Here is a 53,475-nt window from a genome sequence, read left to right on the forward strand (position 1 = left end):
AGGCCCAGGGCCTGCCGCTGGCCGTGGCGGTGTCGGGTGCGAACCTGCACGACAGTCAGGCGTTCAAGCCGCTGATCCTCGGGATACCCGCCGTCCGCTCCCGGCGCGGACCCCGCCGGAGACGGCCGGTGAAGATCCGCGCGGACAAGGCGTACTACTCCGCAGAACACCCGCGCCGGCTCTGCAGCCGAAACCTCGTCGCGCGGATCACCCGGCCCGGCATCGAGTCCGGCGAGCGCCTCGGCCAGCACCGCTGGAAGATCGAGCGGTCGATCGCCTGGCTCTTCGGCTACCGCCGCCTCACCGTCCGGTACGAACGAAAAGGCAACCACTTCCTCGCCTTCCTCGGCCTTACCGCAGCCCTCACCTGCTACAAGAGACTCACGAAGCTCACCACGTGAGACATCCTCTCAACCGCACGTCGGGCCATCTGCCCCGCTGGCGCAGGAGGTTGGAAAAGGCTCACTGGCGGCAAACCACCCCCCCTGAAGATCAAACTATGAATTATATCACTCATTGGATAGTTGACTTGTGCACTCACCAGGCAGCTAGCATCACCCAGTGTGATGATCTTGAGCGAACATGCTTGATGCACGGTACGCATGAGCATTTTTGAGCATCTTCATTCAAACTGTATGCATAGATTGCTGCCGCGGTCGCCGGATGGGCTCGCGGCAGTTGTTTGGCGTGCAAGGTGGGTCCAAACCCACCTTGCTTTCGCGCTGGCAGATTGCGTATTCGAGCGTGCCGAAATTTCCGTATGGCAACTAGTGGACCAATTAGTTTGCCGCAATGGTCTCAAGCGTGCCCCTGTATGCATTCTTAGGGTATTTTCAATTCTGTCGACCCCGAGCGGATTCTTCTCATCTCCCCGCGATCGGTAAATTAAAGTGAAGGAAATTGCATGACGATAGGCACTGAGCTCACGCGAGCGCAGGTGTTCGCACAGGACGGGTTCGTCGTCACTGGCTCCTTGCTGTCCACGGCCGAGGTAGAGACCTATCGCGAACTTTACGACCGTTTCCTCAGCGGGGAGATCGAGAGCGGCGACAAGCGCTCCGATCTTGGTTCGCACGTTCCGCGTCAGGGCGTGGAGGAGAACATCACCCAAATCATGTGGCCCACCGCTCTGTATCCACCACTGCTGGACATGCCACTACACTCCCGTGCTCTTGCGATGGCGAAGGAGTTGATAGGTGGCGACGCTGTTTTCGATTTCGATATGATGATCCACAAGCCCGCGCGTAGCGGCGTTCCTACCCCGTGGCACCAGGACGCAGCCTACTGGCTCGACCTGCCCGACAAGCGGGCAGTCTCCATCTGGGTGGCCCTGGATGAGGCTGTGATCGACAACGGTTGCATGTGGTACATCCAAGGCTCGCACGAGCAGCCGCTGCGTCCGCATTACCCAACCAGCGACGGCAAGAACATCCAGTGCAGCTGCTCTGAAGACGAGCCAGGGGCGACTGCCGTGCCGCTCCAGGCAGGCGAGGGCGTCGCGCACGCAGGTTCCACTCTTCACTACTCGCGAGGCAACACCACGGGCGGGGTCCGCCGGGCCTACGTCCTTAACTTCCGCTCGACCGACATGCTCCGGTTGGAACGGGAGCTGGGCTACGACGTGGGACTCACGAACAACATCCGAACGGTGCGAAACGCCGGGGCAGTCGACTCCGACAACTGATCCACAATCCTCCTTCATCAACTTATGAGGTGTTCATGGACTCTCAGAATCGTCAAGTGAAGCTGAGTGGTGCGGTGATGACGCACCCTCGCCGCCTGAAGGAGGCCCAGCTCCTCGCGGACGCTGATGTCCAGGGCCGGATCAAGGTGGTCGCGGACCCGGAGCCCGAGGGGCGGCCGACTGCACTGCGGGTGGCACCCTTGTCCTGGGAATGCGTGGATCCCGATGCCACGCACCACCTGGTGCTCCAGGACGACGTGCAGCTCGCCGAGGGCTTCTTTGACTACGTCGAGCAGGTCGCGGCGGTGGCGGGCGACGAGGCGGTCGCTTTCTACGCAGGCTGGGAGACCCGCAACGGCGGGGTGGCCCGGTTGGCGGCGCTGACCGGCTCCACTTGGGCTTACGCACTCCAGGAGCATGTGCCCTGTTACGCGTTGCTACTGCCGGCCGAGCTGGCCCGGGGATACGCCGCCTTCCAGGCTCAGGACGAGCCAGGCTGGCCCTATGACGTGGTGATGCAGCGATACCTGAACGCACGTAGTATCCCGGTCCGATTCTGCACTCCTAGCGTGGTACAGCACATGGACATGCCGAGTCTGGCGGGCAACGCGTACCACGGGCTCCGTCAGGCGACGCTGTTCACAGAGCGGGTAGCGGAGTCGCCCAGGGACGACAGCGTTCAGTTCCCGGTCGTACCGTTCTACCAGTACGGCCTGGCCCGGTGTGCCGTTCGGGGAGGGACGGGTTGGGAGTATGTGGAGACCGAGCGTTACCTGAACCGCAAAGGGCTACTGAAACACTGCCTGAATGAGCTGGCGGCCGTGCCCACTCCGGCCCTCTCTGAGCAGGTACGCCGGGCGGTTTGGGTAACCGCATACACCATCGGAGTAGTCACCGCCGATGCGCCTGCAGCGGATCCAGAGACTGCGGCTGCCGCAATGCAGACGCTCGGCCCCGGTGGCCTCTGCGAGGACTACCCCGCCGACGAACTGCTGGCGCTGGCCTACCCGATCCGGGACCTAGCGCTGGGCGCACTCGAGGTGGGGCGGAAGGTCGGCTGCTCCGGCGGCTTGCCGGCCGGGATCAGTGTCGCTGAGGGGCCGGGGGTCCTCGTTACCGGGGGAGAGGGCCGCTTCGGCGAGCAGTTGGCCCGCATGCTGGGTGACCTGAAGTACCAGGCCCACCACGTCTCGAAGCCGTTGGCAGTCCAGGACCTGCACGACATCAAGTACGTCGTGCATTTGGGTAACCCCACGACAGCTGGCCTGCTGGACGAAGTGCTGTACGCAGCGGAGCGGGCGGGTGTCCAACGCTTGGTCTATGCCGGTTCGGCGGTGGTGTATCAGGGCAGTGCTGAGGGGCCGGTCACTGAGGCCGTGCTGACGGGCCCGCCATTTGCTCCGGACGCCCTGGCCTGGTGGCAGGAGGAGCAGCGCTGCCGGGAGTGGAGCGAGCGTAGCGGGATCGCTGTCCAGGTACTGCGGTTGGCCGAGCCGGTCGGGCCGCATACTGCCCGGGACACCGCTGCAGCGCGATGGGTGCACCAGGCCTGGACTCGCCGCCCGCTGTCGCTTGCGCCGGAGCGGGTCCACCAGGTGCTGGACTACCGGGATTTGGCGGACGCGCTCGGCGCGGTCCTCGCCGCGTCGCCTTCGCAGCCAGTGTTCAACGTGGCCTCCGCGACCTACACAGAGGAGGAGTTGGCCGACGTGGTCGCTGAGGCATCCCGCCGCACGCCATGGGAGACCTGCACGACGGAGCTGATCGAGCAGTGGAGCATGGCAACGGGGCTGATCTCTGCTGAGCTGGGATGGACGGCCTCTGCATCGGTCTTCGAGGGCATGCGTGACCTGGCCCAGTGGTACGCGTGCGACGTCCATGGCGGCGACGAGATCCGGTAGTCGACTGCCGCCAACCATTCTGGTCCGCAGTGCGGTTGGGCCCGAGCCCCCTCCACCGGCGGCGTGCGTGCCGCCACTCATCATGGAATCTTTGAAGGAGCACAGAATGTCCGGTATATCTGGGTTGGTAGATTTTTCGCGCGACGTGGCGAAGAGCCCGGATGTTGCGGAGGCTATGACGGAGTCCATGAGGCGACGTGGGCCGGCAGGCGGAGGCACTTGGCTCTCGCAGCACGCCGCGCTCGGGCAGCGGACGATGTCCACCGGCGGCCTCGACGGTGTGGGCGGTCCTACTGCCTTTCAGGACGGCTCTGGCCGCCATGCGGTGGTCACTTTCAGCGGAGAGCTCTACAACGCTGCGGAACTCCGGACGCAGTTGCATTCGTTCGGTCACACCTTCCGAACAGAGCATGAAGCCGAGGTGGTGCTCCATGCCTACCTGGAGTGGGGCGAGCACCTGGTTGACCGCCTCGACGGCGTTTTCGGGTTCGCGGTCTGGGACGAGCGTCTGGGCGAACTGTTGCTGGTTCGCGACCGGATGGGCGTGAAACCGCTCTTTTACGCGCAGACACCAAATGGCCTGCTGTTCGGCTCAGAGCCGAAGGCCATCCTGGCCCATCCGGACTTCCCCGCGGTGCTGGACGCCGATGGCCTGCGCGACATCCTCTCAGTCGCCCGGGTCCCAGGGCATGCGATCTTCCGCGGTATGCGAGAAGTGATCCCGGGCTACACCGTGCGGGTCACCCGCTCAGGTATAACGGAGCGTCGCTACTGGGGAATTCAGGTCCGGGAACACACCGACTCGCTTGATCGGACCATCGCCACTATCCGCGAGCTGCTGGAGTCGGTGGTCGCCCGTCACATGGTCGCGGATGTCTCCCCGTGCTCCCTGCTTTCGGGGGGGCTGGATTCCAGCTCCCTCACAGCGCTGGCGGCGCAGGTGGCCCGTCGAGACGGCCTGGGACCGATCCGTTCCTTCGCAGTCAACGACCACGACCCGCAGAAGGGCAACGGGCTCGGTAACGAGGACCATATCTACGCCCGCCTGATGGCCGATCATGTCGGCTCAGAGCTGAGTGAACTGTCGCTCAACGACCTCGACCTACTTGACCCGGCGCTGCGGGCCTCCGTGCTGGCTGCCTATGACCTCCCGCTCAACAAGGGTGACCAGTACGCCTCGCTGCACATGCTGTTCGGCACTGCACGGCAGCACGCCACTGTGGCTCTCTCCGGCGAGTGCGGTGACGACGTGTTCGGGGGCTACAACTGGCAGCGGCTGCCCGAGTGGGTCTTCTCCGACACCTTCCCTTGGGTGGCACAGGGCCGGCCCCGCTACGTCGGCAACGATGCTGTGTTCGATTCCGGCCTGCTCGCTAAGCTGGACCTGACGAGCTACGAGCGTGACTCGCACAGCGCAGCAGTGGCCGAGATTGGAGCCAGGCAGCAGATCGCTGACGAGACCGAGGCGCGCTACCGCGAGGTCAGCTACCTTGCCCAGACCCGGCACTCTCTCGTCCTGTTCGACCGACTGGACCGGCTGGGGATGACCAGCGGACTTCGGATCAGGATTCCGTTCGCCGACCACCGACTGATCGACTACGCCTTCAACATCCCCTGGTCGATGAAGAGTTTCGATGGCCGGGAAAAGAGCCTGCTGCGCGCGGCGATGCGGGACCTGCTCCCGGAACAAGTGGCCATGCGTATCAAGACGCCCTACCCCAACCTGCGGGCCGGTGCCTACGACCGGATGCTCCGCGAGAGGCTGGCCAAGGTAGTGCGGAACCCCGAGAGCCCGAGTGCGTCGCTGATCTCGCCCGAGCTGAAGGAAGCCGTGGCGACCGGTGGAAGCGCCGCCATCGAGCAGGACATCAGTCGGGCGGCGCTGGAGACAGCCTTGCAGCTGGACAGCTGGCTGCGCAGTTACGACGTGCGAATCGCCCTTTGAGCCGGACGCGACGCTTACTCTCCAGGGCAACGTAGTTCTGCGAGCAAGTCTTCCTCGGGCTGCCCAGGATGAGTGACGCCGTCGTGCAGCGATGCCCGAAGCGACCTTGACCGGCGAGCTGTTCCGCAACTGAGAGATCGGGCGGCCCTGGTCCTGTGACATGCACGTGACGCTGTCAACGTGGAGACGGATCACCGTACCTCGCTGGCCGCGTTCAGAAGTACGCCGGCAGCTTCTACCGCAGCAGCTGCCGGGACCGAGTGGTGCAGCTCTGCCGCACCGTGTTATGCGAACCCCCGTTCCCACCGAGGACCCTTGATGCAACTGCCCGCTGACGTGACGTCCCGCCTGTGGACGCGGAACTTCGGCCTCTACTTCACAGCCCGTGTCGTGTCCCAAGTGGGTGACACGATGCTCCCTGTCGCAATCGCGGTTGCGATGCTCTCGCTCGGCTATGGGGTGAGCGGTGTCGGTTTCACACTTGGTGCCTGGATGGGGGCGTTTGCGCTCTTCGTGGTGTTCGGCGGGGTGTTCGCCGACCGGTTCCACCCGCTGCCGCTGATGATCGCCGCGGACGTCACTCGGTTCGTAGTGCAGACCGGGCTCGCTGTCTATCTCTGGCTCGGGCATCCGCCGATGTGGGTGATGATCTTCGGAGCGCTGGTCGGCGGCATCGCGACCGCGATGTTCCAGCCGGGCACCTCCAGCCTGGTGCCGCAGGTCGCTACAGACACCCAGCACGCAAACGGAGTGCTCCGGGTGAGCGAGGGGTTCGCCACCATGGCCGGCCCGGCGGTGGCCGGCGTGCTGGTTGCCGCGACCTCACCGGCCTGGGTGTTCGGGATCGATGCCGTCACCTTCGCGATCAGCGGCATCTGCCTGCTGGCGCTGCGTCTTGCCCGGTTCGAGGTGGACCGAACCGAGTCCACGCTCAACAACCTGCGCACCGGTTGGCACGAGTTCTGGTCCCGGCCCTGGATGTGGGGAGTCATCCTGATCTGGTGGGTACTAGGCGTGTTTGTGTGGGGTCCAATAACGCCGCTCGGCGCAGTCTCCATCATCGAGGCGCACGGCAAGGCCGCCTTCGGCTACGCCGAGGGTGCGTTCGGCGCCGGCTGCATCGTCGGCGGTCTCATCGCCATCCGGATCCGCCCGGCCCGCCCCTTGTTCCACGGCGGTATCGCGATGTTGCTGTTCCCCCTGATGCCACTGGCGGCCGCGCTGGTCCCGGCCCTGCCCCTGCTGATGCTCGGGTACGCCATGAGCGGGGTTGGCTGGGCCTTCTGGGGCGTCCAGTGGGCCACCACGGTGCAGACCCAGATCCCGCATGAACTGCTCAACCGGCTCGCCGCCTACCAGGTCGCGGGCTCCATCCTCGCCGTTCCGCTCGGCCAGACACTCTCCGGCCCAGCCAGCGCCCTGTTCGAAACGCACACCCTTCTGCTGGTCGCAACCGGCGCCGCTCTGTTCTGTGCCGTCGCCCTGCTCAGCAGCCCTCCCATCCGCAACCTCCGGCGGGTCGCCGAGCCGAGCCGGCCGACCGCTGCATCTGGCCCCGGACTGAAAGCCCAGATGGCCCCCGCCTACCCAGCCGAGTGATCTACCGGCTACCCAGCCGATAACCACAGCAGCAGATCAATGCCCGCAAGCCTACCCGGTCAACACCGGGCGCGGCCGAGCTCCGTGCTGCCCTGATCCAACCTTCAGCAATCAGCCGAACACGACTGCCCCTGACGGTTGGCTAGGAATCAGGAAATCCAACCCCACCCGTGAAGGTCCATTGCTATGCACACGCGAAATCGAATAACTGTCATCGGAACCGGATACCTCGGCATTACGCATGCTGCGTGCATGGCCGAGGTTGGCCACGAGGTCCTCGGCCTGGACATCGACGCCGATAAAATCCGCCAACTCAACCACGGTGAACTGCCAATCCACGAGAATGGCTTGGACGAACTACTGCGCCGCGGGGTGGTATCGGGACGGCTACGCTTCACCACTTCCTTCCAGGAGGCTGCTGAGTTTGGGGACGTGCACTTTCTCTGCTTGGGCACGCCGCAGCGCACGGACAGCTCCGCCGCCGACACCTCACAGTTGGACGCGGCCATAGACGCCTTGGCCCCGCACCTCACCCGCGCGTGCTTGGTGGTCGGCAAGTCCACCGTGCCGGTTGGCACGGCCGAACGGCTCAACCGCCGACTCATCGAGCGCGCACCAGCTGGAGATGCCATCAACCTGGCGTGGAACCCAGAGTTCCTGCGCGAGGGCTTCGCGGTGAAGGACACGCTCAGCCCGGACCGCATCGTTCTCGGGGTACGCACCGAGAGCGCCGAGCGGACGCTCCGCGCGATCTACGCACCGCTCGGCGATATCCCGACCGTGGTGACCGACTTCGCCACTGCCGAGCTGGTCAAGGCCGCGGCCAACTCCTTTCTGGCCACGAAGATTTCGTATATCAATGCGATGGCTGAGGTATGCGAGGCCGCACAGGGTGACGTGGTGGCGCTAGCCGAGGCACTGTCCTACGACGGCCGAATCGGCGGGCGCTTCCTGAACGCTGGAATCGGTTTCGGAGGTGGCTGCCTGCCGAAGGACATCCGTGCCTTCACTGCCCGCGCCGAGGAGTTGGGGGCTGGCCGGGCGCTATCCTTCCTGCGCGAGGTCGATGAGATCAACATTCGCCGCCGGTCCCGCGCCGTGGAGTTGGCCCGCGAACTCGTGGGGGGATCACTAGCAGGCCGCGCTGTGGCCGTCCTGGGCGCAGCCTTCAAGCCCGACTCTGACGACATCCGTGACTCCCCCGCGCTCGCTATCGCCAACGCTATTCAGGAGGAGGGCGGCCTGGTCTCCGTCTACGACCCGGTCGCGCTGGACAACGCTCGCAAGGCTTACCCCACTTTGGGCTATGCCGGTTCGCCGACCGAGGCAGCCCAGGAAGCACACGTCACGTTGCTGCTCACTGAGTGGTCGGACTTCGTAGAACTCGACCCCGAGGAGTTCGGCTCGGTGGTCGCGGACCGCAACGTCGTCGACGGCCGCAATGCCCTCAGTCCGATCGCATGGCGGGCCGCCGGCTGGAACTACCGAGCCCTGGGCCGACCCTGATCTCCGGCGCTCTCCCTGCGTGCACTCGCCGTACCCGCAAACGGCCGCCCTACTAGATCATGAGGAGTGTGACATGCCCCAGCCTGATCCGCGACTAGCCGGAATCATCGTCGTCAACGAACGTTACTTCCCGGACAACGAGTTGGCCGCCGCGAAGGTCGGCGCGACCTCTTTCACTCGCTCCGTGCTGCGCTGCCTTCAGCAGGCAGGTCTCTCGAGTGGAATCATTCTCTACCAGCGTGACGAAGGACTGACCGAGCCCCGGCTCAAGTTCGTCCGCAGGTCCGGCGTCAGCTGCGCGATCCTCCGGTTCAACTTCGACATGCTCGCGGGTGCGGTGAGCCACGCCATCGGCGAGGCCGCCACCCTGCTCTTGGCCGAGCATGGCATGGACGGCGGGGCCATGCTCTACTACCAGACCGATGCCCTGCTGGGCTTCCACCCTGATGAGTTCGCGTGCTGCGTCACCCATCACGGGCCATTCGTGCAGGACTTCGTCGGAACGTTCTCGGCAGATGCCACCGGGCGAGCCTTCGGCGACCCAACCAAGGCACTGCACCTGCTTAAGCATCAGGAGCTGGGCCTGAGTCGAATGCGGTCGAACGATCGCATGTTCGTGATGCAGCACTCGAATCTTCAGCGGGATCACCTTGTAAGCCGAGGGGTCGATGAACGGCGGATCCGCGCAGTGCGACCACCGATCGTGGTGCCCAAGTCCTCGGAGTCTCTCCGGGATGGGCGTCTCCGGGAGTTCGTCGAGGATGCCGAGCTGCTGGTGTTCACGGCGGTCGCCCGGCTCGATTACTTCAAGAATGTCGATCTACTGGTCGACGCGTCCGTCGAAGCCCGAAGGCGCGGAGTACCGCTGCGTATCCTGACGGTCGGCGGTGGTCCCGAGGATGAGGAACTGCGCCAACGGTTGCGGGGCCGGCTGCCAGCTGAGTACTCCGACAGTTTCCTCGCGATCGGCAAACTGAGCAAGCCTCAACTATGGGCCCTGTTCGACCAGGTCCGGTCCAACGGCGTCTTCGTCTGCCCCTCCCGGTACGAGACACTGGGCATCACCCCCTTGGAGGCCGCGCTTGCCGGGGTTTGCACGCTGATAACCAACTCACCGAAGGTGGAGGCCCGCCGCTTCTTCCCTGACTCATACAGGTTTGAGCCCGGCACCGGGGACCTGGCTGACGCGATCGAGCGACTGTACCTCGAGCCGGCCAGCATGGAAGTGCTGGGCAAGGGACTGCAGGGAGCGATCTCGGCGGAGATCTCAGAGGAGCACTTCGAGCGTGACACACTCAGTGCCTGGAGCCACTTCTCGCACGCCGCCCAGCGCGTCCATGTCTGACCTAGAGGTGAGCGGCCCCGCTCGGGATCACGGAGAGCACACCGCAATGGGATTCCACGAAGTTATCTCGCCCGAGGGCCTGGTGGTACGCGCCGCGCACCGGCACAACCCGTATGGGTACCTGCTCGGAGGCGATCAGCTCGACGAACTGCTGGTGCGGCTCGGCCTGCGTCGGGCGGCCAGCATCTGGCGCAACCACACCGTGGCTGCAGAGCGGGCTCCACGCGAGGTCTATCCGCGCCCCTGCATGGCCTTTGTCCTGCTGGACCCGACTGCCGGGCTGTGGAAGCCCAGCGCGGAAGCAGTGCTGGGCGTAGTCACCGTGGGCGACAACGGATCCGACTTCCTGGCCAACGCAGCCGCCAAGGCGGCTGGACACCGCCGACTGGGCCGCAACTACGGTGAGGCGGTGCTGGTCGACCCGCACTTGTGCGGTGACGGCGCCTTCCGCTACGGCCACTCCGCGCGGGTCCGCGGTCAGATTGTCGGGGCCAGCTCACAATCCCCGGACCAAGACCTGTTCGAGGCCGCCGCGCTCGCGACCGATTTGGTGAACTCGCTCGGCGAACTGCACTTGGCCTGGGAGGAGCGAGGCGACCCCTGTGTCTGGTTCGCGGGCGATGGCTGCCCTGCCCCGGAATATCGAGCCATGGTGGACTGGTTCCCTGCATGAGCGGCTGATCGCGGAGTTCCAAGACTGGATGCGTGACCGGGGTAGGGAGTGCGAGGTGCCCACGCCGACGGTGTCGGCGTGGGCCTGGCCTGCGGGACCGGCGTGAACCACCGCCCTCGCATAGACGATCGATGCCTCCATAGTTATCGGCAGTGCGGAACCCACTCGTACATGCCTAACTTGCCTTACGCCCCTTCAACACGTTGACCTGTAGAAATACTTGACAGTGCTAGATAACGGTCGGCCTGACCCACACGATCAGCCACGAGGAAACGTTCTACGTTCTGTCCGGTCGCCTCCAGCTCACCATCGGCGGTGAGAGCGCAGAACTCGGCGCCGGTGACGCGGCGGTAGCTCCGGCGGCCTCCGAGCTGGCGGTCGCCAACACCACCGACCAGCCCGCGCACATGTGGGTCACCACACGTGCCGAGCTCAGCGCCACGATGGCCGACGGCAGCACCATCACGCCGCCCTGGGCTCATTAGGGGTAGGGCGCACCCACGAGGGCGCTACTCGATCATGCCGTACACGTCGGAGAGGGGGGTCCGGTTTCCGCGCGTTCTTCGCGGCAGGGTTTGCAGAGGCCGTCCTCAACCGCCGGGCCGGTGACCATGATTCGGGCGCCGCAGTCGTGGCAGGTGCCGCGTGGGGGGCCTGGGGGCGCGTTCGACCATGGGGTGGCCGAGGTCGGGAGGGGTGCCCGACCGGCGAGGAGCTGGTCCAGTTCGCAGTCCCTGCAGCGTCCCGATGGGTTGGGGCGGGTGCCGTGTTCGGGGCATAGGCCCTGGGCGCGGCGTTCCTCGCGTTGTCGGGCGCGTGCCTTGTCCTGGACGATTTCCGCGCAGATTTCGCAGGTCGCGCCGCTGGTCCAGAGGATTCCGGCTTCGCAGTCCGTCAGGCCGCAGCCCCAGCGGGGGAGTGCCACGCCCAGGAGCCAGCGTGCCGGATCGCGGATGTCGGAGTTCATCACCTGGGCGTACCGGAAGGTGAGGCGGTGGTGCAGCCGCTCGGGGGTGGTGTCCTCGCGTAGCTGGCGGCCGACTTCGCGGGCGATTCTGCGGGCCATGAAGGGGTTGACCTGCTTCAACAGGTAGTGGACGGGCTCCAGGACGGCGTAGATCAGCGCGCTCATCGTCAGCGCGGGGCCGCCGTAGGACGGGCGGGGCGGGGCCCCGTTGCCGGTCCTGCTGCCGCTTCTGCTGCCGGTCGGGCTCGGGGGCGGGCTCCGGTCCGGGCTGCGCCGGTCGCGGCTGTCCGGCTTCGTGGGTGGGGGCTGGGGCGATCCACCCGCGCGCAGCGCGAGATCCTCCGGAGGCGCCGCGTCCGCAAGCTCGCTCGCGACGTTTTCTGCAACCGCCGCGAGCTTACCCAACTTTGCTTCGCCTACGGCGGGTGACAACAGCGGCGGCCCGTCATCTGGTGAGTCAATCTTAGGTCTTTCCTTATACGCGAGGGATCCGTCACCAACTTGGGAACCCGATCCGTCACCAACTTGGGAGCTGACCCTGGCCGCCGACGCCCCCAATTCGCCCTCCCGGGTGGCAACTTCGGGGGGATCCGGAACGGCCTCCTGCGGGACCTCCCGCTCCTCCGGCGGGAGGTCGTGGGCCACGTACCAGTTACGACCCCGCATCCCACTGCGCCGATCCACGGTGATCCAGCCCATCGCCTCCAACTCGTCCACCACATCCGACGCCGCCGTCACCGACAGCGGCTGACCGGCCCGCTTGCCGTAGTGGTGGCGCAGTCCGGACGCCAACTCCCCTTCCGTGAGGGGGATCTTCTGCACCTGCGCATAGGCGATCATGGCGTACACCCGCAACTGCCGGGGCGTGAGGTCCTCCGCAGCCGCCACCGGCAGCCACACGTACGCCTCCCGCACGCCGAGCGGCCGGGGGCGGCGCAGCGCCGACTGGCCGCGCCCGCCCGTCAGCGTCCGCCGCCGCGACATCAACTCAACGACGCCGTCCGGATCTGGCTGTGTCAGCTGACTCAGCCCGCGCTCCGCCGTGGATTTCGACACGTTCACGTACGAGGCGATCGTCTCCACCCGCGCCTCGCACCCTTCCGGACGCGCCGCGAGCGCCGCCACCTTCACGTACACGGGCAACGCGGCATCGGTGTAGTGCGCCGACACCACCAGCCGCAGCGGAACTTTGACCCGCTGCTTGCGTACGAGCACCCCTCCTACCTGCGAGGGCGCGGCCTCCGCCGCAGCGCAGCTCATGCAGATGCGGGAGAGAGGTAACTCAGGGGAGCGGGGCGGGTATTCTTTGTCATGTCGGCCACTTTCGATGGGGATGTTGGTCGGCATCCGACCGCCCTCTGCGAAAGGGCCGGTCAACCGGTCGCGTACTTGTTCAGGTTCGCGATCACGTGGCCCCACTCCGCCTCGGCGGATAGGTGGGGCCACATTCGTTGTCAACGAATGCCAAGAGTGACCATATCAACACTCTGAGCCATCTCGCGCCGTAATCGGCCCTGTTGAGGATCTACGCCCCCAGCCCCTGGAGGCCCATGGGGCTCGCCCGGCCCCTTCCTCCCCACCGTGGTCGCATCCGGAAGTCCTTCGGAGTTGACGGCGGAGCCGGCGTTGTGTGGAGTGGCTGACCTGATGACCACTCACACCTGGGACGCCACGGCCGACGGCGTGCTGCGCCTGCCGTCCGGGCGACGTGTCAGAGGGCGCGGGCTGCGGCGGGCAACGCCCGGCGGGGTGCTTCCCGACTTCGGGGTGTACCTGCTCGGCCGACCGCCCGCGCCCGTGGAGTGGGAGGCGCGCTGGCTGCGCTGGCCGGACTTCCGCCTCCCCGCCGACCGGGGCGCCGCGCGGGACGTACTACGTGAAGTCTGGCGCCGGAGCGCGCAGGAGCGCGTGGAGATCGCCTGCGCCGGTGGGCGCGGCAGGACGGGCACGGCGCTCGCCTGCCTGGCCGCGCTGGACGGCGTGCCCCCCGGCGACGCGGTCGCCTTCGTCCGGGAGCACTACGACGCCCGAGCGGTGGAGACGCCCTGGCAACGGCGGTTCGTCGCCCGGTTCATGAGCGCCTGACCGGCGCGGTCACGGGTTGACGGCGTGTTCGGTGAACCGGCCGCAGGGGCGGAACCCCAGGCGGCGGTAGACGGGTTCGCCGTCGGCTGACGCCTGCAAGACCGCGATGCGGTGGTCCCGGTCGCGGACCGCGCGGAGTGCCGCGAGCGTGATGGCACCGCCGTAGCCCCGTCGGCGGTGGGCGGCCAGGGTGCAAATGCTGTAGATGCCAGCGACGTCCGCGTGGTGGAACACTTCGGCGGAGCAGACCGGACGGCCCTTCGCGTAGCCGACCAGATAGCGGGCCGGGCACTGCGCGGCCAGCGCCTGCGGGGCGGCCTGGGCGAAGAAGCGGCGGACGGTGTCCGCGGGCGGATCCCAGTTCGCGGCGACGACCGTGGCGTAGTCGGCGAGCTGCTCGGGCGTGGCCACCCGCTGGATTTCCAGCCCCTGGGCGGCGGGCGGTGGCAGGGTGCCATCCAACTCGGCCCACATCGCCGTCTCTTGTTCGGACGCCGGCAGACCGGCCGCCGCGAGGCGGGTGGTGAGGTCCACCGGTGTCGAGGCGGGCCCCACCCACCAGGAGAAACGACGGCCGGTGCGGGCCAGTGTCCCGGCGGTCTCGGTGATACGTGTCGTAGCGTCGGCGGCGGTGAAGCGGGCCGCGGCAACGATGTTGAAGGTGTCGTCGTCCAGGCCGCTGTCCGCGATCAGGAGGTCACCAGCCTCTGTGACGGTCGCACCGGTCATGCTCCGGTGCAGGTGACAGGCGTGTTCCGCCAGGTTCCGTTCCATCCTGTCCATCACGTGGGCCGCATCGGGGAAACGATTGCTCATAGCGCTTGACCTCGATCCTTCCGGGTCTTCGATGCCTCCATCGAACCCAGGGCGGTTCGCCCTGACCTCGGCCGATCCGCTCGCCCCGGCCAGGGTGCGGGCCGCAGGGTCGACCCATGCGGCCCGTGTTCGTGCGGAAGGTGAGGGGGCCTCAACCCGATCTTCGAACAAGCGACTTGGCAGCGAGGCATACTTCCCGTGATCGACTCGCCGCGCACCGTCGTCGTGCGGGCATCGCTTTGATTACCCGGGGGTTGGAAATGAAGCTCACTTGTCGCGGCCTCAGCGCCGGGGCGCTGGTCCTGCTGCTCGCCACCGGCTGCGGCTCCCTTCGGGGGGAGGCTCAGTCGCCGCCACCCTCGCGCACCTCGGCGACGGCCCCGACCGCGCAGAACACCGCGACGTCGTCCCCGTCACAGCCGCCCACCACCCCTCCGCCCTCCTCCGACGCCCCTTCCCCCACGCCGTCGGACGGACCCACGGCGGCGGCCTCGACTCCCGGCCCGTCTCTCGACGCCGACGTGACGAAGATCGGTGACGCCCAGTGGGCCCGTATCACAGCCGCCGGTGCCTGGCGTCCCGAGTGCCCGGTGGGCCGCGCCGGGCTGCGCCGGCTTGAGCTCAACTACTGGGGCTTCGACGGGAAGGTCCACCGGGGCTCCCTCGTCGTCCGTGACGATGTGAGCGCCAGCCTGGTCCGGGTCTTCACCAAGCTGTTCGAGGAGCGGTTCCCGATTCGGCGGATGGAACCGATCGAGGCGTACGGCGGGGACGACAACGCGTCGATGCGCGCCGACAACACCTCGGCCTTCAACTGCCGCACGCAGGGCCAGGCCAACGCCCCCTCCGCAAAGTCCCCGCACGCGAACGGACGTGCCGTCGACATCAACCCGATGGAGAACCCCTGGATCGACTCGCGGTGCGACTGCTGGCAGCCCAGCGCCCAGCACAGCAGTCGAACCCCCGGGCCGGGCAAGATCCTCAAGAACGGCCCGGTCTGGCGCGCGTTCACAGAGGAGGGCTGGATCTGGCAGGACATCGCCACGGCGGACTACCAGCACTTCGATACGGGTTTTCCGTCCCGGCTGCTGGGGTCGTGAGGTCGACCACCCGGGGCTGAGGAGCCAGGTGGTGCCGTCCGGCCGGTGCGGCGGCCGATGGCGTCGACCGCGGCGTTGGCCCTGCCCGGTCGGTGGCGTCCGTCGGGGAGGGGGCGGCGCGGTCACGGATGGCCCGCACCCGGTGCGGGCGCGGGGAACGACACGATCCGGCCGCTGGGTTGCGTCGACTCGGGGTCGCCGTAGTGCTGGCCGACGACGTACAGCCGGGGATCCTCCCCGCGGCTGAGCGCGCAGGCGAAGGCGCCCCGGTCCAGCTCGACCGTGGCCAGCACCTCACCGCCCTCGCGCACCCGCACGCAGTGCCGGTTGCCCACGTCCGCGTACCAGAGCGCACCCTGCGCATCCAGGCAGATCCCGTCCGGATGGTCGCCGGGCGTGGGCGCCCACACCCGGCGGTTGCCGAGGCCGCCGTCCTCCCCGATGTCGTACGCCGTGAGCTGCTCGGCGTACGACTCGGCGACGATCAGCGTTTCGCCGTCGGGTGTGATCGCCATGCCGTTCGGGAACGCGACGTCGTCGGCCACCTGATCGACCCGTCGGGCTCCCGGCGCAGCACCCGGCGCCGCGCCGAGTCCACGACCAGCAGCCGCCCGTCGGGCAGGAAGTCGATGCACATCGGGAACGACGGGACGCTCACGACCACCTCGTGGCGCCCGTCGACGCCGAGCGCGATCACGTGGTTCGCACCCCAGTCGGAGAACCAGAGCCGCCCGCCGTGCCACCGCGGCGACTCGCCGAACACGATTCCCTCCATCAGGACCTCGGGTGCGCTCACGGTTGTCCCCTTCGCTCGTAGGTGACAGGACAGACCGGGCCAGCGTCCCAAAACCATCGCGATTCCCCGGGAAACATGCCGGTGGGCGGGGCGCCGTCGGGGAACCTGACCGAAGAGCGAGTTGACCTTCACGTTGGATGAAGGTCAACAGTTGGTCGCAGCCGCTCGTTGAGGGCCGCGGCCAGCGCGGTCGCTACAGCGGGCCCAGCACGTCCCGGGAGGTGGCGGTCAGTTCCAGGGTTTCGAGCACCGTGAGCAACTGGCGTTCCTCGTAGCGGAAGTGGTTCTCCATCAGCGCGGCGATGCCCTCGAGGTGCTTGTCGAGTTCCTCGGGTGGTGCGGAGCGGTCGACCGCTGCGCCGAGGGCGGTGAGCAGGTGGTCGATCATCGAGTGGTCCTGTTCGAGGGAGCGCAGCACCGGGCGCAGGTGGGGGTGTGCGGCGGCGATGGCGGGGAAGAGGGTGCGGTCCTCGCCCCGGTGGTGGCTGTCGAGCGCCGTGCAGAAGCCGCGGCAGTACAGCAGCAGTTCGCGGGTGGCCGCCTCGCCGGGCGTGCCGTCGGCGAGGGAGGCGCGGGTGACGGCCAGCGCTTCCCGTAGCTGCTGGTGGACCCGGCGCAGTTCGTGGCTCCAGGCAGCGAGCCTGGTCGTCTCGCGCTCAGTCACGCGAGAGCGAAGGGTACGGCGGGCATATCGTCGGTCTCCCTCGGTTCGGCGCCTCCATGCCTGGCACGGTCTGCCACCGGCACGCGACGCTGCCCGCACCCTATCCCGTAGGGCCGGACGGGCCTCCAAGGGGGCTTGTGCCTACGGGACTTGGGGGGTGCCGACTTGCGGGTGGGGCCCAGAGAGCCGTGGAGCGTGGGCATGGCACCGCGCCCGGGCGGCTCGTAGGCCCCCTTGCCTCTGCGCAAGGAGGCCCCGTACCCCTGGCCCGCCCCTCAGCTCAACGGGACGGATGGCGGCTGCGGGCTGACCTTCGTAGGTGCAGGACGAGGTACAGCGCCGCCGCGAGGAACACCACGATGCCGATGATGAGGAGGTAGAACAGTCCCTTCGCGACCGCGCCGATGATGCCCAGCACGATCGCGACGATGACGAGGAGCAGGAAGAAGATCATGGCGCTGTTTCCTCGGGGTTCCTCGGGGGTGGATCAGCGGCGGGCGAGTTTGCGTTCGCCGTTCGCGCCGGGCTGGTAGGGCAGGTCGTAGTGGGCGAAGACCGCGGCCTCGTCCTCGGCCGGCAGGACGTCGTCCGTGCCGATCGACGGGCACCGCTTCACCAGGGACTTGTCGTAGTCGACCCTGACCTGGTCCGGACCGACGACGGCGCCCTCCAGCGGGACGAACACCAGGCGGTGGCGGGTGGGCAGTCCGACCTGGACGGTGGCCATGAAGGGCTCGTCGGTGCTGGTGTCCACGTAGACGGCCTCCAGGGTGCCGATCTTGTGGCCGTTCGCGTCGACGACGTCGCGCGTACGCCACTCCCGGATGTCCGCGCTCTGGATCATCCCTGGTCTCCTTCGCCCTGCAGTGCGGCCGGTGTACGTCCCCAGTGTCCTACCGAAGACCGGTTTGTACCAACCTGGGCGTGGCGGGCCGGCCGGTGCGGCCGGTGCTCGCGGGGTGGCGGGTGCCGACGGGCGGGGCCTCATGGCCGCCGCGCTCACAGGTGGAGCAGCCGTTCCGCGAGGTCGCGGTAGCTGCGCAGCGCGGTGCGCAGGTCCTCCGTGGCGGAGTCCCCGTCCGCGTCCTGCCAGGACGTGCGAAGGGCGCTGCGGCGCTCGGCGAGGGCCGCGTGGATCCGGTCGGCGAGGTCGTCGAGCAGGGCGCCGGCCTCCTCGACCGCGGAGCGCGGGTCATCGACGAAACCGCTGACGGCGTGCTGGAGGCGCAACTGCAGCTTGTCGTGCTCGTCGGCCAGGAGTCCGGCGCGGGGGATCGAACCGGCTGCGGATGCTGCGGATGAGGGCTTGGGATCGGGCATGGGCTCGGACCTGGGATCGGACTCGGGCTTGGGCTCGGGTGCCTGCGCGGGGCGGAACTGCGCCGGGACGGCCATGGCCGGCTTCGCGTGCGCAGGGGTAGGTGCAGGTGCAGGCGCAGGTGTGGACATGGGCGCGGACGTAGGTGTGGACGGGGGCTGTCGGGATTCGTTCATGAGGTGCTTCCTCTCGTGCTGCTGCGGCGGCGGATCGCCGTCCACGGTGCGTGGCGCGGCTCGGGCCCGGTTTCGCGCTGCCGGTCCGGGCGCTCCGGCTTCTCCCCGACCAGTTCCGCGAAGAGCGCGTGGGCGTGGACGAGGGACTCGCGCAGGTGCTCGGTCGCGGCCGGCTCCTCGTGCGGCCGGCGCGCGGTTTCGTGCAGCTGCCGATAGCCGTCGACGTGCCGGGGGTAGTGCACCGACATCGCGGCGAGGCGCTCGTCGGCGCTGTCGGCGGAGAAGCCGCGGTCGCGTGCCAGCCGGTCGAGAAGCCGCTCGGCCTCGGCCACCGCCGCCGCGGGGGCGTCCACGAACTGCTCCTGGATACCGGCCCATTCCTTGGTGTACTGGGCCCGCGCCTCGGCCGTCAGCGGTCGCTGCCTGAGGTGGCCGTGCCGGCCGGCCCGTTCGCCGAGCTCCTTCTCGGCCGCCTTCGTGTCGCCGCCGTGCTGGGCCACGGCCCGCTCGTACTCCGGTCCGAAGCGGTGGCGCAGCCCGCGACTGCTGCCCGCGAGGGGCTTGGCCAGGGCTGCGGCGGCGACCAGGAGGACGGCGAGGAGAACGATGGTGATGATGACGCCGGTGGACATGGCGTGCCTTCCGAAAGATGGCCCGCAGAGGGCTGTCACCTGTCGGGTAGCCGCGGCGGGCGCGGCCAAACGGGCCGGTCGGGCTGAGATGCCGTACGCCGGACGCGGCACGTCGTCATGCTGACGCCCCACTGCGACCGGTATGTCCGCCGTCATCGCCTGCGGTGATGGGCCGTGCTCAAGTTGCCGGTTTCCGCCCGGGCGGCGGCGGCGTTGACTGAGGCCGATCGGCCGGGCGGGACCCGGTGGCTCGGATTCGTTGGAGGCTGTCATGGCTTTTGGGCAGCGCACCTCGCAGGTGATGCCCGCGGTGAGCCCGAACGGCTCGGCGCCGCTCTGCGAACACCTCGACGGACTGAGGCCGGCCCCACCCCGGTCGGACGGCTGCGACGAGTGCCGGCGGCAGGGTGCGGACTGGGTGGCCCTGCTGGTCTGCCTGACCTGCGGCTGGGTGGCCTGCTCCGACGACTCACCGAACCAGCACGCCAAGGCGCACTACGAGGAGACCGACCACCCGCTCGTCCGCGCCCTGGAACCGGGCGCCCGGACGCGCTGGTGCTACGTCCACCAGCGCGCGGTCTGAACCGGCCGCCGACGGCCTAACTGGCCGCCGCCACCGCAGCGTTCACCGACAGGAAGTGGTCCGGATGGCCGAGGAGAGCACGCTGCCGTATCGCGGCGGCGAACCCTTACGCGCCCGCACCCGCACCCCTACCCGGCCCCGAGCACAGCAGGCAACAGGCGGTTGTTATGTACGTGTTGCTCATCCCGGCCCTGCTGCCCTTCCTCCTGCTCGGCACGCTCATCGGGCTGTCCTGGCTGGAGGACCGCCTGCTGCCGGCCCGTACGGACCAGGCCCCGGCCCCGGCGGATCGGGCCCTCCGTGCTGAGCCGGCAGCGCCCCGCCCCGACGCCGGGCCCCGGCGTGCGGCCTGAGCCGCGCGGCGTGCCGGGCTGCCGGGACTGCGTGACCGCGCTGCGCCGGACCTCCGTGTCCCTGTGGAACCACAACGCCGACGAGTGGGCCGCGGCCCTCACCTACTACGCGATCCTCGCGCTGGTCCCCGCCGTGCTCGTCACGGTCTCCCTGATCGGCATCGCCGGCCCGGCCGCCACCCAGGACCTCATCAGCCAGGCCACGGCCATGGCGCCGGCCGACGCGCGGGCCGTCACCGAGCGCACCCTGCGGGGCATGGCCGACCAGCGCACCGCCGCCTGGCTGCTGGCCGTCACCGGCACGGCGGGCGCGCTGTGGTCGGCCTGCGGCTACCTCGCGGTCTTCCGCCGTTCCCTGCACACCATGTACGGGGTCGGGGACCCCCGGCCGTTCTGGCGGACGGTACCGGGCACCGCGCTGACGGCCGCGGCGCTGCTGACCCTGCTGGTGGCCGGCACGATCCTGCTCATGCTCACCGGCGAGGCGGCCCGTGCGATCGGCTCCGCCCTGGGTCTGGACCACACCGCCCTGACCGCCTGGAACACCCGCAAGTGGCCGATGCTGCTGTGCGTGGCGGTGGTGCTCGTCCTGCTGCTGTTCCACACCGGGCCGCCCCCGACCCGCCGGGCGCGGCACATCGCGCCGGGCGGCGTGCTCGCCCTCGTCCTGTGGCTGGCGGCCTCCGCGGGCTTCGCCCGCTACGTCTCCTGGGCCGGCACCTACAACCGGCTCTACGGCTCACTCGCCGGGAGCATCGTCTTCCTCGTCTGGCTCTGGGTGTCCAACCTCACCCTGCTCGCCGGCGCCCAGTTCAACGCCGAACTCGCCAAACTCCGCCCCCGGCCGGCCCGGGAGCGCACCACCGCCCCGGCCCCGCCGCCGTGAGCAACCACCCCTTTCCGAGGAGCACTTCCCATGCTGGACGTACGAACCACGAGCACCGGACGCAAGCACTCCCACCACGACACCCCCGACACCGAGGCGCTCTTCGTGCGTATCGCCGCCCTGCCGGACGGCCCGGAGCGCTCCGCGCTGCGCCGGCAGGCGGTGTGCGCCTGGATGCCGATGGCCACCCGCCTCGCCGGCCGCTACCGCAACCGCGGCGAGTCCTTCGCCGACCTCGAACAGGTCGCCAGGCTGGGCCTGGTCAAGGCCGTCGCACGCTACGACCCGACGGTGGGCATCGCGTTCCCCGGCTACGCGGTGCCCACCATCGTCGGCGAGATGAAGCGGCACTTCCGCGACCACCTGTGGGCCGTCCACGTGCCGCGCCGCGCCCAGGAACTGCGCCGGCGGGTGCGTACCGCCCGCCACGAACTCGACGGCTCGCTCGACTGCCGCGGCCCCTCGGTGCCGGAGCTGGTCGCGCACACCGGGCTGAGCGAGGGGGAGGTGCGCCTGGGCCAGGGCGCGCTGGAGTGCTTCGCCACGCTGTCCCTGGACACCGCCCTGGACCGCGGTACGGACGACCTCCCGCTGGCGGTGACCCTGGGCCGGGAGGACCCCGGCTTCGAACGGGTCGTGGACCGGGCGGCGCTGCGCCCGCTGCTGCGGGCGCTGCCGGAGCGCGAGCGGCGCATCCTGTACCTGCGGTTCTTCCGCGAGATGACGCAGAGCCAGATCGCCGAGGAGCTGGGCGTCTCCCAGATGCACATCTCCCGCCTGATCACCCTCATCTGCGCGCGGCTGCGCGACCAGGTGCTGGCCGCGACCGCGCCGGCCGTCACCGCGCCGGCCGCGCACCGCACCGGCGACGCGCCGTCCCCGCGCTGATCGGTGAGCGAGATGGGCCCATCCGCGATCGGCTGTTTCCGCCGGACCGCGGATGGGCTTGGCTGGACAGTGAACGAGTCCCTCCCACGCCGGCGCCCCCTGCGGGCCCCGGCACCGCGGCGCCCAGCGGTCCGTACGGGCCGACTCGGCGCGGCGTTCCACCCACTCCAGCTCTGGAGCCAGTCATGGGCATCATCGCCTGGATCGTCCTCGGCCTGCTGGCCGGAATGATCGCCAAACTACTGATCCCCGGCAGGGACGGTCACGGACTGCTCATCACCACCGTGATCGGCATCGCCGGATCCCTGCTCGGCGGCTTCCTGGCCGCCGAGGTGTTCGACATCGACGGCAACCAGGGGTTCTTCGACGTCACCACCTGGGTGACCGCCATCATCGGCGCGGGCATCCTGCTGTTCGCCTTCAGCATGTTCGCAGGACGCGGCGGCGGGAACGGGGGCCGGGGGCGCGGTTCCGGACGCAGCTCCGGTCGGCGCTTCTCCCGCAGATGAGCCGCTGCCCCCTCCGCCGGAGGCAGCAGCCGCGACGCCCGGCCTCCTGAGCGGTAGCGCCGGTCAGCGCCGTCAGCCCGCGGCCCGGTCGCTGGTGGCCAGCCAGCCCAACCGGGCCGACATGGTGCGTGCGCAGGCGACGATGGCCGCTACGTAGGGCGAGTCGTCGCCTGCGCGCCACAGCACCGACCACGGGTAGTAGGAGGCCGGTTCGATCAGCGGCCGCCAGAGGGTGCCGGGGAAGGTCGAGATGCAGGACGCGGGCACGCAGTACAGGCAGCGGCCCTGGGCGACCAGGTCGGCGGCGGCGCGGATGCTCTCGACCGTGCCCTCGTACACCGTCGGTGTGAAGCCGGCCGCCCGGCACATCTCGATCGTGAACTGGTTGAACTCCGGGGCCTGTACGTCCTCCGCCAGCAGCAGCGGCTCCTGCGCCAGCACCGCCACCGGCACCCCGTCGATCGAGGCGAACCGGTGGTCGCTGGGGATCATCACCCCCAGCGGGTCGTGGCGGAACAGGTGCGAGGCCACGCCCGTGGGGGCCAGCGCCGCGCGTCCGATGCCGACGTCGAGGCGGCCGTCGACGAGCTGCTGGTACTGCTCCGGCACCCCGGCCTCGACCTGATGGATCACCAGGTCGGGAAACCGGGCCTGGACCTCGTGCAGGATCTGCGGCATCGAGTCGTACCCGGCGTCGATGATCCCCACCCGCAGCGCGGGGGAGGCGTTGCCCGCGCCGCGCGCGACGGCGGCGGCGCGCTCCACGTGGGCCAGGATCTGCCGCGCCTCGACCAGGAACGCCACCCCGGCGGCGGTCAACTCCACGTGGTGGGTGGTGCGTTCCACCAGGCGTACGCCCACGGCCCGCTCCAGGCGCTGTATCTGCTGGCTGAGCGCCGACTGCACGATGTGCTCGCGGGCCGCGGCCCGGCCGAAGTGCAGCTCCTCGGACAGCGTGACGAAATAGCGAAGTTGGCGCAACTCCACGGCCTGACACCCCCTCCAGCCCTTCCCGACCTTCCCGACCTTGCTGCGAGCGTACGTGCGGGTCGGTTCCAGCGGAACAGGGAGGGGGTCGGACCCGTGCGGGGAAGGGACTTGACGCCCACTGGCTAATAGAATTAGCTTTCTCGTTACGGGCACTAACTCCTGGAGGAAGCCATGACCGAGTACCTCACCCTCCCCACCGGCCGCATCGCCTACGACGTGACCGGCGAGGGCCCCCTGGTGGTGATGGCCCCCGGCATGGGCGACGTGCGCGGCGCCTACCGCTTCGTGGTGCCCGAACTGGTCGCCGCCGGCTACCGCGTCGCGGTCTTCGACATCCGGGGCCACGGCGATTCCTCCACCGACTGGGACGCGTACACCACCTCCGCGGTGGGCGGCGACTACGCGGCCCTCATCCGCCACCTGGGCGGCGGACCGGCCATCGTCGTGGGGCAGTCCTTCACCCCCGACTCGGCCGTCCACGCCGCCGCCGAGGCGCCCGAGCTGGTCGCCGGCCTCGTCCTGATCGCGCCCTTCGCCGCCCCGCCCCGCCTCAACCCCCTGCTCAAGGCGGCCTCTGCCCTGGTCACGCGCGTCCCCGCGCTGTGGGGGATGTTCTACACCTCGCTCTACAAGGGCCCCAAGCCCGCCGACTTCAAGCCCTACGTCAGCGCCCTGAAGGCGAACCTGCGCCGCCCGCACGGCACCCGCGCCCTCGTCGCGATGGGCGACCCCGCCACCAAGGACTCCGCCGCCCAGCGCGCGCAGGTCGAGCAGCCGGCCCTGGTCGTCATGGGGACGAAGGACACCGACTTCCCCGACCCGGCGGCGGAGGCGGAGCAGTTCGCGGGCGACCTGGCGGGGCCCACGCGGATCGCCATGATCGAGGGCGCCGGCCACTACCCGCACGCCCAGTACCCGGCCGAGACCACCGCCGCGATCCTCGCCTTCCTCGCGCAGACCGCGAAGGCCGCCCGTGGGTAGGGCCGGCCTGTCGCCCGAAGCGGTGGTCGACCTCGCCCTGGCCCTCATCGACGAGGAGGGCCCCGCCGCCCTCACCCTCTCGGCGGTCGCATCCCGCGCGGGCGTGGCCACCCCCTCCCTCTACAAGCACGTACGCGGCCTGGCCGACCTGCGCGACCTGATCACCCGCCGCGTGCTGACCGACCTCACCGACCGCGTCACGGCCGCGGTCCTGGGCCGCTCCCGCGACGAGGCGCTGAGCGCGCTGATGCACGCCTACCGCGCGTACGTAAGACAACACCCGGCCCGCTACAGCGCGATGAGCCAGCAGCCCCCCGACCACGGACCGACGCAGGCGGCGGCGCAGCGCCTCCTGGACGTCATCCTGGCCACCCTGCGCGGCTACGGCCTCCAGGGCCCCGACGCCGTCCACGCCGCCCGCGCCCTGCGCTCCACCGTCCACGGCTTCGCCGCCCTGGAGGCGGCGGGCGGCTTCGGCCTCCCGGAGGACCTCGACACCTCCTACGACCTCCTCACCCGGATGACGATCACCGCCCTCAGCGCGGGCGCGACGACGCCGGGATGACGGGGGGCTGGGTGAGGGGCACTCAGCGGGCCACGCGGTCGGCCTCGCGTGCGGGGGCGGCCTCTGCGGTACGTACCCGCCGCCCCCGTGCGAAGCACGCCGAGGCCAGCAGCGGCAGCGCGGCCACCGCGAAGCACACCGGGAGCGGCAGCCGGCCGCTGAGCAGCCCGATCCCCGCGTAGCCGAGGGAACTGCCCAGGTTGAACGCGGTGTTGACCCACGTCCCCAGGCGGGTGCGCTCCCCGTCGGCGGCCGACTCCTCCGCCAGCAGGTACGCCGTGGTGAGCGCCGGCGCGACGAACGCCCCCGCCGCCAGCGTCCACACCCCGAGCACCAGCAGCCCGGGCGCCGAGCCCATCGCGGCCAGCACCACCGCCAGCGCCGAGGTCAGCACCGGCAGCCGCACCCACGCGGGGCGCCGCCAGGACCGCGCCCCGTACGCCAGGCCGCCCAGGAGGCTGCCCACCGCGAGGGCGGCCTCCAGCCAGGCCACGGAGGCCAGTTGGCCCCGGCTGGAGGCGAAGACCACCAGCAGCAGCCCCAGCGCGCCGAGCGCCATCCCGAGCCCGGCCGCCGCGGCGAGCGGCTGGCGGGGGAGGGGGCGACGGGGGAGGTCCCGCGCGCCGCGCCGCCGCCGCGTCGCGGGGGCAGGGACCGGGGCGACGGCCCGTACCGGCGGTGAGGCGGCGAACGCCAGCGTGCCGACGAGCACCAGCCCCGCGCTGCCCACCACGCCCAGCGCGGGATCGGCCAGGGCCGCGGTCAGCCCCGCGAGCAGTGGACCGGTGACGTAGAGCAGCTCCTCGCTGACCGTGTCCAGACTGAACGCCCGCTGCCGAAGCGCCGGTTGGGGCATCAGGTCGCTCCACACGGCACGCATCACCGGCCCGAGCGGCGGCGCGCACGCCCCAGCCGCGGCGCCCAGGACGACGAGCAGCCAGAGCGGCGCCGCTCCCGGCCGCCAGGTCGCCCCGGCCAGGGCGGTGAGCGCGAGCGCGTAGGCCAGGCCCATCACAGGCAGGACACGGCGCGGCCCGCGGCGGTCGATCAGCCCGGCGCGCAGGGGCGCGAGGAGGGAGACGGCCAGTCCGAAGACGGCGATGACCGCGCCGGCGGCGGCGTAGGAGCCGGTGCTCGCGGTGAGCGCGAGCATGAGGGAGAGGAAGACCGTGCCGTACGACAACCGGCCGGTCAGGGAGGTGAGGAAGGTGCGGGCGGCGTACGGCGTGCGCAGCACGGCACGGTACGACGGCGCCCCGGCGGGCGAGGACATGGGAATGCTCCTGGAAAGGACGTGCGGACAGGACGCCGAGGGGGCCGGTCACCGTCGGTGCGGCCGGGGCGCTGTCTACGCACGGGAAAGGAACATGTCCACGACTGTAGCAGGGCCGATGCGGGGGAGGCCAGGGGTGGTTGCTGCCGGGATCGGTGGCGGGGCGCTGCCGGGAGGCGGGCCGGCTCCCGGGGGTTTACGACCCTTCGGCGGCGTCCCTGACCTGCCCGTTGCCGCCAACCGGGCCGAAGAATACGCGGTTGATCACGGCGTGTTCGCCGCCGTAGGGTCGCCCGCATGGGACTCCAGCTCGTACAGGTGAACTTCAAGGCGGCCGACGACGCGGCGCTCGGCCGTTTCTGGGCGCAGGCGCTGGGCTGGGGGCAGTCCAGCGAGGGGCCCGGCGTGACCAACCTCGAACCCGTGGGCTTCGACTGGCCCGACCCCACCGCCCTGTGCATCGACCTCGTCACCGTGCCCGACCCCGGGACGGTGAAGTACCGCGCGCGCATCGACCTCGCCACCACCTCGGCGGAGCAGCAGGCGGAGCTGGTCGCGCGGCTGCGGGACCTCGGCGCGACGACCCCCGCCCACGCGACCGGGGACGACACCGCGTGGACGGTCCTGGCCGACCCGGAGGGCAACGCCTTCCACGTGCTGGACCCCCGCGAGGTCTACCGGGACACCGGACCGATCGCCCGGGTGGTCGTCGACTGCGACGACCCGCGCGCCCTGGCCCGCTTCTGGGGCGAGGCGGTGGACTGGACCGTCCACGAGGAGAGCGACGACCACGCGCGCCTGCGCTCACCCAAGGACGTCGGCCCGTACCTGGAGTTCGTCCGCACCCCCGAGGAGCGGACCGTGTGGAACCGCGTCCACCTCGACGTACTGCCCTACCAGGGCGACGACCAGGCAGCGGAGGTGGCCCGCCTGCGGACCCTGGGCGCGACACCCGCCGACGTCGGCCAGGGCGACGTCTCCTGGCAGATCCTGGCCGACCCGGAGGGCAACGAGTTCTGCGTCCTGAGCCGCGCGGCGACGCCGCCCCCGGCGACCGACTGACCCGGGAATCCCGTCCCGGGTCCCTATCGGCAACGCCCGATGCTCGACTGCCGATCTTGACGCCCGAGCGCTCGGTATGGCTACGTTCTGCATGGTGAAGCGTCAGTACGAAGAGCCCCAGTCGCTGCAGCAGTTGCTTGCCGAGATTGCCGCGCGGCAGGGATGCGCCATCGACCCGCCCAGCGATCAGAAGCCAGTCCTTCCTGTCCCGCACCGGCTGCCCGGTGACCTTGACGACCTGTTTCGGCGTTGCGGAGGGGTGCACCTCCACATCGATGCGGAATATCCGTGGCACATCGCTGGACCCTCCCGCCTGGAGCCGGCAGGGCCACTCCTGCTCACGCAGGAGATCGCGGAGCAGGTCGCCGCGGAGTCTCCCGAGGACCTGACGAACGATTGCTACGTCATCGCACAGGACTCACCGGGGACCTCCAGCGGCCAGTACGTCGTGGTCGATCTGCATCCGACACGGTTGGGACGCTGCTACCTCACCGCGTGGGACACCTTCGGGCTGGTGGGTGACATGCCGGTGGTGGCCACCTCCGTCACCTCTCTCCTCCGATGGCTGCTGCGCCTCGGCGGAGGCGATCCGAACGATCAGACCCCTGCGCTCGGCGACGCTTACGACGTCCTCGGCAACGGCCTTCGCTGATCCCACCGCAGCGGGAGGCGGTCGAACTCTCCTGGCAAACGGTCAAGACCTTCTGTCGGAGGGCGCTCAACTCCCGCTCGGCCGACCGGCCTTCGCCCCAGCCCGACCCCGCCCCCGCTTGCGCCCCCCGCCCCGCAGTGCCTTCAGGCCCGAGCGCAGGGTGGCCGCCGGGTCCGCCGCGAGGCGTTCCCAGGTGCCGTTGGGGACGGAGTAGCGGACGACCTGGCCCCAGGAGGAGGCCAGTTGGCGGGGGAAGGGCCCGGTGACGTAGCGCAGTCCGTACTTCGCGAAGACGGCGCGGACCTCCGGGGCGACCTCGGCGTAGCGGTTGCTGGGCAGGTCGGGGAAGAGGTGGTGCTCGATCTGGTGCGAGAGGTTGCCGGTCAGGAGGTGGGTGAGGGGGCCGCCGGAGATGTTCGCGGCGCCCATCATCTGCCGCAGGTACCACTCGCCGCGGCTCTCGCCCCGGATCGCCTTGCGCGGGAAGGTCTGCACCCCCTCGGGGAAGTGCCCGCAGACGATCACGGAGTGGGTCCACAGGTTGCGCAGCAGGTTCGCGGTCAGGTTCGCGGCGAGGGTGTACGGGGCCGAGCGGCCGGAGAGCAGCGGGTGGACCACGTAGTCCTTGGTCGCCTGGTCGCGGATCTTGCGCAGCACCTCGGAGCGGCGCCGGTGGAAGTCCTCCTTGTCGGCGCGCCCGGCGAGGTAGCGGCCGATCTCCAGGTCGTAGGCGGCGATGGAGTACTCGAAGACCATGGCGTTGAGGAGGTTCCACAGCGGCTGCCCCAGGTGGAAGGGCTTCCAGCGCTGCTCCTCGCAGACGCGCATGATGCCGTAGCCGAGGTCGTTGTCGCGGCCGATGACGTTGGTGTACGTGTGGTGGACCTGGTTGTGGGAGTGCTTCCACTGCGCGGCCGGCGAGGCGTTGTCCCACTCCCAGGTGGTCGAGTGGATCCGCGGGTCGCGCATCCAGTCCCACTGGCCGTGCATGACGTTGTGCCCGATCTCCATGTTCTCCAGGATCTTGGCGAGCGTCAGACCCGCCGTGCCCGCGAGGCGCGCGGGCCGGTGCCGGGAGAAGAGGAGCAGCGCGCGGCTGCCGGCCTCCAGGGAGCGCTGCACGGCGATGACCCGGCGGATGTACGCGGCGTCCGAGGCGCCGCGCTGGGCCAGGCAGCGGTCGCGGATGGCGTCGAGCTCGCGGCCGAGCTCCGCCACCTGCTCGGCGGTGAGCCCGAGGTCGTCGTGCAGCCGCCGGGGGGCGGGGGCGGCCTGCTCGGGCTGGGGGGTTTCGGTGCTGAGCGTGGTCATGGGCGTTTCCTCTACAGCTCGATTTCGCAGGGCCCGGCCGCGGCCGAGACGCAGGTCTGTACGGGCACGCGCTCGCCGGGGACGGCGCTGGTCAGCCGGCCGTCGCGCAGGTCGCGTACGGCGCCCTGGGTGAGCGGGGCCACGCAGCCGAAGCACACCCCCATCCGGCAGCCGTAGGGCATCAGCACCCCGGCGTCCTCCCCGGCGGTGAGCAGGGGGGTGGCGCCGTCGGTGGTGGCCCGGGTGTTGCTGCGGGTGAAGGTGACGGTGCCGCCCTCGCCGACGGCGGCCGGGGCCAGGCGGAAGCGCTCGGTGTGCCAGGCGGCGCCCAGGCCGTGGGCGGCGCGGTGCTCCTCCAGGGCGTCCAGCAGGGGGCCGGGGCCGCAGGCCCAGACGTCGCGCTGGGCGTGGTCGGGGACGAGGGCGGTGACCTCGGCGGGGGTGAGGCGGCCCTCGGTGGCGGTGTGGCGTTCGATCAGGCGCAGCCGCCCCTGGTGGTGCAGGGCGCGCAACTCCGCCCCGAAGATCGCCTCTTGCGGGGTGCGGGCCGTGTGGATCAGCACCACGTCGGGCAGCCGGTGCAGGGAGCTGCGCAGGAGGCCGGCGAGGGGGGTGATGCCGCTGCCGGCGGCCAGGAGGAGCGCCTTGGCGGGCGGGCGGGCGGGGAGGGTGAAGTCCCCGGCGGCCTGCTCCAGGAGCAGCAGCTCCCCGGGGCGGGCGCGGTGGACGAGGTGGCGGCTGACGAGGCCGTCGTCGGCCGCCTTGACGGTGACGGTGAGGCAGCCGTCGGCCCGGTCGGGGGCGGAGGTCAGCGAGTAGGCGCGCCAGTGGCGCACCCCGTCGATCTCCACGCCGAGTCGTACGTACTGCCCGGGCCGGTGCCGACGCCAGTCGCGGCCGGGGCGGATGACGAGGGAGGCGGCGCCGGGGGTCTCGGGCAGCACCTCCAGGACGCGGCCGTGCAGGCGTCCGCCGGCGCCCAGGGGGCGTACCAGGTCCAGGTAGTCGCCCGGCAGCAGCGGGGTGGCCAGCAACCCGGCCACGCGCAGCGCCCGTTGGGCGAGCGTGCGGCGCGTGCCGGGGGGCCGGGGCGCGGGGGGAGCGGACGGGCCGGTGGCGAGGGGAATGGCCATAGGGCCAGCTTCGGCTGACTCCAGCCGGGGAATCCAACCCTTGCGGCGTGAAGTTCCCGTCGTTTTCTGTTCTCTGCGAACAATTACCCTGGACGGATCACCGCGGCGCCCGCCGCTGTGGTGGGCGGATACGGAGGGAAGGGGGGCGCGCCATGCGATCACCGGCGACGATCGACTTCGCGGCACAGACCCACGAGCGGCTGCGGGCCGAGGTCGCCGCGGTCTCGGCGGCCACCGTGCACGCCATCATCGGCCAAGTCCCGGCGTACGCGGGGCCGTTGAGCGGAAAGATGGGCCGTACGATCCGCCGGGCGGTGGAGACCGCCCTGAACGACCTGCTCGACCTCTGCCGGGGCGAGGGCTCCGCCGCGCAGCTGGGGCTGGGCGCCACCCGCCCCGGGGACGGCTCCGCGCCGATGGCCGACAGCACCGCCGCCTCCTACGAACTGGGCCGCGGCGAGGCCCGTAACGGCCGCTCCATGGACGCCCTCCTGGCCGCCTACCGCATCGGGGCGCGGACCTCCTGGCAGGGCCTGTGCGAGGTCGCGGTCCAGGCCCGCGAGCCGGCCGACGCCATCGGGCGCTTCGCCGAGCTGGTCTTCGCCTTCATCGACAGCCTCTCCGCCGCGAGCGCCGCCGGCCATACCGACGAACTCGCCGCCGGCGGCCGCCTGCGCGCCCGCCTGCGCGAGGACCTGGCCCGCGCCCTGCTCCTGGGCGCGGGCCAGGAGGAGCTGGCGTCGGCGGCGGAGCGCTGCGACTGGCGCCCCCCGGCCCGTCTCACCGCCGTACTGCTGCCGTTCGGGCAGATCTCCGCCGTCCTCGGGCAGCTCGACCCGCGCGTGCTGCACCTGGACAGCGCCCTGCCCGAAGCCCCGGGCGGCTCCCCGGGCCGGGGGCGCCCCGTGCCCGCCACCGGGGTCCTCCTCGTCCCCGACGCCTCCGGCCCCGGCCGCACCCGCCTGGCGCGCCTGCTCACGGGCCGCTCGGCGGTCCTGGGCCCGGACCGGCCCTGGCAGCACGTACAGGAGTCGTACGAGCGGGCGCTGCGCACCCGGCGCCTCGCCGCGTCCCTGCGGGCGCTCCCCGAATCGGCCACCGACGTGCTGGACAGCGAGGACCTCCTGCCCGAACTGGTCCTGCACGCCGACGAGGCCGCCCTCGCCGACCTGCGCACAGCAGCCCTCGCCCCCCTCGCCGACCTCAGCCCCGCCACCCGCCACCGCCTCGCCGAAACCCTGCGCTGCTGGCTGCTGCACCAGGGCCGCCGCGAGAAGGTCGCCGAGGAGCTGTACGTCCACCCACAGACCGTCCGCTACCGCATGACGCAACTACGCCACCTCTACGGCGACGCACTGGAGAACCCGCGCACGGCCCTGTCGCTCATGCTGGCGCTGGCTACGGGGGTGGAGACCCGGTGACGACCGGACCAGTCCACATGACGGGGTGAAACCAACCGACGCCCATCCCGGGCCCGGACTCGCCCGGTCCGCAGCTCCTGCCGCTGAAGTGGACAGCGGATTGATGTGGTATCCCGGCAGACGGGGCCCGGGAGAGTGCCGTGGCCGCTTTGCGTACGGTCCCCGGCCCGGTCTCAGACGGTGGCGTGCTGCTTGGCGTTGGAGTCGTCGGCTGCCGTGTCGGGGATGATGCCGTGCTGCTCGTCTTCGGGGCGGCCCTTCTTGGGCAGCAGGAAGGTGATCGCGAAGAAGACCACCAGCAGGCACGCCTGGACGATCAGCGCGCGGTGGAAGCCGCCGGTGAAGTCACCGGCCTTGGCCTGGTCGAAGAACACCGAGCCGAAGACCGCGACGCCGATGGAGCCGCCGACCGCCTGGACCGCCGACAGGACACCGGAGGCGGATCCGATCTCGTCGTCGTCGACCGCGGCCAGGATGAAGCTGAACAGGGCTGCGATCACCATGCCGGCGCCGATACCCGCCACCGCCACGCCGGGGGCGATGTCCCAGATGGAGAACGAGGCGGCGTCGAGGCCGTCGAGCTCGAACCACAGCAGGGCCGCGCCGGCCAGCTGGACCAGCGGTCCGATCTGCAGCACCCTGCGGCCGATCCGGTCGGCGAGGAGCGCGCCGCTGATGGCGCCGCCGATCGCGGTTCCCACCGCGAGGGGCAGGTTGCCAAGGCCCGCCTCGCCGGCGGTGAAGTGGTGGCCGATCTGGAGGAACAGGGTCAGGACGAGCTGGGTGCCGACGAGGCCGCCGAAGAACAGGGTGATGCCGCCGAGCCCGACGGTGAAGGCGGGTTTGCGCAGCAAGCCCGGGGTCACCAGCGGCTCGCGGCCCGAGGCGGCCGTGCGGCGCTGCTGGAGGGCGAAGAGGGCGAACCCGATCACCGAGGCGGCCATGGACAGCCACGTCCACAGCGGCCAGCCCTCCTCCTGCCCCTGGTTCAGCGGCAGCACCAGCAGGGCGCAGGACGCCACGATCAGGGCGGCGCCGGTCATGTCGACCCGTACGGTGCGGTCGCCTTCCTTCTTGGGCACGAACTTCGCGGCGACGATCAGTGCCGCGATGCCGATGGGCAGGTTGATCAGGAACACCGAGCGCCAGCCCAGGCCGAGGAAGTCGCCCTCGATGAGGAAGCCGCCCAGGACCGGGCCGATGATGCCGCCCAGGCCGAGCACGGGGCCGAAGATCGCGAAGACCTTGGTGAGCTCGGGGCCGGAGAAGTTCTCCCGCAGCAGGCCCAGGCCCTGGGGCAGCAGGATCGCTCCGGCGGTGCCCTGCAGCAGGCGGAAGGCGATCAGCAACTCGATGCTCGGCGCGATCGCGCACAGCAGGGAGGTCGCGGTGAAGGCCGCGAGTCCGATCAGGAACATTCTGCGTCGGCCGTAGCGGTCGCCGAGTCGGCCGCCGAGGACGAGCCCGGCGCCCAGGGTGAGGGCGTAGCCGCCGATCACCCACTGCAGTCCGACGGAGCCGGCGCCGAGGGACTTCTCCAGGTCCGGTCCGGCGACGTTGACGATCGAGGCGTCCAGGAGATCCATGATCTCCGCGACGATCATCACCGCGAGGATCAGCCAGCGCCATCGGTAGGGCCGGGTCGTCCGGTCAGGGGTGGGGGACGGGTCGCGCACGTCAGATGCCTCCATGGTGAAGTAATTCCAGCATCAAGGTAAAGTGGTGGCGGTAGGTTGTCAAAGCGGGATGACCGCACGGACCGTGGGGCAGGAGAGAAGGGCGGCAGGCATGGAGGAAACCGTGCGCGACGGCGTCGCGGAGCAGCGGGAGCAGCTGATGGAGTCGCTGAGGATCTACGGCGGCCACTACGCCGAGCTCGGCCGCCGCTTCGCCGCCCGGCTGGGCCTGCACTCCACAGACGCGACCGCACTCCTGGAGATCGCCGCCGCCGATGAGCGCGGCATCCCCCTGTCACCTGCGCGGCTGAGCGAGCGGATCTCCTTGTCCAGCGGCGCCACCACCGCACTCCTGAACCGCCTCGAAGCGGCGGGTCACATCACCCGGTCCCGCGAGCACTCCGACCGGCGCATCGTCACCCTGCACAGCGGAGCACACATCCATGAACGGGCGGACGAGTTCTTCGGCCCGCTTGCGCACCGCCTCGACGCGGCGATGTCGCACTACCCGCCCCGGTTCCTGGCACAGGTCCAGGCGTTCATGGCCGACCTGAACACCACCATGGACAGCCACCTCACGGAACAGCACGCGGCGACGCCGCGTGCCGTTCGCACCCCTGACGGACGCACTCCCTGACCGGGCTGCTCCCCGGGGTATCTCGCGCCCGCGGGCGCAGCAGGTCCGCTTGTACGGCGGACCTCGACGTATGTCGACGTATATGGCCGTATGGAAAGGCCGGCACCCAGGAGCCGGGGTCGAAGCCGAGACGTCGAGTCATGGCTACGGGAGCGGATGAGACCCTGAGCCCATGATCAAGGGACCACCGGCCGGCCGCACAGCGGGTGACAACCGACCGGAACGCGTGCTGATCCTCGCCAGCTTCGTCAACCGGGTGGGCAACGGCCTCTTCAACGCGGCCGCGATGTTCTACTTCACCCTCGTCGTAGGGCTGCCGGCAGCGCAGGTGGGCGCCGCCCTCACGATCGCCGCACTGATCGGCCTCCTCTCCGGCATACCCGGCGGCCGCCTGGCCGACCGCCGCGGGCCGCGCACGGTCATGATGCTGGCCCTGGCGGTCCAGGCGGTGGCGATGTCGGCCCTCGTGTACGTCGAGAGCTGGGCCGCCCTCACGGTCATCGCCGCCATCGACCAGCTCGCCGCAGCCGCCGGCGGAGCGGCGTGGGGAGCCCTCGTCGCCCGGGTCGGCACCGACCGCCCGGCACTGTTTCGGGCAAAGCTGCGCACCTACGTCAACCTGGGCGTCATCCTGGGCACGGTGGGCGCCGGACTCGCGGTGACCGTGAACACCCGCACCGCCTACCTCGTACTGATCCTGGGCAACGCGGCCAGCTTCGCCCTCTGCGCCCTCCTGCTACTCCTCCTCCCCGCCTACGCGGCACTGGCACCCCCGCCGCAGCAGCGACGCTGGATCGCTCTCACCGACCGCCCGTTCCTGACCTTCGCCGCCCTCTTCGGCGCGATGGGACTGCAGTACCCGGTGGTGTCCGCGCTCCTACCGCTGTGGATCTCCCTGCACACGGACGCACCGCGCTGGACCGTGGCCGCGGCGTTCGCGATCAACGCCGGGGTGTGCGTCCTGCTGCAGACCCGCATCGGATCGCGCGTGGAGACCCTGCGCGACGGAGGCAGGGCGTTCCGCCTGGCGGGGCTGCTCTTCCTCGTCAGCTGCCCGATGATGGCCCTGGCCGCACACGTCCCGGTGTGGGCGGCCGCCGGCCTCGTCGTGGCGGCGATCCTCGTCCACAGCCTCGGGGAGATCTGGGAGTCCTCGGCCGGCTTCGCCCTCGGCTTCGGCCTGGCGCCCGACCACGCCCAGGGGCAGTACCAGGGGCTCCTCGGCCTCGGCTTCGGCGCGGGCCAGGCGCTGGCCCCCGTCATCCTCCTCACGGCGGTCCTCGGCCTGGGCACGGCCGGCTGGCTGCTCCTCGGCGTGTTCTTCGCGCTGGTGGGCGCCGCGGGCCCACCACTCGAACGGTGGGGAGCGCGCACCCGCCAGGCACTCCCGGCGGCGGACGCCGACGCAGAACGCGACGGCGTACCCGCGTGACCTCACCGCACCGGGGAAGATCCACTCCATGACCCACGCCGTGAACCGCGCCCGCGCCCTGTCCTTCGACACCGTCGCCCCGCAGTACGCCACCGCCCGCCCCACCTACCCGCCCGCCCTCTTCGACGCCCTGGAGGAACTGGCCGACCGCCCCCTGACCGGCACCGACGTCCTGGACTGCGGCGCCGGCACCGGCATAGCCACCCGGCTGCTGCGCCACCGCGGCGCCCGCGTCACCGCCCTGGAGCCGGGCGCCGCGATGGCCGCCGAACTGCGCCGCACCGAGCCGCACATCCCGCTGGTACGGGCCGACGGCGACCGCCTGCCCTTCACGGACGCCAGCTTCGACCTCGTCACGTACGCCCAGTCCTGGCACTGGACGGACCCGGCGCGCTCCGTCCCCGAGGCGCTGCGCGTGCTGCGCCACCGCGGCGTGCTGGCCCTGTGGTGGAACCAGGCCGACGTGCACGTCCCCTGGGTCGCGGCGCAGGACGCCCGCCTGGCACCGTTCATGCGCGCCTACCCGACGACGGTGGCCGCCCAACTCGCGCCCTTCCCGGTGCGGGTGGCCACCCGCGAGGTCACCTGGTCGCGCCGCATCACCGTCGAGGAGCACCTGCGCAACCTCGCCACCCACTCGCACTTCGTCACCATGGACCCGGCCGAACGAACCGCACTCCTCACCGCCGAGCACACCGAACTGCTGCGCCGCTTCCCCACCGGCGAGCTGGACGAGCCGTACCGCTGCGGCCTGACCGTCGTACGGGCGGACGGCGCCCGGGCCTGAGGGGGCGCGGGGAAGCCGCGCCGGGCTCGGGCGGGGAGGCGAAACCTCCCGCAGTGCCCGGCATGAAACCCCGTGCGCTGCCGCGGAGTTCGAGTGCCTTACGCGCGCGAGTCGTGGAGGCGGCGCGAAGTGGGCGTTCGCGTAGGCGGATCTGTTCCGGGCGGTGTCGCTCCGGAGTGGTGTAGCCCGCGACCCGCTGCTACCACATCGCGCACACCGGACCGGCGGTCGACGGCAGTCACCCCCGGCCCTGGCAGCCGGCCGGCCCTGTTTAGGATCACGCCCATGGCACTCGAATGGGAACAGGTCATCGTCGACTCCGCCGACCCCATCGCCCTCGGGCGCTGGTGGGCCGAGGCGCTCGGCTGGGTGGTGGTCGACGAATCCGAGGAGATCATCGAGATCCGGCCCGAGCCGGACCGGATCCCGGGGCTGCTCTTCGTGCCCGTCCCCGAGGGCAAGACCTCGAAGAACCGCCTCCACCCCGACTTCCGCCCCGACGACCAGGAGGCCGAGGTCGCCCGGCTGCTCTCCCTCGGCGCCCGGCGCGCCGGCACCGTGCAGGACGAGCAGCACTGGGTGACCCTCCTCGACCCGGAGGGCAACGAATTCTGCGTCCTGGCTGAGCGGAGGAGCTGAGCGGAGGAGTTGAGCGGGGCCGGGTGGCCGTTCGTGCGGAGGCGCCGGACGGTTTCCGCCCACCCGCAGCCGCTCGCCGACCCGGCTGCACCACTACCCGGGACACGACCCGGCATCGCTCTGCGAACGCAACGGCTCTATCCGCGAGTACGCCGCACCCGTCATCCCGCCCCTCCCCACCACGAGATCAATTACGGGGCGCTTTCTGCCCTCCCTCGCCCGCTGCCCGGCGGTTGTGCTCCTCGATCAAGCGGGCCAGCAGCGCACGCGACTGCTCGGCGTTGGTGCCGTCCAGCTGGCCGGCGAACGCCGCGCGTGCGGCATCGATCAACTGCTGGGACACGACCGGGAACGCCATGACGATATCGAGCAGCGCGTTCTCGGTCCGGGTGTCGAGGCCGGTTTCGGTGCGTACGCCGCCACCAGCCGCCGCCGAGGCGAGCTCGACCTCGAAGGCCAGTCGCAACTCGTCCTCGGTGGGATGCCTCTTACGCATGCTTCACGCCTCCGCTCGTCGTCGCGCCCGGGCTCAGGCGTTGAGGCGGCCCTGTCGCAGGACGTCGGTGAGGGCGTGGAAGAGGGAGAAGTTCGGGGTCAGGCGCACCCAGGAGTTGGCCAGGGAGCCGCGTCGGCCGGCTGCGCGGACGGTGATCGAGCCGTCCTTGATGTCTATCTCGACCTGCTGCCAGGGCGCCGAGTTCTTCCCGGTCCCGATCTCCCCGGCGGTGACCCACAGCAGCCCGAACTCGATCTTCTCCCCGGCGCGCAGCCGCGCCAGGGCGCCGGGGAGCTGGGCGGCGGCGGAGTCCTGCTGCACCCAGGGGCCCCACACCTCGCCGCCGGGGTAGGCGCTGCCGATGACCAGGTTGCGGCCCTCGGTGTCGGTGAGCCCGAAGGAGTAGACGGTGGCCAGGGTCGAGCCGTACTGGGTTTCGCGCTTGGTGTTGTCCAGCACCGTGCTGTCGGCGTAACGGACCGTGCGCACCCGGTCCTTGTGCACGACGACGACACCGCCCTCGTAGAGGTGCAGCTCCCCGGCGTTGGTGCCCACCCTCCAGGAGAGCGCCATCCGTACCGCGAAGACCAGGAACGGAATCCCTGCCGCAACCGCCAGTTCCGGATAGCCCGAGACCAGGGCCGCCAACGCCGCGACCCCGAACAGCGCGCACAGGACCGTGCCCAGCCACAGCCGGACCCGGATGCCCCCCGCTCCTCCCTGGTAGCCCCCGCGATACGCCCCCAACCGCGCCCGCTGCGCCGCTTCCTGAACCTGCCCGCCGAACGTACCGGCACTTGCCTGAGCCATGACTTCCCCCGCTGCCCCGCGGCCGGACTCCCGTCCGCTGCGAGGCGGTAGACACTGTGGATCTTCAAGTCGACCCTACCCTCCTGCCGGCGAACGGCTTTTAGCCCAACACCAGGTGAACTCCCGCCATCGCCGTGCCCGTTGCTGCCGCAGCGGACACCGGGGCTTTGTCGACCGGCCCTCACCCTGGCGGACTGCGCCCCCTCCGCCGCGCGGGGGAGGCGGTTCGCCGCAGGGTGGGATGTGCGGGGGAGCGCCCGTCCGGGAGGGTGAAGGCCATGACGCAGACACCGCTCGCCCCCACACCCCCGGCCACCCGCCCCACCCCGCCCCGGCGGTGGCTGCGGGCCGGGGCCGTTGCCGCCTGCGTGCCGTACCTCTCCCTCAAGTTCGCCTGGATCGCGGGCAGTCGCGTGGGCATCCCGGACGGCAGCCCGCTCCTCGACAACCGCGCGCTGATGGCTGTCGGGAACAGCGTGACCGTCCTGATGGACAGCGCGGTCATCGTCCTGGCCCTGCTCCTCACCCAGGACTGGGGCCGGCGCGCTCCGGCCTGGTTGCTCGCCCTCCCCATGTGGGCGGCGACCGGGCTGCTCGTGCCGATCATGACCGGCTTCCCGGTCCAGCTGGTGGTCAAGCTGTTCGCCGGCTCCGAGCCGGTGGAGCCCGGCGGCGAACCCTTCCTCGACGACTGGGTCTTCGGCGTCGTCTACAGCGGCTTCATCGTGCAGGGCCTCACCCTGGGCACGCTCTTCGTGCTGTACGCGAAGGACCGCTGGGGCCACCTGTGGCAGGGCAGGATCCGGGATCTGCCGCGCCCCGCCACCGGGACCGGGGCACGGACGGCGGCCATCGCCGGCTCCGCCCTCACCCTGCTGCCCATCACGACGCACCTGACCTGGGCCTTCGGATCGACGAGCGGACTCCCCCCGAAGCGGATCGTCGAGCGCACCCCCGACTTCTACGCGCTGGAGGCCCTCACCTCCCTCACCGCGCTCGCGGCCGCCGCCGGTGTCCTGCTGCTCGTCTTCCGCATCGCCCCCGCCCTCCCCCTGAAGGCGCCCCTGGCGCCGGCCTGGGCGGGCTCGGGCGCGGTGGGCTGCTGGGGCGCCTGGATGACGCTCGCCGCGCTGCTGCCCGCGGACGACCCGGAGCAGGGGGCCACCGGCCTGATGCTGCTGACCTACTCTGTGTCGATGATCGCCGGGTTCCTGCTGTTCGGCGCCGTCGCCTCCTTCCTGCGACGGTGCGCCTCGTGAGTACGCTCTTCGGCCCGCAGGCCAGGCGGCGCTGGGTCCATCTGATCCTGGGCGGCGCCCTGTTGATGCCGTACTGGCTGCTGAGCTCCGTGCTCGTCGGGGTGCTCGGCGGGGGCGGGAGGCTGTTCACCGGCTCGCTCGCGGTCCAGTTCGGGGCGTACGCGCTGGCGCTGCCGATCGCGGCGGCCAGCGGGTACACCCCGCTGACCCGGTCCCTGTGCGTATCGGCGGCCCGGCCCCTCCTCGGGGTGCCCGCCGAGCGGTTCGCCGAGGGGCCGGCCCGGACCAGGCCGGCCAGGCTGCGGGCCTCGGCCTGGTTCACCCTCCATCTCGCGCTCGGCGGCCTGATCAGCGGGGCGAGCCTCGCCCTGCCGCCGCTCGCGGCAGTGCTGATCGTGCTGCCGCCCCTCTCCCGCCTCACCGGCGAGCGCTACGAGACGTACGAGGTCCTCACCGGCACCGGGCCCTGGCCCGCGCTCCTGGGCCCGGTCGCGGGGCTGGCGGTGCTCGTCGGCCTCGCCGCCGCCTCGGCGGGCGCGGGCGCGCTCCTCGCCCGGCAGGCGCCGCCGCTCCTGGGGCCGACGCCCGCCGACCGGCTGGCCGCCGCCGAACGCCGGGCCGCCGACCTCGCGGTGCGCAACCGCCTCGCCCGGGAGCTGCACGACTCGGTGGGCCACGCGCTCAGCGCCGTCACCCTGCAGGCGAGCGCGGCGCGCAGGGTGCTGGACTCCGATCCGGAGTTCGTACGCGAAGCCCTCACCGCGATCGAGGAGACCACACGGCGCACGGTCGGCGAACTGGACGCCGTACTCGGCCTGTTGCGGCAGGACGAGGACGCCCACGGCACCGAAGAGCTGCCGGGCCCGGCCCTGGACCTGCTGGACGACCTCCTGGCCCGCAGCGGGGTGCCGGTGGCCTACGAGGCGGTGGGCGATCCCGCGGGGGTCCCCGCGGCGGTCTCCCGGGAGGCGTACCGCATCGTCCAGGAGGGGCTGAGCAACGCCCTTCGGCACAACGGCAGTTCACCGGTGTCCCTGTGGATCACCGTGCACAGCGAGGAGTTGGAGATCAGGATGGAGAACCCCCTGTCAGGGCGGGCGCCGGTGGTACGCCCGGGCGGCGGCCGGGGCCTGCGCGGCATAGCGGAACGGGCGACACTGCTCGGCGGTGTCGCCGAGGCGGGCGCGAAGGACGGCCTCTGGCGGTTCACCGCACGCCTCCCGCTGGGCGGTGCGCGATGAGCGGGGCGGGCGGCCACGGCGGCACCATCAGGGTCGTCCTCGCCGACGACGAGCGCATGGTCCGCACCGCACTGCGCGTCATCCTCGACGCCGAGCCCGACCTGGCGGTCATCGGAGAGGCGGCCACGGGCGCGGAGGCGGTCTCCGTGGTGCGCGAACTGCGCCCGGACGTGGTGCTGATGGACGTCCGGATGCCCGAGATCGACGGCATCCGCGCCACCGAGCAGATCCTCGCCACCCTGGCGGACCCGCCCAGGATCGTCGTCGTCACGACCTTCGAGAACGACTCCTACGTGTACGACGCGCTGCGCGCCGGCGCCTCCGGGTTCGTGCTGAAGCGCTCGGGGGCGGAGGAACTGGTCCAGGCGGTGCGGCTGGTCGCCCGCAGCGACTCGCTCCTCTTCCCCGCGGCGGTACGCGGCCTCGCCGCCGAGCACGGCAGGCGCCAGCCGTCCGCCGCGCCGCCGTGGGTGGCCCGGCTCACCGAGCGGGAGGGCGAGGTGCTGCGGCTGATGGCGGTGGGGCTGACCAACGCGGAGATCGCCGCGAAACTGACGGTGGGGGCGGCGACGGTGAAGACCCACGTGGCCGCGGTCCTGGCGAAGACGGGAGCGAGGGACCGCACGCAGGCGGTGATCGCGGCGTACGAGTCGGGGTACATCAAGCCGGGGTGACCGTGGCGCTGCCCTGCCGTAACGAAGAGCGCCGCCGCCGGCCCCCGGCCTATCGGGGGCGGACCCCGCCGGACCCGGGAACGTGCCCCGTCACCCGGGAGCGTGCCCCGTCACCCGGGAGCGTGCCCCGTCACCCGGGAGCGTGCCCCGTCGGGGGCCGCAGCCGCAGACCCGCCGCCGACCGGGCCCGGTAGGGAAGGCGCCTCCGACGTTGCCGGGATACGGCAATGAAAGCGCGTGGGTTGTCATGCCACGATCGGGGTGCCGGGAGGGCAGGGGTCGAGGACCGGGCAACGGGGGGCGGTTATGGGGGTGTTGCTGGACGCGGCGCTTGCCTTTCCGGCGGTGGTCTTCTCGTTCGCGCTGCTGGTCGTGGTCGGCTACTGGCTGTTCGCGGCCGGGTGCGGGCTGGTCGGTGATCCCCTCGACGGGGGTGAGGGGATCACCGGCGGCGGGGAGGATCCGGCGGGCCCCTCCCACCAGCGAGGTCACCCCCCGCCCGCCGCAGCGCCCTCCCCACCCGCAGAAACAGGGACGGGAACGGGAACGGGGACGGGAACGTCCACCCGCCCCGACAGCGCCAGCACCCGCTCCCCGAGCCGCCCGCGCAACCGCCCCCCGGCGACCTCGGCCTCCGCCAGCCAACCGCCCGCGACCAGCAACTCGGCCTGCCCGGCGACCTCTTCGACCGGCACGGCGCACACCGCCGCGACCCCCTCAAGCCCCAGCCCCTCACCGGGATCAGCCCCCAGCCGCCCGTCGAGGCGGGCGTGGGCGGCGCAGTACAGGGCGAGCAGCCGCGCCCCCGCCGGGGCCTTCTTCTTGCGCAGCTTGCGGTCGTTCGCCGCCTTCTGCGCCCAGCCGGAGATCCTCGTACGGGCGAGCTTGCCCAGGACGAGCGGGGCGGGCCCGTCGGGCAGCAGGTCGGGGAGGGCGAAGGGGGTGGGGGACTCGGGACGGGAGGCCAGCACATCGGCCGTACTGCCGGCCCCGGACATCTCCAGCCAGCCGGACGCCACCAGGTCCTCCAGCACCCGTCCGGCCTCCTCGCCCAGCCAGCCGCTCAGGTCCTGCCCGGTGAGGTGCGCGGTGCCGGACCGGGCGGCGCGCAGGGCGAGCAGGAGCGCCGTGAGGCGCACGCAGGCGTCGCCGGGCGGGGCGTGGCGGCGGACGTGGTCCAGCGTGGCGCGGGCCTGCCCGGCCTGCGTGGGGCTCAGCACGTGCTCCACCACCAGCGGCTCGCCGTCCGCGGTGGTGCCGACCTCGACGCCCCGGCGGTTGTCGCGCATGGCCAGGGTGGCGCGGGCGGCCGCGTCGGCGCGCCGCGCCTCCTGGCGCAGGTAGGCGTCGTCGCTGACCGCGGCCCACTGCTGGAAGGCGCGGGCCTTGCGCTCGTGCAGCCCGGCGAGGAGGGTGAGGTCGGGCTCGGGGAGCTTCTGGTAGGCGCGGAACGCGTCCCCCAGGTCGAGGAGTTCCCGTCGCAGCGCGTCGGGCCGCAGGTCGTACGGAATGCGCAGCCGCGCGACCGTCCCCAGCGTTTCCCGCTGCCGCTTCACCCGCCGGGGCGCGGCGGGCGGGGAGGCGCCGCCGGAGGGGGCGGCGGCGGTCGGGGGAGTGGGGGAGCCGGCGTCGGAGAAGACCGCCGCCGCGCTGCCCGCGCCTCCCCGCGACACCTGCGCGCCGGCCCCGGGAGCGGAACGCGGCGCCGGCACCGCACTGCCCGCCGCCGCGCTGTCGGCCCGCGTATTGCCTCCCGCCGCGCTGTCGGCCCGCGTATTGCCTCCCGCCGCGCTGCCCGCCCCCGCACTGCCCGCCCCCGCGCTGTCCAGCACCCGGCAGTCGGACGTGGCGGCCGCGCACCGCGCGCACATCTCCGCGATCCGCCACCACCGCCCCGCCCGGTCCGTACACACCGCCAGCACCACGGGCCCCCCGCACCGCGCCACCCGCCCCCGCGCGACATCGTCCTCGGACAGATGCCAGGAGCACTCCGCGCCCCGGCAGGCACACCCCGCCCCATCGCGCGGCCCGCCCCCGGCCCGGATCCGCCCCAGATGCGTGTTGACGTGCCCGATCGCGGCTCGGCGCCCCGCGACCGCCCCCTCGGTGAAACGCTGGTCGGCGCAGACCGGCCGGGAGCAGGACACCCGCACCGCCCCGGCGGCCGGCCGCCCGTCCGGATCCAGCCGCACCGTCCACACCCGCCCCGCGACCAGCTCTTCCCGCCGCGCCCCGGCCTCCACCGCCATCTGCGAACCTCCCCGTACCACGCGCCCCTCGCCCGACCAGGGGATCGACTACGGGGAGATACTACGCAACTACCCTGAGTCCCCTTCGGGTTATCCACAGCCCCGCACGCTGGAGGCCTGCGGGGCTGCAACTTCCCGACCGGTCCGGGCCGAAAATCGATCACTTCGCACGTCAGACGCCCGGCACCGGAACGCCCCCACCGCCGGCGAAGGCGACCCGCTTGCGCGACGTACAGCGACCGCTTTACGCTACTGCCATGTCGAAGAGCGTCACCATCCGCGTCCCCGACGACGTCTACGCCGAGCTGAAGGGCCGCGCGGACGCCGAAGGCACCACCGTCACCGAGCTGATCACCAGCGCGGCCCTGCGCGACACCCGCCTGAACCTCCCCACCCCGCACGCCGACCGCTTCCTCGCGGGCGCGCACGAGGCGTTCACCGAGGCGTTCCCCGACCCCTCCCGCAGCGACCCCTCCCACGGCGACTCCTACCGGAGCGGGCGCGCTGCGTGAACCCCGCCCTGCACATCGACATCCGCTGGCTCCTGGAACGCCAGGCCGCCGTCGTCCCCGAGGGCAAGGGCGAAGTGGCCGACTACTCCGCGCTCGTCGCCGCCGTCGCCCGCCACCGCGTCGACCCACCGCGCTTCGGCTACGACCCCGACCCCGCCTGGCGCGCCGCCGCCCTGCTCACCACCCTCGTCAACGAACGCCCCCTCCCCGCCCACAACGAGCTCTACGGCTGCTACTGCGCCCTGTCCTACCTGGAGCAGTGCGGCGAGGGCATCGACGCCCCCTACGGCGCCCTCATCGATCTGTGCCGCGAGGTACGCACCGGCGGCGCGGACGTCTTCACCGCGGCGGACCGACTCCGCGGCTGGCGGATCTGACCGCCGCCCCTGCCCTGCGCCGCCCCGGCCTCAACTCCCGCTCGACGCCTCCGCCTCGGACGGCCGCGGCCCCGCGCACAGATCCGCCCGCCACTCGGCCCGGTCGTAGACGGCCGGCGCGGTGGTATCGAGGAAGTCCAGCACCACCTTGGCGAAACGATCCGGATCCTGATGGTGCGGGAAGTGCCCCGCCTCCTCGAAGACCTCCAACCGGCTGCCGGGCAGCGCCTGCACCGCCGCATGCGCGTGCGAGAGCGGAATGATGCCGTCCCGCGCCCCCCACACCACCATCGTGGGCAGCCGGCGGGCCAGATAGCCGCGATCCAGCATCGTGATGTGCTGACCGCGCAGATCCACGGCCGCGCGAATGGTCCGCAGGAAGGCGTGCCGCGCGTCGGCGTCCGCGAACTGCCGGTAGCGGCGCAGCACATACGGCAGATCCGGCCCCAGCCCCGCACCCCCCGTCCACCGCAGCAGCGCGGGCGCCAGCCACTGCACGGGCGCCGAGGTGAACAGCCGCATCCCGGGGAAGGCCCCCGGCCCGGCGGCCAGCCGCAGCATCGGATGCACCTGCGGCCCGAGCCCCGCACTGCTCACCAGCACCACCCGCTCACACCGCTCGGGGAACTGGTACGCGAACTGCATCGCCACCCCGCCCCCCAGCGAATGCCCTACCACACTGACGCGCTCCACCCCCAGCACGGTGAGCAGATCGCGCACCCCGCAGGCATAGGCGGCGATGGCGTAGTCGGCACGAGGCCGCGCGGAGTCCCCGTGCCCGAGCAGATCAGGCGCGATAACGGTATGCCGCTCGGCAAGCGTCGGCACAACCTGCTCCCAGGTCAACGAGGAGTCGGCAACCCCGTGCAGCAAAAGCAGCGGCGCCCCGTCCCCCTCAACACGGTACGCACGCCGATACCCGTGCACATCCCGGTACAACAACATCCCCCGACCCTGCCGCCTGTCTGTTTCCACCGCGATACCCGCTGGTGAGGAGCAGGTCACGGACCCCGCAGCCGTATGGAGGTCCTTGCCGCGGTCCGACGAGAGCGGTTCAGACCACGCGATCGCGGAACTGCTGGAAGCCGTGCCAGCCGGCCGTGTGCCCAGGAGTTATCAAGTCCCCTTCCGCACAGTCGATCACCCGGCATTCCAGAGCCTCGGCAAGCCGGAAGACGGGCGGCAGCACGTCGTCACCGGAGCCCCGAATGTGGAGCATGATCGAGTCCACCGGGTCCTTTGCGCCGATGTTGAGTCCGGCGGACCAGGTACGGCCGGAAAGCTCACCCCGGTCAGGGTCTGAGAGATCGACATCGGGACAGGCCCGGGCGACCGCCGCCAGTACGTCGCGCCGCTGACCGAGCGGGTCCGGGGTGTAGTCGGTGGGGATCTCGTGCACCGAGGTGACGTCGTCGGGCAGACGGAGGAGGAGCACGTCCCAGCTCATGGTGACCTTTCGGGTAGGGCTGAGTAGCGGTTGCGGTGGATCAAATCAGGCTGAGTTGCTCTCCCGGAGGTGGTGGCAGGAGCACGTTCTGCAGGCGGCGGATGTTGGCACGCCAGGGGGCGCCATCCGACCCGGCCCACAGGTCCATCAGTTCGGACGGTTCGGTCATGACGCGGTCTAGGGCTTGAAGGGCGAGACCGCGCAGACCGGCGAGATCAGGAAGGGGCTCTTTCGGCCCGTACACGGGATCGGCACGCTCACCCCCGGGACACTGCGCAGCAACAAGCGCGGCCGCGGCTACGGCTTTATCGGAGTGGTGTGCTTCGAGGTAGCCCGCAGTGTCGACCACACGTATGAGCATGCCTCGGACGAGGCCCTCGCGTTCGCCTGCGGCTGCCTCGTCAAGGTCGCCGCAGAAGTCCGCCGCGGTGTCGTTGTCGAAGGGGCCGACGTCCCAAGTTCCCATGGTTTTCCCCGATCGTGATGGTGGCCGGGACATCCTGACAGAGGCCACTGACAGCAACCCCGCAGTCCAGGGCGGCACTTCGACGTGGTCGGGGGTCGTCCGTTTCGTGATCACTTGAGGCGAAGAGAGGGCGAGAGGGCGGTTCCCGCTCATGTCCGTTGCGCCTCGGAGCCCTCGCGTCTTTCTCGCGCCGGTGGGTGGAGCGAACCGGCTGCGCCGGGAGATGATCCCGTGTGTGGCTGAAGAGGCGGATACAGATGCGGACGACGCTTGCGCATGGGCGGAGCGACTGGGCTGGGCGTTCGGGCTCATAGCGGAGGATCCCGTTGCAAGAGGCGCGGCGCTCATTCATCTGGCAGAGGCCCAGAGGAAGGCCGCGGACACGGGCGCCCGGCTCAACGAGATGTGGCAGCTGACGCGGCCCCTGGGAATGGACGCGCGCTATCGGGAGCCGGCCTTTCTGCAGGCGCTCCGGAGGCATCAGCAAGCCCAGAGGCGTTCGCTGCCCGACGGAGTGTGGGGGAGCCCTGGGGACGGGGATCTGGCGACGTGGCCGGGGCTGCCCTATGTGTTGCTCTTCCTGGAGTGGGAGGCGAGGTACCCGCTGGAATGGACGCGGCATGCGAAGGCATGGGGCACGAAGGAGAGCCTGATCCGGAAGGTGGCCCGCACTCGCCAGGATGAGGCGATCAAGGCGAAGCTCACCGACCTGGTCGAGATCGTCGTTCGCCGGGCGTATCGCTGCAAGGATCGCGAGTACGTGCGGGTTGCCCGTGCTGTCGACAGCTCCGACCTACGGGACAGGCTCGATCGGGCAGCCGATTCGGACAGTCCGTGGGCTCGGTGCCATGCCGGGTACGTGCTCTGGCTTCTGGACCGCCCTGACCTGCCGAACAACCGTCGTGTTTGGCAGACCTGGGTGGCAGGCGGAGCGTGCTGAGGCCCCGCAGGCACCGGCAGGGAGGGGATGTCGGACCATGTCGATAGCGTGCCCGCATGTCTCGTGACGATGATCTGACTGCCCGTGTGGCGGAGCCGGACTTCTGGCCTCTCTACTTCTTCGACGACCACGCGATAGCGGCCTACGCGGAGGGTCGAGAGGAGCAGGAGGCGGAGGAAGACGCCCTCCGGGCGGAGTTCTGGCTGGATCGTGGCCTGGGGCTGGAGCTCGGGTTCGAACCGGGCGCCGAGTACGTTCACTTGGCGGTCCGTTCGCCGGAGTCCGACAGGGCCGAGACCGGGGGGTGGGACGACACGGCCCACTTCCACCCCCATGTCATGCCCTGGTCCGAACTGGACCTACTGTGCCGCGCAGCGGCCCTGCAGGACCCGGCGCTGCGGCATCCCGGTCCGATGCTGGCACTGCTGTTGCGCTTCGCCTTTCTCACCGAGGACGACGACCTGGACTCCATCACCCCGCTGGTGGACGCGGCCTTCACCACGGTCCGGCCCTTGGCGGCGAACGAGACGGCACCTCGGAGCCGCGGACGTGCGGACGGAGACCCGCGACTGGTTCGACCTGCGGGATCTGCGCGGCACCGGGATCGAGTGGGCGACCCGGGCCGACGGCTGCCGGACCGTGACGCAGCATGATGACGACGGAATGCCGCTGTACTCCCTGCGGGAGCCCGAATCGGACGAGTTCCCGTTCACCGCATGGTCCGGGCTGCTCGCACGCGCGACGGACCTGCTGGGCTCGGTACGAACAGACCCCGCCCTCCACACCCTTGAGGTGCGGGCCTGCCTCGATCGCTGTGCGGAGCCGGACGGCCACCAGCACATCGACTCCCTCGCATCCGCGCTGTCCCAGGCGGGCTTCGACCGCACCGCGCTACTCCGGGCGCTGTCCCAGCCGGTCGCGTTGGCGGAGGCCGCCTGGGCTGTGGAGACCCTGGCAGGGCTGGACCAGGGCGAACTGATAGCCGCCTGGTCCGGCGTCAGTTCTCTGACCGACAGCAGATCATGGCAACTGTCGCTCACGCTGCCCGCTGCCGGGCGCCCGTGGCGCTTCGCGCAGGAATTCGCCGGAGAACTTACCGGCGCACTCCAGGCAGTCGGCCTGGGGCGAGCGGAGACAGGCGGGGGCACATGGATGCCGGACGGGCACGGCGGTCTCGTCCGCCACTCCGACCGCCTCGACGTGCTGATCAGAGACGATCTGCCCGGCGGCATACACGTGATCTCCCACCTTCTGCACCAGCATCAAGCTGCGGAAACAGCCGTCCTGAAGCACGACGAGAAGCCGTACGGACTCATCCCCCTCATCAACCCGCCGGCCGCCGGCCGGCCCAGTCCGACGAAGAACATCCGCGCGGTGCGGCCGTAGTAGCGCTCCTCGACGGCGCGGACCCGGCGCGTGCGCACCACGCGCAGCAGACCGGCCTTGGCCAGGACCCCGACGTGGTGCGCGACGGTGCTCTTCGGCCGTTTGACCGCGGCGAGCCCAGTGACGAGGTGCTCTACGCGGGCTTCTCCCTCGGCGCCACGTCTCCGGCCGCCCTTCCGGTGACTTTTTCACCGTCGCGGACGCGGTGGCCGGGCTCCCCGCCGGCTCCTACGACGTCACTTCCTGCGTCGCCACGATCCATCATCTTCCGTTCGCCCGGACACTCACCCGCCTCCGCAGCCGGCTGGCGCCGGGAGGGACTCTGGTGATCGTCGCCCTGTCGCGCCCAGAGGGCCCCGTGGACACCTGCTTGGCACCCTCGCCGTCCCGGGCCAACGCCGCCATGGGCTGACTGAGGAGCAAGGACTGCCCCACACCCCGCCCCCTCTCCATGACGGCCCGTACACACCCGGCGGACATGGCCCCCGACGCCATCGCCCGCAAAGCCGGAGCCGTTCTCCCCGGCGCACGGTCGTGGCGGCGGCTTTTCCGGCGCTACCCGCTCGTATGGCAACACCCCTGAGGAGACCGGGACTTCCCCGACCGGCGAGTGGTGCGGAAATCCGCTTGCCCGCAGGTGGCCGCCAACCCCAGAATCCAGTAGTGATCCCGAAGAGCAGCAACCTCCCGTGCCCGGACATTGCCACGACCTCTGAGGATCACCCCCATGAGCTACACCATCCGCGAGTACCGCCCCGCTGACGAGCCCTCCTGGCTGCGCTGCCGCGTGCTGTCCTTTCTGGACACGCCCTACTTCGACGACGTCCACCGCACCAGGGCCCGCATCCCGCGGCCCGGCTTCGAACTCGTCGCCGTCGACGCCACCGGGGCCGTCGCCGCGATCATGGACGTGTGCCTGGAGGGCGCCCTCGCGACCATCGACACCGTCGCCGTCCACCCCGACCACCAGCGCCGCGGGCTCGGCCGCGCCCTGCTCGGCGAGGCCCGCCACCGTGCCCGTACCCTCCGCGCGGACATGCTGGACGCCTGGACCAGGGACCACCCCGCCACCCTGGACTGGTACCGGGCCATGGGCTTCACCGAGAGCCGGCACTACCTGCACGTCTACGCGAACCGCTACACCGACCCCGCCGAGCCCGCCCGCGCGATCCCCACCCCCGCGCCGGGGCTGCGGCCCGTCTCCGCCTTCCTGCACGCGAGTCTCGACGAGGAGGCGCGGATGCGCGGTGAGTTCACGCGCGTGCACGTCTGCCGGCGCTTCGCCGCGCCCCTCTGATACGGGGCGCGGGTCCGTATCAGAGGGGCAGTCGGCCCTTTCGCGGGTCAGGCCATCCGCTGCCGTTCGCCGGTTGCGGCGGCCCGCTTGACGGCGTCGAGGAGCCGGTGGGTGGCGACCGCGGTGGAGAAGTCGGGGGTGACCGCTTCCCCGGTGCGTATGCCGTGGGCGAGGTCCGCGTAGACCTGGGCGACGTTGCGCAGGGCGGGCGGGGCGTCCGGCAGCGTACGGAAGTAGGCGGCGGGGACGGGGAGTTCGGTCAGTGGGGCAGCCCCGTCGGAGGCGTACAGCGTGAAGTCGGGGGCGACCAGCGAGTCGTCCGCCGCGGTCAGCACCAGGCGCCCGGCCCGTCCGTGGACCTCGATACGGAAGCCGTCGCCGCGGGGGCCGCCGGTCATGAAGTGCGCGCAGGCCGCCGCACCGGAGTCGAGGAGGCCCCCGATCACGATCTGGTCGGGCGAGGTCACGTCGAGGCGCTCACCCGTCTCCTCAAGGGTGACGTGGGGGATACGTGTCGCCAGCGTCGCCGAGAGTTCGGCGAAGTCCCCCACCGCCGCCCGGAACATGTCGAGGGAGTGCCCCGCCACCACGGCGAGGTGGTTCACGCCCTTCGTGGCGTCGAACAGCGCCGCGTACCGCCGCGACCACACCTCGGGAGCGGCCAGCGAGTACGTGAGCGACGTGGACAGCACGTCGCCGATCCGCCCCGCCGCGAGCAGGTCGCGCAGGTAGCCGATCGAGGGGTGGTTCCTGCTCTGCAGTCCGACCGCGTGGCGTACGCCCGCCGCGTCCGCCCGGGCGCGGAGCCCTTCGGCGGAGGTGGCCGAGAGCGCCAACGGCCATTCGCAGTAGACGTGTTTGCCCGCGGCGACGGCCGCCTCGACGAGCCCGTCGCGCTTGGGCAGCTGCACCGCGATGACCACCAGGTCGACGTCGGGGTCGTCCATGAGTGCGTACGGGTCGTCGAAGGCGCGCCGTGCGCCCCACACGTCGGCCGCGGCGCGGGCCGACTCCGGGCTCGTGCCGGCGACGGCCTCGACCGTGTAGTCGGGCAGCGCGGACAGTGCGGGCAGGTGGACGGCCCGGCCCCAGCCCCGTACGGCGTGCGCGCCGACGACTCCGACCCGGATGGTGTCTGCCATGGGGGTGTTCCTTCCGGTGGACCTGCTGGTGGGGTGCGTGTTCATCGCGCGGCGCCGGTGGGGGCGGGCCGGTCGGCCGGTGTGCGTGCTGCGGTCGGGTTCACGGGTCGCTTCTCACTTCCATGGATTGCCGACACGAGAAACGGAACGTGTCGTGTCTTGGTGAGTGTGGGAGCGGCCCCGGCCATCTGTCAACACGACACGTGCCGTGTCCTTGATAGGCTGGGGCCATGAACAGGCCACCCAACGCGCAACGACGCAGCGAGAAGAGCCACCAGGCGACCCTGGCGGCCGCGATGGACCTGTGCGTCGAGCAGGGCTACGGCAAGGTGACGGTCGAGGCCATCGCCGCCCGCGCCGGAGTGAGCAAGAAGACGATCTACCGGTGGTGGCCCACCAAGGGCGCCGTCGTCCTGGAGGCGCTGATCGCGCTGGTCGGCAAGGCGACCCAGTTCCCCGACACCGGCGATGTCGCCGCCGACATGCGGACCCAGATGACGGCCGTACTCGACAACGTCATGACAGGCCCGCACGCCGCCGTCTACGCCGGGGTCATCGCCGAGGCCCAGCACGACGAAACGCTGGCGCACAACCTGCTCGCCCACCTGCTCCAACCCCGCATCGAGGCCGCGCGCGACCGCTTGCGCCTGGCCCGCGAGAAAGGCCAACTCGCCCCCGACGCAGACGTGGAGCTGGCGGTCGACCTGCTCTACGGCCCCGTCTACTACCGGCTGCTCCTCAACCTCGGCATGTACTCGCGCGAACAACTCCACACGCTGATCGATCTCGTCATCGGCGCCTTCGCGCCCGTACCGGCGACGCCTCCCGCCCCCGATCCCGGCTGAGTCTTCCCTCGTAGCGCAGAGACGTGATCGCAGGGGAAGGTGCGGTCCCGTTACGGGAGGGGCCTGCCATCACGCGCACGATGGAGGGAGTCGGGGGTGTGTTCGCTCCGGGGTCTCTGGGCGGGTTGGCGCGGATCGCGGATTTCGCGCTGGTGGACGCGGTGCTGGCCGAGGCCCCCGCCGGGACGGCCTCGCCGAAATCGTCGCGTCACGCGAAGGAGCACGCGTGGCGCCCACCAGGCCGACGTCAAGCGTGCGGGGTGCCCGGATATTCCGTGCGGCCCGCGGTGTCGCTCGCGGTGCGGTCGTCCGCACCGTACATAGCATGGTCATTATGGCTACATTTGGTTACTTTCTTTCCTCCGAGGAGCACCCGCCGAACGCCCTCGTGGAGCAGGCCGCACTCGCCGAGCAGGCGGGGTTCGAGTCGTTGTGGATCTCCGACCACTACCACCCCTGGCTGGACTCCCAGGGAGAGGCCAGCTTCGTCTGGGCCGTCATCGGCGCCCTCACCCGCGTCTGCGAGCTGCCGATCACCACCGCCGTCACCTGCCCCACGGTCCGCATCCATCCGGCGATCATCGCGCAGGCCGCCGCCACGGCGCAGATCCTGGCGAAGGGGCGCTTCCGCCTCGGGGTGGGCAGCGGCGAGAACCTCAACGAGCACATCCTGGGCGACGACTGGCCCGCCGCGCAGGAGCGCCTGGACATGCTGGAGGAGGCCGTCGGCGTCATCCGCGAGCTGTTCACCGGCGAGCTGGTCACCCACCACGGCGAGTACTACACGGTCGAGACGGCCAAGCTGTACTCGCTGCCCGACGAGCTGCCGCCGATCTACGTCTCCGGCCTGGGCCACAAGTCCGCCGCCCTCGCCGGCCGGATCGGCGAGGGGTACATCTCCACGATGCCCGACGCCGCCCTCGTCGAGCGCTTCCGCGCGACCGGCGGCGCGGGCAAGCCGACCCAGGCCGGCCTCAAGGTCTGCTGGGGCCCCGACGAGGCGGCGGCGCGCGAGCTGGCGTACGACCTGTGGCGCAACGAGGTCATCCCGGGCCAGAGCCCGCGGCTCCTGCCGCTGCCCGTGCACTTCGAGGAGGTCTCCCGCATGGTGCGGCCGGAGGACATCAAGAACGCCTGCGGCCCGGATCCGCAGCAGCACATCGACGCGATCAAGCGATACCTGGACGCGGGGTTCGACGAGATCCACATCGCGCAGATCGGCCCCGACCAGAAGGGCTTCTTCGACTTCTACGAACGCGAGGTACTGCCGGCCGTACGGGCCCTGTAGGCCCGGTACGGAGTCCTCCGTCCGCGCCGAGGCGCCCGAAGAGCCACAGCACGTACGCCCC

Annotated in this window: 59 protein-coding genes; 37 read left to right on the forward strand and 22 right to left on the reverse strand. The window is 71.0% G+C overall.

What is annotated here, in order from left to right; genetic code table 11:
* The 9 genes from ACFQLX_RS14755 to ACFQLX_RS14795 form a co-directional block, all read left to right on the forward strand.
* Nucleotides 1-401: transposase (locus ACFQLX_RS14755; protein ID WP_386415105.1), on the forward strand; the 401-nt coding region annotated here is incomplete at its 5' end.
* Between the two features lie 503 nt (nt 402-904).
* Nucleotides 905-1,684, forward strand: coding sequence for a phytanoyl-CoA dioxygenase family protein (locus tag ACFQLX_RS14760; protein ID WP_386415106.1), 780 nt, complete (start codon nt 905-907; stop codon nt 1,682-1,684).
* A 56-nt stretch (nt 1,685-1,740) separates the two neighbouring features.
* Entirely contained in the window at nt 1,741-3,585 is a 1,845-nt protein-coding gene (locus ACFQLX_RS14765) for an NAD-dependent epimerase/dehydratase family protein (RefSeq protein WP_386415108.1), read from the forward strand.
* A 106-nt stretch (nt 3,586-3,691) separates the two neighbouring features.
* A complete protein-coding gene (asnB, locus tag ACFQLX_RS14770; protein WP_386415110.1) occupies nt 3,692-5,530 on the forward strand; it encodes an asparagine synthase (glutamine-hydrolyzing) in 1,839 nt (612 codons plus the stop codon).
* 318 nt (nt 5,531-5,848) lie between these two features.
* Nucleotides 5,849-7,129, forward strand: coding sequence for an MFS transporter (locus ACFQLX_RS14775; RefSeq protein ID WP_386415111.1), 1,281 nt, complete (start codon nt 5,849-5,851; stop codon nt 7,127-7,129).
* Between the two features lie 186 nt (nt 7,130-7,315).
* Nucleotides 7,316-8,635 (forward strand): UDP-glucose dehydrogenase family protein, encoded by a 1,320-nt coding sequence (locus ACFQLX_RS14780; RefSeq protein WP_386415113.1) that lies wholly within the window; start codon nt 7,316-7,318, stop codon nt 8,633-8,635.
* 73 nt (nt 8,636-8,708) lie between these two features.
* Nucleotides 8,709-9,980, forward strand: coding sequence for a glycosyltransferase family 4 protein (locus ACFQLX_RS14785; protein ID WP_386415116.1), 1,272 nt, complete (start codon nt 8,709-8,711; stop codon nt 9,978-9,980).
* A gap of 46 nt (nt 9,981-10,026) precedes the next feature.
* The gene (locus ACFQLX_RS14790; RefSeq protein ID WP_386415117.1) at nt 10,027-10,653 is read left to right on the forward strand and encodes a hypothetical protein; all 627 of its coding nucleotides are present in this window, start codon (nt 10,027-10,029) and stop codon (nt 10,651-10,653) included.
* A 257-nt stretch (nt 10,654-10,910) separates the two neighbouring features.
* Nucleotides 10,911-11,138: a cupin domain-containing protein gene (locus ACFQLX_RS14795; RefSeq protein WP_386415301.1), complete on the forward strand. Its 228-nt coding sequence runs from the start codon at nt 10,911-10,913 to the stop codon at nt 11,136-11,138.
* A gap of 32 nt (nt 11,139-11,170) precedes the next feature.
* On the opposite strand, the gene ACFQLX_RS14800 is transcribed toward ACFQLX_RS14795, so the two are convergent.
* On the reverse strand, nt 11,171-12,835 hold the full coding sequence (locus ACFQLX_RS14800) for a hypothetical protein (RefSeq protein WP_386415120.1): 1,665 nt from the start codon (nt 12,833-12,835) through the stop codon (nt 11,171-11,173).
* A gap of 432 nt (nt 12,836-13,267) precedes the next feature.
* Between ACFQLX_RS14800 and ACFQLX_RS14805 the strand changes: the two genes are divergently transcribed.
* The gene (locus tag ACFQLX_RS14805) at nt 13,268-13,705 is read left to right on the forward strand and encodes a protein-tyrosine phosphatase family protein (protein ID WP_386415121.1); all 438 of its coding nucleotides are present in this window, start codon (nt 13,268-13,270) and stop codon (nt 13,703-13,705) included.
* A gap of 9 nt (nt 13,706-13,714) precedes the next feature.
* Here ACFQLX_RS14805 and ACFQLX_RS14810 read toward each other — a convergent pair whose 3' ends face one another.
* Both ACFQLX_RS14810 and ACFQLX_RS14815 read right to left on the reverse strand, forming a co-directional pair.
* Nucleotides 13,715-14,479 (reverse strand): GNAT family N-acetyltransferase, encoded by a 765-nt coding sequence (locus ACFQLX_RS14810; protein ID WP_386415303.1) that lies wholly within the window; start codon nt 14,477-14,479, stop codon nt 13,715-13,717.
* Nucleotides 14,480-14,864: 385 nt separating this feature from the next.
* Nucleotides 14,865-15,002 carry a hypothetical protein gene (locus ACFQLX_RS14815; protein ID WP_386415123.1) on the reverse strand — a complete coding sequence of 46 codons (138 nt, stop codon included), beginning with the start codon at nt 15,000-15,002 and terminating at the stop codon, nt 14,865-14,867.
* A 40-nt stretch (nt 15,003-15,042) separates the two neighbouring features.
* Between ACFQLX_RS14815 and ACFQLX_RS14820 the strand changes: the two genes are divergently transcribed.
* Entirely contained in the window at nt 15,043-15,621 is a 579-nt protein-coding gene (locus tag ACFQLX_RS14820; RefSeq protein ID WP_386415124.1) for a M15 family metallopeptidase, read from the forward strand.
* A gap of 122 nt (nt 15,622-15,743) precedes the next feature.
* Here ACFQLX_RS14820 and ACFQLX_RS14825 read toward each other — a convergent pair whose 3' ends face one another.
* The 7 genes from ACFQLX_RS14825 to ACFQLX_RS14855 all read right to left on the reverse strand — a co-directional run bounded on the left by ACFQLX_RS14825 (nt 15,744) and on the right by ACFQLX_RS14855 (nt 19,207).
* Nucleotides 15,744-16,136 (reverse strand): SMP-30/gluconolactonase/LRE family protein, encoded by a 393-nt coding sequence (locus ACFQLX_RS14825; RefSeq protein ID WP_386415125.1) that lies wholly within the window; start codon nt 16,134-16,136, stop codon nt 15,744-15,746.
* Nucleotides 16,106-16,417 (reverse strand): SMP-30/gluconolactonase/LRE family protein, encoded by a 312-nt coding sequence (locus ACFQLX_RS14830; RefSeq protein WP_386415126.1) that lies wholly within the window; start codon nt 16,415-16,417, stop codon nt 16,106-16,108. The genes ACFQLX_RS14825 and ACFQLX_RS14830 overlap by 31 nt, the downstream gene beginning before the upstream one ends.
* A gap of 193 nt (nt 16,418-16,610) precedes the next feature.
* Entirely contained in the window at nt 16,611-17,081 is a 471-nt protein-coding gene (locus tag ACFQLX_RS14835; protein ID WP_386415129.1) for a hemerythrin domain-containing protein, read from the reverse strand.
* A 280-nt stretch (nt 17,082-17,361) separates the two neighbouring features.
* Nucleotides 17,362-17,535 carry a hypothetical protein gene (locus ACFQLX_RS14840; RefSeq protein ID WP_386415132.1) on the reverse strand — a complete coding sequence of 58 codons (174 nt, stop codon included), beginning with the start codon at nt 17,533-17,535 and terminating at the stop codon, nt 17,362-17,364.
* 33 nt (nt 17,536-17,568) lie between these two features.
* On the reverse strand, nt 17,569-17,925 hold the full coding sequence (locus ACFQLX_RS14845; protein WP_386415134.1) for a PRC-barrel domain-containing protein: 357 nt from the start codon (nt 17,923-17,925) through the stop codon (nt 17,569-17,571).
* Between the two features lie 155 nt (nt 17,926-18,080).
* Complete coding sequence (locus ACFQLX_RS14850; protein ID WP_386415135.1) at nt 18,081-18,476, reverse strand: PB1 domain-containing protein; 396 nt, start codon at nt 18,474-18,476, stop codon at nt 18,081-18,083.
* A 95-nt stretch (nt 18,477-18,571) separates the two neighbouring features.
* On the reverse strand, nt 18,572-19,207 hold the full coding sequence (locus ACFQLX_RS14855; protein WP_386415137.1) for a hypothetical protein: 636 nt from the start codon (nt 19,205-19,207) through the stop codon (nt 18,572-18,574).
* A 271-nt stretch (nt 19,208-19,478) separates the two neighbouring features.
* Here ACFQLX_RS14855 and ACFQLX_RS14860 point away from each other — a divergent pair, with 271 nt between their 5' ends.
* From ACFQLX_RS14860 to ACFQLX_RS14880, 5 genes are all read left to right on the forward strand, one after another.
* Nucleotides 19,479-19,790 carry a UBP-type zinc finger domain-containing protein gene (locus ACFQLX_RS14860; RefSeq protein WP_386415139.1) on the forward strand — a complete coding sequence of 104 codons (312 nt, stop codon included), beginning with the start codon at nt 19,479-19,481 and terminating at the stop codon, nt 19,788-19,790.
* A 167-nt stretch (nt 19,791-19,957) separates the two neighbouring features.
* On the forward strand, nt 19,958-20,143 hold the full coding sequence (locus tag ACFQLX_RS14865; RefSeq protein ID WP_386415140.1) for a hypothetical protein: 186 nt from the start codon (nt 19,958-19,960) through the stop codon (nt 20,141-20,143).
* A complete protein-coding gene (locus ACFQLX_RS14870; protein WP_386415141.1) occupies nt 20,133-21,029 on the forward strand; it encodes a YihY/virulence factor BrkB family protein in 897 nt (298 codons plus the stop codon). Before ACFQLX_RS14865 ends, ACFQLX_RS14870 begins: the two co-directional genes overlap by 11 nt.
* Before the next feature lie 30 nt (nt 21,030-21,059).
* On the forward strand, nt 21,060-21,917 hold the full coding sequence (locus tag ACFQLX_RS14875; protein ID WP_386415144.1) for a SigB/SigF/SigG family RNA polymerase sigma factor: 858 nt from the start codon (nt 21,060-21,062) through the stop codon (nt 21,915-21,917).
* Nucleotides 21,918-22,102: 185 nt separating this feature from the next.
* On the forward strand, nt 22,103-22,426 hold the full coding sequence (locus tag ACFQLX_RS14880) for a GlsB/YeaQ/YmgE family stress response membrane protein (RefSeq protein WP_386415146.1): 324 nt from the start codon (nt 22,103-22,105) through the stop codon (nt 22,424-22,426).
* A gap of 72 nt (nt 22,427-22,498) precedes the next feature.
* On the opposite strand, the gene ACFQLX_RS14885 is transcribed toward ACFQLX_RS14880, so the two are convergent.
* Entirely contained in the window at nt 22,499-23,413 is a 915-nt protein-coding gene (locus ACFQLX_RS14885; protein WP_386415148.1) for a LysR family transcriptional regulator, read from the reverse strand.
* A gap of 174 nt (nt 23,414-23,587) precedes the next feature.
* On the opposite strand from ACFQLX_RS14885, the gene ACFQLX_RS14890 reads away from it, so the two are divergent.
* Both ACFQLX_RS14890 and ACFQLX_RS14895 read left to right on the forward strand, forming a co-directional pair.
* Nucleotides 23,588-24,397 carry an alpha/beta fold hydrolase gene (locus tag ACFQLX_RS14890; protein WP_386415150.1) on the forward strand — a complete coding sequence of 270 codons (810 nt, stop codon included), beginning with the start codon at nt 23,588-23,590 and terminating at the stop codon, nt 24,395-24,397.
* Nucleotides 24,390-24,962: a TetR/AcrR family transcriptional regulator gene (locus ACFQLX_RS14895; protein WP_386415152.1), complete on the forward strand. Its 573-nt coding sequence runs from the start codon at nt 24,390-24,392 to the stop codon at nt 24,960-24,962. The genes ACFQLX_RS14890 and ACFQLX_RS14895 overlap by 8 nt, the downstream gene beginning before the upstream one ends.
* 22 nt (nt 24,963-24,984) lie before the next feature.
* On the opposite strand, the gene ACFQLX_RS14900 is transcribed toward ACFQLX_RS14895, so the two are convergent.
* Nucleotides 24,985-26,235, reverse strand: coding sequence for an MFS transporter (locus ACFQLX_RS14900; RefSeq protein WP_386415154.1), 1,251 nt, complete (start codon nt 26,233-26,235; stop codon nt 24,985-24,987).
* Nucleotides 26,236-26,532: 297 nt separating this feature from the next.
* Between ACFQLX_RS14900 and ACFQLX_RS14905 the strand changes: the two genes are divergently transcribed.
* Together ACFQLX_RS14905 and ACFQLX_RS14910 are read left to right on the forward strand one after the other, a co-directional pair.
* Nucleotides 26,533-27,297, forward strand: a complete 765-nt coding sequence (locus ACFQLX_RS14905) for a VOC family protein (RefSeq protein ID WP_386415156.1) — start codon at nt 26,533-26,535, stop codon at nt 27,295-27,297.
* Between the two features lie 91 nt (nt 27,298-27,388).
* Nucleotides 27,389-27,949, forward strand: coding sequence for a hypothetical protein (locus tag ACFQLX_RS14910; RefSeq protein ID WP_386415158.1), 561 nt, complete (start codon nt 27,389-27,391; stop codon nt 27,947-27,949).
* Between the two features lie 66 nt (nt 27,950-28,015).
* Here ACFQLX_RS14910 and ACFQLX_RS14915 read toward each other — a convergent pair whose 3' ends face one another.
* Together ACFQLX_RS14915 and ACFQLX_RS14920 are read right to left on the reverse strand one after the other, a co-directional pair.
* The gene (locus tag ACFQLX_RS14915) at nt 28,016-29,260 is read right to left on the reverse strand and encodes a fatty acid desaturase family protein (RefSeq protein ID WP_386415161.1); all 1,245 of its coding nucleotides are present in this window, start codon (nt 29,258-29,260) and stop codon (nt 28,016-28,018) included.
* A gap of 11 nt (nt 29,261-29,271) precedes the next feature.
* Nucleotides 29,272-30,294: a ferredoxin reductase gene (locus tag ACFQLX_RS14920; RefSeq protein ID WP_386415304.1), complete on the reverse strand. Its 1,023-nt coding sequence runs from the start codon at nt 30,292-30,294 to the stop codon at nt 29,272-29,274.
* Nucleotides 30,295-30,545: 251 nt separating this feature from the next.
* Between ACFQLX_RS14920 and ACFQLX_RS14925 the strand changes: the two genes are divergently transcribed.
* Nucleotides 30,546-31,814, forward strand: coding sequence for a PucR family transcriptional regulator (locus tag ACFQLX_RS14925; protein WP_386415163.1), 1,269 nt, complete (start codon nt 30,546-30,548; stop codon nt 31,812-31,814).
* A gap of 173 nt (nt 31,815-31,987) precedes the next feature.
* On the opposite strand, the gene ACFQLX_RS14930 is transcribed toward ACFQLX_RS14925, so the two are convergent.
* On the reverse strand, nt 31,988-33,490 hold the full coding sequence (locus ACFQLX_RS14930; protein ID WP_386415165.1) for an MFS transporter: 1,503 nt from the start codon (nt 33,488-33,490) through the stop codon (nt 31,988-31,990).
* 112 nt (nt 33,491-33,602) lie between these two features.
* Here ACFQLX_RS14930 and ACFQLX_RS14935 point away from each other — a divergent pair, with 112 nt between their 5' ends.
* The 4 genes from ACFQLX_RS14935 (at nt 33,603) to ACFQLX_RS14950 (ending at nt 36,985) form a co-directional block, all read left to right on the forward strand.
* A complete protein-coding gene (locus ACFQLX_RS14935) occupies nt 33,603-34,127 on the forward strand; it encodes a MarR family winged helix-turn-helix transcriptional regulator (protein WP_386415168.1) in 525 nt (174 codons plus the stop codon).
* A 172-nt stretch (nt 34,128-34,299) separates the two neighbouring features.
* Nucleotides 34,300-35,559, forward strand: coding sequence for an MFS transporter (locus ACFQLX_RS14940; RefSeq protein WP_386415170.1), 1,260 nt, complete (start codon nt 34,300-34,302; stop codon nt 35,557-35,559).
* Between the two features lie 28 nt (nt 35,560-35,587).
* Nucleotides 35,588-36,346: a class I SAM-dependent methyltransferase gene (locus ACFQLX_RS14945; RefSeq protein ID WP_386415172.1), complete on the forward strand. Its 759-nt coding sequence runs from the start codon at nt 35,588-35,590 to the stop codon at nt 36,344-36,346.
* Between the two features lie 285 nt (nt 36,347-36,631).
* Entirely contained in the window at nt 36,632-36,985 is a 354-nt protein-coding gene (locus ACFQLX_RS14950) for a VOC family protein (protein ID WP_386415174.1), read from the forward strand.
* 187 nt (nt 36,986-37,172) lie between these two features.
* Here ACFQLX_RS14950 and ACFQLX_RS14955 read toward each other — a convergent pair whose 3' ends face one another.
* On the reverse strand, nt 37,173-37,481 hold the full coding sequence (locus ACFQLX_RS14955; RefSeq protein WP_386415176.1) for a hypothetical protein: 309 nt from the start codon (nt 37,479-37,481) through the stop codon (nt 37,173-37,175).
* A 33-nt stretch (nt 37,482-37,514) separates the two neighbouring features.
* Nucleotides 37,515-38,291: a DUF6585 family protein gene (locus ACFQLX_RS14960; RefSeq protein WP_386415178.1), complete on the reverse strand. Its 777-nt coding sequence runs from the start codon at nt 38,289-38,291 to the stop codon at nt 37,515-37,517.
* A 278-nt stretch (nt 38,292-38,569) separates the two neighbouring features.
* On the opposite strand from ACFQLX_RS14960, the gene ACFQLX_RS14965 reads away from it, so the two are divergent.
* The 3 genes from ACFQLX_RS14965 to ACFQLX_RS14975 are packed head-to-tail and all read left to right on the forward strand — an operon-like array spanning nt 38,570 to nt 41,465.
* Nucleotides 38,570-39,550, forward strand: a complete 981-nt coding sequence (locus ACFQLX_RS14965) for a hypothetical protein (protein WP_386415180.1) — start codon at nt 38,570-38,572, stop codon at nt 39,548-39,550.
* A complete protein-coding gene (locus ACFQLX_RS14970; protein WP_386415182.1) occupies nt 39,538-40,791 on the forward strand; it encodes a sensor histidine kinase in 1,254 nt (417 codons plus the stop codon). The genes ACFQLX_RS14965 and ACFQLX_RS14970 overlap by 13 nt, the downstream gene beginning before the upstream one ends.
* On the forward strand, nt 40,788-41,465 hold the full coding sequence (locus ACFQLX_RS14975) for a response regulator transcription factor (protein ID WP_386415184.1): 678 nt from the start codon (nt 40,788-40,790) through the stop codon (nt 41,463-41,465). Before ACFQLX_RS14970 ends, ACFQLX_RS14975 begins: the two co-directional genes overlap by 4 nt.
* A 488-nt stretch (nt 41,466-41,953) precedes the next feature.
* On the opposite strand, the gene ACFQLX_RS14980 is transcribed toward ACFQLX_RS14975, so the two are convergent.
* Nucleotides 41,954-43,714 (reverse strand): hypothetical protein, encoded by a 1,761-nt coding sequence (locus ACFQLX_RS14980; protein ID WP_386415186.1) that lies wholly within the window; start codon nt 43,712-43,714, stop codon nt 41,954-41,956.
* 257 nt (nt 43,715-43,971) lie between these two features.
* Here ACFQLX_RS14980 and ACFQLX_RS14985 point away from each other — a divergent pair, with 257 nt between their 5' ends.
* Complete coding sequence (locus ACFQLX_RS14985; RefSeq protein ID WP_386415188.1) at nt 43,972-44,226, forward strand: hypothetical protein; 255 nt, start codon at nt 43,972-43,974, stop codon at nt 44,224-44,226.
* Complete coding sequence (locus ACFQLX_RS14990; RefSeq protein WP_386415191.1) at nt 44,223-44,603, forward strand: toxin Doc; 381 nt, start codon at nt 44,223-44,225, stop codon at nt 44,601-44,603. Before ACFQLX_RS14985 ends, ACFQLX_RS14990 begins: the two co-directional genes overlap by 4 nt.
* Nucleotides 44,604-44,633: 30 nt before the next feature.
* Here the strand turns inward: ACFQLX_RS14990 and ACFQLX_RS14995 are convergent, their stop codons facing one another.
* The 3 genes from ACFQLX_RS14995 to ACFQLX_RS15005 form a co-directional block, all read right to left on the reverse strand.
* On the reverse strand, nt 44,634-45,548 hold the full coding sequence (locus ACFQLX_RS14995; RefSeq protein WP_386415193.1) for an alpha/beta fold hydrolase: 915 nt from the start codon (nt 45,546-45,548) through the stop codon (nt 44,634-44,636).
* A 109-nt stretch (nt 45,549-45,657) separates the two neighbouring features.
* A complete protein-coding gene (locus tag ACFQLX_RS15000; RefSeq protein WP_386415196.1) occupies nt 45,658-46,050 on the reverse strand; it encodes a hypothetical protein in 393 nt (130 codons plus the stop codon).
* A gap of 40 nt (nt 46,051-46,090) precedes the next feature.
* A complete protein-coding gene (locus ACFQLX_RS15005; protein ID WP_386415198.1) occupies nt 46,091-46,516 on the reverse strand; it encodes a DUF4259 domain-containing protein in 426 nt (141 codons plus the stop codon).
* 235 nt (nt 46,517-46,751) lie between these two features.
* Here ACFQLX_RS15005 and ACFQLX_RS15010 point away from each other — a divergent pair, with 235 nt between their 5' ends.
* From ACFQLX_RS15010 to ACFQLX_RS15030, 5 genes are all read left to right on the forward strand, one after another.
* Nucleotides 46,752-47,456: a hypothetical protein gene (locus tag ACFQLX_RS15010; RefSeq protein ID WP_386415200.1), complete on the forward strand. Its 705-nt coding sequence runs from the start codon at nt 46,752-46,754 to the stop codon at nt 47,454-47,456.
* 56 nt (nt 47,457-47,512) lie between these two features.
* On the forward strand, nt 47,513-48,109 hold the full coding sequence (locus ACFQLX_RS15015) for a hypothetical protein (protein WP_386415202.1): 597 nt from the start codon (nt 47,513-47,515) through the stop codon (nt 48,107-48,109).
* Complete coding sequence (locus ACFQLX_RS15020) at nt 48,006-48,842, forward strand: hypothetical protein (protein ID WP_386415205.1); 837 nt, start codon at nt 48,006-48,008, stop codon at nt 48,840-48,842. Before ACFQLX_RS15015 ends, ACFQLX_RS15020 begins: the two co-directional genes overlap by 104 nt.
* A 205-nt stretch (nt 48,843-49,047) precedes the next feature.
* The gene (locus ACFQLX_RS15025; protein ID WP_386415208.1) at nt 49,048-49,254 is read left to right on the forward strand and encodes a class I SAM-dependent methyltransferase; all 207 of its coding nucleotides are present in this window, start codon (nt 49,048-49,050) and stop codon (nt 49,252-49,254) included.
* Between the two features lie 315 nt (nt 49,255-49,569).
* Nucleotides 49,570-50,139, forward strand: coding sequence for a GNAT family N-acetyltransferase (locus ACFQLX_RS15030; protein WP_386415210.1), 570 nt, complete (start codon nt 49,570-49,572; stop codon nt 50,137-50,139).
* A gap of 47 nt (nt 50,140-50,186) precedes the next feature.
* Here ACFQLX_RS15030 and ACFQLX_RS15035 read toward each other — a convergent pair whose 3' ends face one another.
* Nucleotides 50,187-51,281 carry a Gfo/Idh/MocA family protein gene (locus tag ACFQLX_RS15035; protein WP_386415212.1) on the reverse strand — a complete coding sequence of 365 codons (1,095 nt, stop codon included), beginning with the start codon at nt 51,279-51,281 and terminating at the stop codon, nt 50,187-50,189.
* Nucleotides 51,282-51,511: 230 nt separating this feature from the next.
* Between ACFQLX_RS15035 and ACFQLX_RS15040 the strand changes: the two genes are divergently transcribed.
* Together ACFQLX_RS15040 and ACFQLX_RS15045 are read left to right on the forward strand one after the other, a co-directional pair.
* Entirely contained in the window at nt 51,512-52,126 is a 615-nt protein-coding gene (locus ACFQLX_RS15040) for a TetR/AcrR family transcriptional regulator (RefSeq protein WP_386415214.1), read from the forward strand.
* A 334-nt stretch (nt 52,127-52,460) separates the two neighbouring features.
* Nucleotides 52,461-53,414, forward strand: a complete 954-nt coding sequence (locus tag ACFQLX_RS15045; RefSeq protein WP_386415216.1) for a TIGR03557 family F420-dependent LLM class oxidoreductase — start codon at nt 52,461-52,463, stop codon at nt 53,412-53,414.
* Nucleotides 53,415-53,475: the final 61 nt, after the last annotated feature.

The organism is Streptomyces polyrhachis, from assembly GCF_042663125.1.
Taxonomy (GTDB): Bacteria; Actinomycetota; Actinomycetes; order Streptomycetales; family Streptomycetaceae; genus Streptomyces; species Streptomyces polyrhachii.

What these genes read in the sequence shown, in the direction of transcription:
- ACFQLX_RS14760 (WP_386415106.1), top strand. Translation starts at nt 905, where the DNA reads ATGACGATAGGCACTGAGCTCACGCGAGCGCAGGTGTTCGCACAGGAC.
- asnB (WP_386415110.1), top strand. Translation starts at nt 3,692, where the DNA reads ATGTCCGGTATATCTGGGTTGGTAGATTTTTCGCGCGACGTGGCGAAG.
- ACFQLX_RS14775 (WP_386415111.1), top strand. Translation starts at nt 5,849, where the DNA reads ATGCAACTGCCCGCTGACGTGACGTCCCGCCTGTGGACGCGGAACTTC.
- ACFQLX_RS14780 (WP_386415113.1), top strand. Translation starts at nt 7,316, where the DNA reads ATGCACACGCGAAATCGAATAACTGTCATCGGAACCGGATACCTCGGC.
- ACFQLX_RS14785 (WP_386415116.1), top strand. Translation starts at nt 8,709, where the DNA reads ATGCCCCAGCCTGATCCGCGACTAGCCGGAATCATCGTCGTCAACGAA.
- ACFQLX_RS14790 (WP_386415117.1), top strand. Translation starts at nt 10,027, where the DNA reads ATGGGATTCCACGAAGTTATCTCGCCCGAGGGCCTGGTGGTACGCGCC.
- ACFQLX_RS14805 (WP_386415121.1), top strand. Translation starts at nt 13,268, where the DNA reads ATGACCACTCACACCTGGGACGCCACGGCCGACGGCGTGCTGCGCCTG.
- ACFQLX_RS14810 (WP_386415303.1), bottom strand. Translation starts at nt 14,479, where the DNA reads ATGGAACGGAACCTGGCGGAACACGCCTGTCACCTGCACCGGAGCATG.
- ACFQLX_RS14825 (WP_386415125.1), bottom strand. Translation starts at nt 16,136, where the DNA reads ATGGCGATCACACCCGACGGCGAAACGCTGATCGTCGCCGAGTCGTAC.
- ACFQLX_RS14840 (WP_386415132.1), bottom strand. Translation starts at nt 17,535, where the DNA reads ATGATCTTCTTCCTGCTCCTCGTCATCGTCGCGATCGTGCTGGGCATC.
- ACFQLX_RS14845 (WP_386415134.1), bottom strand. Translation starts at nt 17,925, where the DNA reads ATGATCCAGAGCGCGGACATCCGGGAGTGGCGTACGCGCGACGTCGTC.
- ACFQLX_RS14850 (WP_386415135.1), bottom strand. Translation starts at nt 18,476, where the DNA reads ATGGCCGTCCCGGCGCAGTTCCGCCCCGCGCAGGCACCCGAGCCCAAG.
- ACFQLX_RS14855 (WP_386415137.1), bottom strand. Translation starts at nt 19,207, where the DNA reads ATGTCCACCGGCGTCATCATCACCATCGTTCTCCTCGCCGTCCTCCTG.
- ACFQLX_RS14860 (WP_386415139.1), top strand. Translation starts at nt 19,479, where the DNA reads ATGGCTTTTGGGCAGCGCACCTCGCAGGTGATGCCCGCGGTGAGCCCG.
- ACFQLX_RS14865 (WP_386415140.1), top strand. Translation starts at nt 19,958, where the DNA reads ATGTACGTGTTGCTCATCCCGGCCCTGCTGCCCTTCCTCCTGCTCGGC.
- ACFQLX_RS14875 (WP_386415144.1), top strand. Translation starts at nt 21,060, where the DNA reads ATGCTGGACGTACGAACCACGAGCACCGGACGCAAGCACTCCCACCAC.
- ACFQLX_RS14880 (WP_386415146.1), top strand. Translation starts at nt 22,103, where the DNA reads ATGGGCATCATCGCCTGGATCGTCCTCGGCCTGCTGGCCGGAATGATC.
- ACFQLX_RS14890 (WP_386415150.1), top strand. Translation starts at nt 23,588, where the DNA reads ATGACCGAGTACCTCACCCTCCCCACCGGCCGCATCGCCTACGACGTG.
- ACFQLX_RS14900 (WP_386415154.1), bottom strand. Translation starts at nt 26,235, where the DNA reads ATGTCCTCGCCCGCCGGGGCGCCGTCGTACCGTGCCGTGCTGCGCACG.
- ACFQLX_RS14905 (WP_386415156.1), top strand. Translation starts at nt 26,533, where the DNA reads ATGGGACTCCAGCTCGTACAGGTGAACTTCAAGGCGGCCGACGACGCG.
- ACFQLX_RS14910 (WP_386415158.1), top strand. Translation starts at nt 27,389, where the DNA reads ATGGTGAAGCGTCAGTACGAAGAGCCCCAGTCGCTGCAGCAGTTGCTT.
- ACFQLX_RS14915 (WP_386415161.1), bottom strand. Translation starts at nt 29,260, where the DNA reads ATGACCACGCTCAGCACCGAAACCCCCCAGCCCGAGCAGGCCGCCCCC.
- ACFQLX_RS14925 (WP_386415163.1), top strand. Translation starts at nt 30,546, where the DNA reads ATGCGATCACCGGCGACGATCGACTTCGCGGCACAGACCCACGAGCGG.
- ACFQLX_RS14935 (WP_386415168.1), top strand. Translation starts at nt 33,603, where the DNA reads ATGGAGGAAACCGTGCGCGACGGCGTCGCGGAGCAGCGGGAGCAGCTG.
- ACFQLX_RS14940 (WP_386415170.1), top strand. Translation starts at nt 34,300, where the DNA reads ATGATCAAGGGACCACCGGCCGGCCGCACAGCGGGTGACAACCGACCG.
- ACFQLX_RS14945 (WP_386415172.1), top strand. Translation starts at nt 35,588, where the DNA reads ATGACCCACGCCGTGAACCGCGCCCGCGCCCTGTCCTTCGACACCGTC.
- ACFQLX_RS14950 (WP_386415174.1), top strand. Translation starts at nt 36,632, where the DNA reads ATGGCACTCGAATGGGAACAGGTCATCGTCGACTCCGCCGACCCCATC.
- ACFQLX_RS14955 (WP_386415176.1), bottom strand. Translation starts at nt 37,481, where the DNA reads ATGCGTAAGAGGCATCCCACCGAGGACGAGTTGCGACTGGCCTTCGAG.
- ACFQLX_RS14960 (WP_386415178.1), bottom strand. Translation starts at nt 38,291, where the DNA reads ATGGCTCAGGCAAGTGCCGGTACGTTCGGCGGGCAGGTTCAGGAAGCG.
- ACFQLX_RS14965 (WP_386415180.1), top strand. Translation starts at nt 38,570, where the DNA reads ATGACGCAGACACCGCTCGCCCCCACACCCCCGGCCACCCGCCCCACC.
- ACFQLX_RS14975 (WP_386415184.1), top strand. Translation starts at nt 40,788, where the DNA reads ATGAGCGGGGCGGGCGGCCACGGCGGCACCATCAGGGTCGTCCTCGCC.
- ACFQLX_RS14980 (WP_386415186.1), bottom strand. Translation starts at nt 43,714, where the DNA reads ATGGCGGTGGAGGCCGGGGCGCGGCGGGAAGAGCTGGTCGCGGGGCGG.
- ACFQLX_RS14985 (WP_386415188.1), top strand. Translation starts at nt 43,972, where the DNA reads ATGTCGAAGAGCGTCACCATCCGCGTCCCCGACGACGTCTACGCCGAG.
- ACFQLX_RS14995 (WP_386415193.1), bottom strand. Translation starts at nt 45,548, where the DNA reads ATGTTGTTGTACCGGGATGTGCACGGGTATCGGCGTGCGTACCGTGTT.
- ACFQLX_RS15000 (WP_386415196.1), bottom strand. Translation starts at nt 46,050, where the DNA reads ATGAGCTGGGACGTGCTCCTCCTCCGTCTGCCCGACGACGTCACCTCG.
- ACFQLX_RS15005 (WP_386415198.1), bottom strand. Translation starts at nt 46,516, where the DNA reads ATGGGAACTTGGGACGTCGGCCCCTTCGACAACGACACCGCGGCGGAC.
- ACFQLX_RS15015 (WP_386415202.1), top strand. Translation starts at nt 47,513, where the DNA reads ATGTCTCGTGACGATGATCTGACTGCCCGTGTGGCGGAGCCGGACTTC.
- ACFQLX_RS15030 (WP_386415210.1), top strand. Translation starts at nt 49,570, where the DNA reads ATGAGCTACACCATCCGCGAGTACCGCCCCGCTGACGAGCCCTCCTGG.
- ACFQLX_RS15035 (WP_386415212.1), bottom strand. Translation starts at nt 51,281, where the DNA reads ATGGCAGACACCATCCGGGTCGGAGTCGTCGGCGCGCACGCCGTACGG.
- ACFQLX_RS15040 (WP_386415214.1), top strand. Translation starts at nt 51,512, where the DNA reads ATGAACAGGCCACCCAACGCGCAACGACGCAGCGAGAAGAGCCACCAG.
- ACFQLX_RS15045 (WP_386415216.1), top strand. Translation starts at nt 52,461, where the DNA reads ATGGCTACATTTGGTTACTTTCTTTCCTCCGAGGAGCACCCGCCGAAC.